Raw genomic sequence first — 57,671 nt, 5'->3', positions numbered from 1 at the left:
AGATCTTTTACACTGATGACTGATTTCAAAGATAAATATTCAACTGGACTTGGCAAATGAGCAAAGTAACAACGAAATTACGCATTCCGCTGGCTATCTTAATATTGAGTTTTCTCAGTATCGGGTTGGTTCAGGCTGCGCCAGTTTCGAGCCATTGGAATCAACAAGGCATCCATCAGCGTGCTTATCAAGCACCTAATCAACATGCGCCCAATCAAAAAACACGTAATCAGTCGAAAAAGTTAGCGGTTAATAGCTCTCAGCAGGCTGCGCAACTGGCCAAGAGACACTACTCGGCTAAAGTGCTGTCGGTGCAATCCACCTCAGTGAACGGCTCTCCTGGCTATCGAGTAAAACTACTGTCAAATAAAGGCATGGTGTTTTACGCCACCGTCAATGCCCGTTCAGGCTCAGTGTCAAGAAACTAATGTTTAACTGTAATCGCTTTAACCGCCATCGTTGCCAAAGCTTAATTTTTAGCAACTAAATTCAAGAGGCTAGCCATGAGAATATTATTAGTTGAAGATGATTTAGGCTTACAACGCAATCTCACTGAGCACCTTCAAGGGGCTAATTACAGTGTTGATATTTCATCTGATGGCGAAGACGGATTGTTTCAAGCCACAGAGTATCAATATGATGCCGCGATCATCGATGTGGGGTTACCTAAAATTGATGGCCTGAGCTTAATCACCCAATTACGTGACAAACAAATTGATTATCCTATTTTGATTTTAACCGCCAGAGATGGCTGGCAAGATAAAGTACTGGGGTTAGATTCTGGCGCAGATGATTACCTCACCAAACCTTTTCAGCCAGAAGAATTAGTTGCCCGTCTCAATGCATTAATCCGCCGCTCTGCAGGGCAAGCAAGCCCAGTAATCAGCAATGGCCCTTTTAGCCTTAATACCCGCACCTTAGCGTTAACGCATTTGCAGCAGTCGGTGATTTTAAGTAGCTCAGAGTTCAAACTGTTTGAATATTTTATGATGCATCAAGGTGAAGTGATTTCTAAACCCACCTTAATTGAACATATTTACGATCAAGATTTTGACTTGGATTCTAACGTCATTGAAGTGTTTATCCGCCGCTTACGTAAAAAGCTCGACCCTGATAACCAATATAAATTAATTGAAACCTTGCGCGGCCAAGGCTATCGCTTACGCCAGTTAAGTAAATAACCTTGTGATGAAAAAGCCATTAACTTTGCCTCGACTCGCGCTCTTTAACTCCTTAAAAGTAAGGTTGATGCTCAGTGGCTTAGTGTTAATTGTGGTGTTACTACCGCTCATTGGCGTAGCGGTTAATAACGCCTTTAAACATCAAATTGCCCAATCGATTAATAACCAGTTAAAAGCCTATGTGTATTCGGTGCTAGCAGTGGCTGAAGTTAAAGATGATAAAGTGGTAATGCCCAATTATTTATTGGAAAATCAATTTAATATCATCGGCTCGGGTTTGTATGCACTTATCACTTCAAATTCAGCCTCAGGCGTTAATGAAGTATGGTCATCAGAATCTTTTTTAGGCTTTACCCTGCCTCAACTGCCAATACCGGCCATGGGCGAAGGCAAGCTCACTCAAATATTGTTTGATGATGACATTAGCCATGAACCCAATAATCATGTGGTATATAGTTTTACTGTTTCTTTTGAAACAGATGAAAAACCGATGCAAATAACGGTTCATATCATTAAAGATGACGCCGATTTTCAAAGGCAAATTAGTGAGTTTAGCAACACCCTATGGACATGGTTAGCAGTGTTAATGGTGGTACTAGCCTTGATACAGGCCATATGGTTGCTGTGGACATTAAAACCGTTAAACCGATTTACCCAAGAGCTCACGTTAGTCGAGCAAGGTGAGCAAACTCGCATTGAACAAAACTACCCTATAGAGCTCAACGCGGTGGCAAAACAGCTCAATGTGCTATTAAAAACCGAGCAACAGCAAAGGCAGCGTTATAAAAATGCCTTAGCCGATCTAGCCCATAGTTTAAAAACCCCGCTAGCTGTGCTGCAAAGCCAAAAAGACTTAAGTGCCGACTCGAAAGAGCAAGCCAGCAATATCAATAACATCATTAGCTATCAGCTCAATAAAGCCAAAACTAGCGGTAATAAGCCTTGGCATTTAGGGGTTAAAGTGGATGATGTCGCCAGCAAGTTAATCAGAACCTTAAGTAAAATATACCAACAGCAACACCTTGATATCGATTACCAAGCCCAAGCCAACATGCTATTTAAAGGCGAAGAAGCAGACTTAAGTGAAATGCTTGGCAACCTGTTAGACAACGCCTGTAAAGCCGCTAAGGCCCAAGTTTGCCTTAGCGTAATGCAAACCGATAACCAATTACACTTTATCATTGAAGATGACGGCAAGGGCCTAAGCTCAGAGCAGCAGCAAGGTATTTTTGAACGTGGCATCAGAGCCGATACCTACCAACAAGGTCACGGTATTGGTTTAGCCATAGTGCGTGATATTGTCGAAAGTTATCAGGGGCAATTAAGCGTTGGTGCCTCTGACACTTATGGCGGCGCTAAATTCACCATCACATTTAATGACTAGCTTTTACCATTAACGGCTTAATTAACTCAAAATAAATCCCCAGCTTTCATCTTGTGTTCATTTTCACTTCGTTATCCTATATCTAACATTCAAAAACTGCCTTTCTCAAAAAGGAGTTGGAGACGATATGATATTCATCAATACGACATTTAATCGCATCAGAACAAGCTTAGTTGCCGTGTGCATTATGCTTTCTCCTGCGGTACTTGCGGCCACTGACAGTGGCGCACAAACACTGGCAAGCGATCAAGCCTACAGTCAAGATACTGAACAGCAATTGTCTGAAGCGCCGCTGGCGCAAATGCTTGCACCTATTGCCTTGTATCCAGATAGTTTGTTAACCCATATTCTGATTGCCTCTACCTACCCGCTAGAGGTAGTACAAGCCCATCGCTGGCAGCAAGAAAATAGTCAGCTAGATAGCGAACAGAAAATGCAGCAAGCCGAGCAACAGGATTGGGACCCTAGCGTCATGGCATTGGTGGCCTTTCCCACTGTGCTTGAAAAGCTTAATGAAGATCTTGATTGGACGCAGGAGTTAGGTGAAGCATTTCTGCAAGATGAAGAAATGGTATTAGCCAGCATTCAAACATTGCGCCATCAAGCCGATGAAGCCAATAGTTTTGATGATATGGAAAACATGACCATCACCCGTGAAGAAAAGCAGATCATTATTGAGCCTGCCCGTACGGAAGTGGTTTACGTTCCTTATTACGACCCAAGAATTGTTTACGGTAGCTGGCGCTGGCATGCATACCCACCAGTGTATTGGCGTTATCCGTCTTATGTGCATTATCGCCCAAATCGCCCAATTTATTGGGGGCCAAGTGTTTACATTAACTTTAACTACTTCTTTGGCGCGGTGCATTGGTCAAATAGACGCGTGGTGGTGATTAATCATCATAAGACTCGTTACTATCGTAAGCCCCATAAGATTGCCTATAGCCAAGGCTCACACCGCTGGAAGCACAAACCGGCTCATCGCCGTGGGGTTGCTTATAAAGCGCCGAGAGTAAGCCATAAGTATGATCGTGCCCGTTATAATAACAGCCACAAGCTCGCTCATACTCAAAAACCTGCTCATAAAGGTAAGCCTGCACAGCTGCATAACTCTAAACCAAGCCATATAGCAAAGCAGCAACGGGTGAATAAAGCATTAAAAAATAATCATAATGCTAAGCCGAGCTATAGCGCTAAGCCCAGTGCTAAGCCAAGTACTAGACCCAGCACTAGACCGAATACTAGACCGAGCACCAAACCCAGTACTAAGCCCAGTACTAGACCAAGTAATACCAATAAAATCCATAATGGCCAGCATGATAAAGCCCTGAGAATGGCAAATAAATCACAGCCGAGCAACAGGCAGGTTACTAATAGACAGGCTACTAATCGACAAGCGAGCAGCAAACCAACTGTTAATAAACAGCAAAGTAGCAAGCACTATAGCCAAACCGCGCGAGTGAATAACAACCGTAGCTATAGCACCCAAAACCATAGCTCTCAAAACCGTAGCGCCAAACCGCAGCAAAGAGCGAGTAATGTATCTCACAACAATCGTGCTGGTAGTCGCTCAAGCAGTCATCACTCGTCGTCTAAACAGCGAGTGAAATAAGCAGCACTTTGGCTTAGTCAAAAGCTGAGCCAGAAGTTGAGGCAAAACTGAGTCTGAAATAAACAAAAAGCCTGAATCACATTCACTGTGACTCAGGCTTTTTATATCTCAAGAGTAAATAAATTGAGTTTAATTGGGTAACACAATCTTGACCTTTAGCCCTTGAGGCTTAGCTTGATGAAAACTCATATCACCTTGATGCAACATAATAATGAGCTGACAAATGGATAACCCTAGCCCTGCACCTTGGGATACATTTTCATCAACCCGATAAAAACGGTTCTTAGCTAAATCAATTTCGCTTACAGACATGCCTATGCCTTGATCAATGATATTAATAACGCATTGGTTAGCATCTTGCTCAGCGCGAATGCTAATAACCGATTCTTTAGGGCTGTATTTACAGGCATTTTCGATAATATTTTTTAATACTAATTCAAGATAAAAGCTATCAGCTTTAACGGTAAGTCCCTTCGGGATATCAAGCTGCCACTGATAATCGGCCACAATATGCACTAACTGATTAATCACATTATCAATTAGGCTTTGTAAATCGCATTCAGTTTTATTAATCGCTTCAATGGCATCAACCCTTGAGAGCAATAGCAACTGCTCAACAGTATGACTCATGCGCGTAATGCCCTGCCCCATGGCTTGGGTGTAAGGCATTGCTTGTTGCTTTAAGCTTTCATCGGTTGATGCATTAATCACGTTTTCTAAACCATCGCCATGAAGTTTAATGATGGCTAAAGGAGTTTTTAACTCATGGGCGGCATCAGCACTAAAGCGACGTTCGCGGATCATCATATCGGCAATACGGGCTAAATAACGGTTAAGAGCCTGCTGAATTGAAATAAGTTCAGATGGTAAGCGGATATTAATGGGCGCTAAATCTTCGGCGCTGCGATAAGCTAAATGACGTTCCAGTAGCTTGATGGGCTTAAATAAGTAGTAAGTCACCAATAGCATGATCAGCAACATGATAGGCGCAATAATTAAAGGTGAGCGCCAGCTATTGGCGTTAATTTTATCCACTAACTCTTGGCGCACATCATCACGCTGAGCAGTCACAATCCACACCTGTTGCGCCGTTGAAAACAAGCTGTACACATGCCAAGTGTGCTCACCGACTGCCTGATAGGCATAGCCGTGGTTAAAATCCGTTAGCGGTTTTACACCGGTATTATCTGAGTATGCGAGTAACTCACCTGCTGCGGTAAACAATTGAAACGACAGTTTTCGCTCGTAAGAGAGGGTTTCTACCTTAGACTGTTCGGCAAAGGTTTCTATTTCAGACTCTGACACATGAAAGCGAATAGGCTGCTCAATCAAAGTGGCCACTTTGGCGGCAGTAAGCCTTTTGACATAAAACAAATCCAGCACTTTGGCGGTTTGTACCATTTCAGCATCAAATAGCTCTTCTATCTCGTACATGGCATCGCGGCTACTCAGCACACTGGCAACCGATACGGTCAGTAAGATCCCGACTAACATCAATAAACTAAGGGAGAAACGTAACGAAAACATAATATCCTTTTATGATCTGCTGACCATTAATGCTTATTGAATTTCAGCTAAAATATAGCCAATGCCTCTAACGGTTTTAATCAGTTCTGGGGCCATTTTTTTACGTAAATGATGAATATGTACTTCAATGGAATTACTGCCTACTTCATCCCAACCATAGGTTAATTGCTCAAGCTGGCTGCGGGTTAGTACTCGCCCTGCTGATTGGGCAAACTCCAATAACAATTGATATTCCCGCCGTGGCAGGTTGATTAATTGCTCTCGAAAATGGACTTCGCAGCGAGTAAAATCAATGGTCAGGGCGCCGAAACTAAATTGATTGTTATCTAAGCCGTGTTGGCGTCTTACTATCGCTCGCAGTCTGGCGACGAGTTCCCGCACATCAAACGGTTTACTGAGATAATCATCAGCGCCAATGTCTAAACAGTTTAAGCGAGTATCAAAATCCGTATTGGCGGTAAGCACAATAATCGGCAAAGATACTCCCGCTTTACGCCAGTGCTTTAATAAATCTTCGCCATTGCCGTCAGGCAAACCTAAATCAAGAATAATGGCGCTAAAATCTTCATTATCCAGCGCCGCTAACGCTTGGTTATAAGAACATAAGTGATCCACTTGGATCCCTTCTTTAGCCAAACTCAATACCACGCCTTGTGCTAATAACTGATTGTCTTCGACTAACAATACCCGCATCGGTTATTCCCTTATTGTTTTTATTATGACTAAAGAACGATTTAAGCTTATCTAAACACTTTAAAGTCAACACCTTGCTCACTCAAAAAGGCTTCAGCAGCAGCGCCTTTTAACATTGCCATGGTCGATAGCATTCCCGCGGTAACGCTATTTGGCCCTAATACCGTCACTGAAAGCGGCGCTTGCTCCACCGGATATCCGGTTCGAGGATTAATAATATGGCCATAGCGTTTACTATCCACTTCAATGTAGCGCCGAGTGGTGCCGCTAGTGGCTAATGCGCCTTGGCGTATGGTTAACAGCGCCGCGGCATTATCCAGTTGCTGCGGGTTTTCAATCCCCACTTGCCAGCCATCTGGGTTAAGAATAGGGCAGGCGATATCGCCGCCAAAATTCACTAGCACAGAGATCTCAGGCCAACGCTTGCTGAGTAATTGCGCGGTACTATCCACCGCATACTCTTTGCCTATGCCACCAAAATCTAAACTCATTGCTGCAGGCATAGTCAATTGGCTATCAGTAAAATCAATGGCGCTAAAATCCACCAGCTTTAATGCCGATTTAATCGCGCTGACTGCTGGCACTTGATGGCTACCATCAAAGCGCCACAACTTCATTAAAGGACCCGCGCTGATATCAAAAGCGCCGTCACTTAATTGATAACATTGCTGGGCAAATTGCAGTAAATGCGCGGTTTCAGCATCAATGTTAACCGCCTGCCCTTGGGCATTATTGAGTTGCCAAACAATATTAGCTTGTAAAAAACGGCTATATTTACGCTCTATTCTACTGGCTTCAGCCACCGCGATATTTAACATCTGCTGGGCAATGCGCTCATCATCCAGTCGCATTAACATTTCACATGGACTTGCCATGGCGCTAAATGAACCTAAAAAGCCCCAAGGGCGACGTGTAAGCGTCGCGACCTGTGGGGCCTTAGATGTAGCGGCTTGTGATGTAACAGCGGCTTTATTTAACAATTTCAATAACTCTGATGTTTTGCGTTTATTTATCTTAAGACTATTTATTTAAAACGAATAGCTTATTTGAGCTACGATTGCTTTCACCGATGGAAATAAATCCTGATTATTTAACTCACCAGGGATATCTGTGCCGTTGTTTTCAGGGTTTTGCTGATAATACTCAATACGATAACTCAGTTCATGGCCGCCAGATAAGCGATGGCCAAACTTAAGCCCTACCGTATAAGCAGACATGTCACCAATGCGATAATCCGCACTGGCATACTCAGGTAATACTGCTTCTGTGCGCAAAAATGGCTGATAAAACTCAGCAGCTTGCTGCTGGTAATAACGCAAATGCAGCTGGCCATATAAGCTTGGGGTAAAGTAATAGCGATAATGGGTTTCTAAAGTGTGCGCTTGAATATCCCAGTCATCAGTATTGTAGCGATAAGAGAAATCAATCACCCCTGAGTCCAATGCGCCTTTTGCTAACAAGAAAACACTGTGCTTAGTGCGCGAATCTGGGCGGTTTTCGTAGCGATAACCATGGGACTCACCATTACCATCGACCACACTGAGAATTTTATAGGGATCGGTCATATAGCCCGACACACTTGAAAAGCCGTAGTTAGCTTGCATTAACCAATTGCGATTCAAAATTTGGGTCACACCTAGCATGACATCAGCGGTTTGCTTGGTGTCATCACCGTCTAATCGAGTGGCGTCAAATGCAGCTTGAAAGGCATCATCGCCATCATAATCACCGCGAAATACCATTTCTGATAACGCCACAGGACGACCGCCCACTGGATCAACAGTATCATTAGTATAGGCACCCGATAAGGCAAGAGTGGTGTTGTTTTTGTTAAAACTGCGCTCCACACCCGCATTTAAGCCTAATGATAAATAATCGTATTCTTTAGAGCCATAAACACCCAAGTTAACCGTCCAGTCAGGATTTAAAATCTCCTGCCAATTGGCACTTAACTGCACTCGAGTATCTTGGAACGTATCGTCAAGGGGCGTTTCACCTGGGGCGACCGTATACTCTCCTTTGCCTGAAGGTCGTGTAAAGGTTTGGCTGATGGATTGTGCTACAGCGCCAGAGGCTGAAGCGCCAGTTAAGCTGTCGACAACGATTTTCATATCGAGCAGCGAATCTTCACCAAAGGCTTTTTGCACATTACCAATAGCTTCAACGGCTTGTACACGGTCTTGCTCACCGTAATACATAATGGCGGCATCGACCTTCCAATCATCGTTTGCCGGTACGGGCTCTTGTGCGCTAGCTTGTTGTGATAACAAACTGCAGCTAGCCATGGCCAATGCACTAGCGATGCTTTGTTTCGGCGTTAGTTTCGAAGTTAGTTGCATCCACAACCTCCGCCAGCTAATGAGCGTCCGCCACTGGTGCCTTCTTTACTGAAGTAAATATGGTCATCTAATGCTAAATCTAACTTTTCATTATTAAGTGCCATATCGGCGCGGGCAAATTGATCCTTTTCCCACGGCTCTACCCCTAAACTCGAACAGCCCGCTAAACTGCTGATAATCGACAAGGCAAATAACAGCTTAATGTATTGCTTAAAACTCGATATTTTCATCGTTTTACTCCTTTAACAACAGTTGAATTTCTTGCTCGTAAGCAGGCTTGTTCTTGTCAAAAAAACCAACATGACGCTGCACTAATTCACCTTGGCGGTTAAATAAATAGCTACTTGGCATACCGGGTAAATCAAACTCCCTTGCCACATCCCCATCTGGATTAAAGCGTAAATTAAAATTAGCGGGAATTTTAGTGAGAAACTCATGGGCTAACTCAGTATCAACATCAAGATTGATAGCAACCACTTCAAAGCCTTGCTGCTGGTATTTGGCCTGCATCTGGTTCATCCAAGGAAACGACTTACGACATGGACCGCACCAAGAGGCCCAAAAATCCACATACACCACTTTGCCAGCAAACTCTTGCAAGCTGGTTTCAGTGCCCTCTTTGGTGAGTACAGTATGATCAAGTGAAGGCGCGGCAAATAATGGGCCGCTAAAGGCCAATGTGAGTAACAGACTCGCTAGTAATGATCGCTTCATGGAGACTCGCTTTGTTAGTTTTAATTTTTGAGGTGTCATGAATGACTGACTTGTAAATGATTCAATATCATCCAAGTTAAATCTTCAATCTTAAGGTTTCATTAAGCATTGTGATAAATAAGTTTAACAGAGTGTTAATGCAAGCGGTGAATAGATGACGATGATAGAGATGAACAGGCAAAATTATGTTTGATTCATCACAGCACTATGGCTAACGCTGTGATGCTTGAAAATCTGCGATTGATTTAGCCGCCAATAATTCTTGAGACTAAACCTTTATCGTGAGTAAATTCGGCCAATAAAATTCCGGCTAAATGCAAACTGATAAACGGGATAAAATACCATAAGGCAAGTTTATGCACGGTTTCAGCTTGGTGTTCAATGGACTCTGGGCCAAATTCAATCAACAAACCTGTGGTGACCGATAACCCAATACCCAGATAAAATAACCAATACACCCACGCTTGAAATTTTTCACGGCCGCTAGCCTGTTTACTGAATGCGCTAGGGTATTGTAAGCCGCATGTTGCCATGTAGATAAACCGCAGCGACACAAAAACAGCCACCGCATAGCCAAAATAAAGATGCCACTTAAACATCACATTACGAATGCTTTTAGCAATAATAATGGCTTGTTTATCACTGATGAGTAAATCCAGCTGCAATAATCCTTGCTGGATCATCTCGGCCATATGATTTTTTTCCATCCAGCCTAAACGCAGTAAGATGGTTAACAGCATCACCAACATTGACAGCGCAAGCCCCCAATGCAAAAGACGATGGATAGCAGGAAAGTGGCTGTGAGTACTCATAAAAACCTCTTAGCTTAAAGTAAATATTCACTATAAGAGCTGAAACTTAACATTCGCTTATGCTAGATCATTGCGGGTTTCACCTTACCAAGCCAATAACACTCAATAACTGTCGATAACTGTCGATAACTGTCGATAACCTCGGTTCAAATACCTCAGTTCAAATACCTCAGTTCAAACACAAGTAAATCAGAGACATAAAAAAACCTGAATCACTTTGCAGTCATTCAGGTTTTGGGTAACTCACAGAAAATAAATTATTTTTTGCGGCTATTAATGTGGCTCATTGCGCGCTTACGGCGACGCTCTTGGCTAATGGTTAGCTTTTCATGACGGCCTTCAAATGGGTTAGCCCCTTCTTGGAAGCGCATTTGAATCGGCGTACCCACAACTTTCAATGAACGACGGAAGTAGTTCATCATGTAACGCTTGTATGAGTCAGGTAACTTGCTAACTTGGTTACCGTGTACCACAACGATTGGTGGGTTATAACCACCGGCATGGGCATACTTAAGCTTCACTCGGCGACCATGTACTAATGGTGGCTGATGATCATCTTGTGACATTTGCATAACGCGGGTCAACATTGAAGTACTTACGCGGCGCGTTGCACTGTCATAGGCTTCTTCAATAGACTCGTATAAATGACCAACACCTGTGCCATGCAGCGCTGAAATAAAGTGAATGCGGGCAAAGTCGATAAAACCTAAACGGCGATCTAACTCACTTTTAACGCTTTCTTTAAATGCTTGGTCAAGACCATCCCATTTATTCACTGCAAGTACAATTGCACGGCCAGCGTTAAGCGCAAAACCAAGTAGACCAAGATCTTGCTCTGTAATACCGTCTTGCGCATCAATCACTAACAAGACAACGTTAGAGTCTTCAACCGCTTTCAGGGTTTTAATCACTGAAAACTTCTCAATCACTTCATGTACTTTCGCGCGGCGACGCACACCAGCAGTATCAATTAATACGTATTGACGACCTTCACGTTCCATTGGAATGTAAATACTGTCACGGGTCGTACCTGGCGCATCGTAAACAACCACACGCTCTTCACCTAAAATACGGTTAGTTAGCGTTGATTTACCCACGTTAGGCTTGCCAATAATGGCAAGCTTAATTGGTAAGTTTTGCAGGCGCTCTTGTTCAGCTTCGGCTTCTTCTTCAGTGTACTCGCGTACATCTTCAACTTCTTCACCGTCTTCTTGGCGAGTAATACCCATAGCTTCAGCATAAGGCGCTAAAGAGTATTCAATCATATTGGTAACACCGCGACCTTGCGCTGCTGCCATTTGATAAACTTCACCTAAACCTAATGACCAAAACTCAGCACAGGCTGAATCTGCATCAATACCATCAACTTTGTTAGCAACAACAAAGGTGGTTTTATCACGGCTACGTAAATGCTCAGCAATCGCTAAATCAGCTGCTGTTAAGCCAGCACGAGCATCAGTTAAAAATAGCACCACATCTGCTTCTTCAATCGCTGCTAGCGATTGTTCAGCCATCTTAGTTTCAATCCCTTCTTCAGTGCCATCGATACCACCAGTATCAACCACAATGAATTCATAACCAGCTAAAAACGCACGTCCATATTTACGGTCACGAGTTAAACCAGGAAAATCGGCGACTAGCGCATCTCTTGTGCGAGTAAGGCGATTAAATAAAGTTGACTTACCAACATTAGGTCGCCCCACAAGGGCCACTACAGGGATCATGATTTTGCCTCTAAAAACTTTAAAATAAAAAGCCCCCGGAACACACTTCCAGGGGCTCTAATAAGGTTTGCTAATCAATTTATGGCAGTACGATCGTCGCGATTTTGCCGCTACGGCCTTGCACATAAATTTTATCTCCAACCACTACTGGTTGTGAGAATAAACCATCACTATCAACCTCAACACGTCCAGCGACTTCGCCAGAGTTGCGGTCAATAAAATGTAAGTAACCTTCAAAGTCACCTACAACAATATAAGAGCCTATAACGGCAGGTGAAGTTAAACTACGATTCATTAACGTAGAGTTACTCCATAATTCAAGACCGTTACGTCTATCAACTGAATAAATTCGGCTGTGGTCATCGACTAAGTATAGTCCAACCCCAGCAGTCGCTAATTCATTGAAGCTTGAATACTTACGTGTCCATACCACACGACCGGTTCTTAGCTCCATAGACACTAAGTTACCATTGTAACTTACCGCGTATAAATTATCGCCCAAAATTAACGGTGTCATGTCCACATCGGCCATACGAGTAAACTCGTTACCACCGGTTGGGTTAAATACCGCCTGTTCCCAAGCCACTTGTCCATTATTTTTGACAATAACCGCTATTTTACCATCAGCAGTGCCAAGGAAGAAACCACCTGAATCATAAGCTGCTGAGCTAGTGCCGCGTAGCGTTAGATTGGGCAGCTGCATCTCATGGGTCCACAGTTTAGCACCGTCATCAATATCAAATGCTTCAAAGTTACCATCACTGGTATGCACGCCAACTGAATCTTCAGATACTGTTGGCGCCGATAACAGCTCACCGCTTGCAACAGCTGACCATACCGTCTCACCGGTTTGAGCATCTAATGCCACTAATAAACCAGACTCGCCGCCAATAAAGACTTTATTACGGCCAGCGGTAACGCCTGCGGCAATGCGTGCTTCTTTGGTTTTAGCTAGCTCAGTATGTTTAAATTCTGAAGCTAAGTCTTTACGCCAAGCCACTTTGCCTGTTGCTTCTTCAAAGGCGACGACCTCACCGTTGCGATCGGCCACATATACATGGTCATATCGAATAGCCGGTTTAAGTTGCGAGTAAAAGTCACCGACTCCGCCTCCAACCTTGGCATGCCAGTTTACTTCTGGAAAAACAGTTGCTTGAATTTCAGTTAGTTCAGTAACAACTTCTTCTTCATTATCATTTGAAGAACAAGCAGATAGCAATGCGACGCTTAAGCCCGCAGCTAGCAAAGTTTTGCATAAAGACTTCATTCGGCTAATTCCTTATGCCTTGTTTAAATTGTCTAGCTTCATTTGTAATGCAGGACTGGTTAACGAACCGCCATTATCAACAGCAGCTTGGTAAGCTGAACGTGCACTATCCATGTCACCTTGACGCACAAGTAAGTCGCCTTTTAACTCATCACGTTGAGCATTAAATGCTTCATCGGTAATTTGCTCTAGCGTAGCAATGGCAGTGCCGATGTTACCTTGCTCTGCTTGCACGCGAGATAAACGTAATGTTGCTAAAGATTCTAAAGCAGCACCCGGTTTTGCAGCAATGATTTTAGTAAAAGCCGCTTCAGCTTTATCTAACTCACCTGCGTCAACAGCCGCTTTAGCAGACATTAGCTCAAGCAAGGCTTGGTAGCCTTTTTGATCGTGCTGCGCGCCAAATTCAGCGATAGCGGCTTGTACTGCACTGCTGTCACTGTTAGCTGTAATGCGTTGAAACGCTTCTGATGCCGCTTCCGATTTTTCAATTTTAACGTCAGAATAATAATTCCAACCGTACAATCCACCTAGACCTACGACTGCACCCACAATGATTGAGCTGCCGTAATCTTTCCAGAACTGCTTAATAGCATCTACTTGTTGTTCTTCTGTGCTATAAATTTCCACGCGCACTTCCCCTTTCTATTCAGTTCTGTTTTTTATTAGCTAAGGGCTAATATTAAAATAATGATTTTATCGTAGTCGCCAACTCATCTCGGGCAACTAAAAGTTGTTCGTTCTTATTTCTCAGTGGCTTAATTGCAACTTGGTTATTGGCAATTTCGTTTTCACCAATGATAAGCGCATATTCTGCACCGCTTTTATCAGCACGCTTCATCTGCTTTTTAAAGTTACCGCCGCCACAATGACTCATGACTTTAAGCGCTGGCAGGCTTTGACGCAACTCTTGGGCAATTTTAATTGCTTCAACTAAGCAGTTTTCGCCCATTGCCGTGACATAAACATCGACAACTGGCGCGACATCTTTATCAAGCTCAAGGGTTTGCAGTAGTAAGACAATACGCTCAAGGCCCATTGCAAAACCTACTGCTGGGGTATCTTTACCACCCAATTGACCAACCAGACCGTCATAACGACCACCAGCAAGTACAGTTCCTTGAGAGCCTAAGCTATCAGTTACCCACTCAAACACGGTGCGGTTATAGTAATCTAAACCACGCACAAGACGAGGATTAATTGTGTATTGGATGCCGACAGCGTCTAAGAGTTCACATAAGGTTGAAAAATGTGTTTTTGATTCTTCACCTAAATAATCCATTAACTCTGGCGCATCAGCGAGCAAGGCTTGAACCTGTGGCGATTTAGAGTCTAATACTCGCAGCGGATTTGAATACATACGGCGCTGTGAGTCTTCGTCTAATTGCTCTTTGTGCTGCTCTAAAAAAGCAATTAATGCATCACGGTAAGTAGCACGCTCAGCAGGATCACCTAGAGTATTAAGTTCCAGTTTAACGTGGTCTTTAATGCCAAATGAATCCCATAGTCTTGCAGATAACATTAATACTTCCGCATCAATGTCCGCACTCGGAATACCGTATACTTCAACTCCAAATTGGTGGAATTGACGGTAACGACCTTTTTGAGGGCGTTCATGACGGAACATAGGTCCCATGTACCATAAACGTTGCTCTTGGTTGTACAGTAAACCATGTTCATTACCCGCACGAACCGTCGATGCTGTACCTTCTGGGCGCAATGTTAAACTGTCTTCATTGCGATCAGCAAAGGTATACATTTCTTTTTCAACGATATCGGTGACTTCACCAATTGAGCGCTTGAATAAATCAGTACTTTCAACAATAGGAGTACGGATTTCACTGTAACCATAGGCACTAACAGTAGAGCGAATAACCGCTTCGACTTGTTGCCATAAAGGGCTTTGAGTTGGCAGAATGTCGTTCATTCCACGGATTGCTTGGATCTGTTTTGCCACGTTTAATTCGCCTAATTTTTAGCTAATTAATTAATCATATGCCTTACACAAAAAAACACCTACCACTGCTGGTAAGTGTGTTTTTTATCTAAAACTAACTTATTCTGTTGCGTCTTTGATATCGATTCGGTTTTGCATTATCGCAGCTTTCGCGCGAATTTTTGCTTCCAATGAATCCACTATATTGTTGTTATCAAAGCGCTCTTTTTGACGTTTACCGTCATCATAGTAACCACTTTTACCGTGACTACCGGTTAAACCAATATCTGAAACCAGTGCTTCACCTGGGCCATTGACCACACAGCCGATAATCGACACATCCATTGGAGTGGTGATATCTTCAAGGCGCATTTCTAGTGCATTAACCGTGTTAATCACATCAAACTCTTGGCGTGAACAAGACGGACAAGCAATAAAGTTAATGCCGCGACTGCGAATGCGTAATGATTTTAAAATATCAAAACCGACTTTAATTTCTTCGACTGGATCTGCCGCTAATGAGATACGTAAAGTATCACCAATACCTTCAGCCAGTAACATGCCTAAACCGACAGCGGATTTAACTGAACCGGCACGAGCACCGCCTGCTTCAGTAATACCTAAATGCAATGGCTGCTTAATTTGCTTGGCCAGTAAACGGTATGATTCGACCGCTAAAAATACGTCTGAAGCTTTTACACTGACTTTAAACTGGTCGAAGTTAAGACGGTCTAAAATATCCACATGACGCATGGCTGATTCAAGCAATGCTTCTGGTGTTGGCTCATGATACTTGTCCATCAAATCTTTTTCTAATGAACCGCCATTAACACCAATGCGAATTGGAATATTTTTATCACGCGCGCATTCAACTACATTGCGAATACGTTCTTCATTACCAATGTTGCCGGGGTTGATCCGCAAACAATCAACACCGTATTCAGCCACTTTAAGTGCAATACGGTAATCAAAGTGAATATCGGCAACTAAAGGCACGCTAACGCGCTGCTTGATAAGCTTAAACGCTTCAGCGGCATCCATTGTTGGTACTGAGACTCGCACTATGTCTGCGCCGACTTTTTCAAGGGCCAAAATTTGTGCAACTGTGGCGTCGACATCAGTGGTTTTAGTATTTGTCATCGATTGCACCGCAATTGGTGCACCATCGCCGATCGGAACATCACCTACATAAATGCGGCTAGAAGGACGGCGGATGATTGGAGATTCGTTATACATAATCTGTTGCTCTACTACTTACCAAAATTGAGTTAACACTAAGCTTTAAAACACTAAGCTTTAAACACTAGCCTTTAGGCAAGGTTAACTTGGCCACACGGTCAGAAAACTCAGCAAGGCTGACATTTTCATTATTAAAGCTCATGGTGACAACTTGCGGCGCACCCAATATCACTTTAAAAGGTGCCTTACCGGTGACTTCAACGACTCTAGCTGAGCCCTTAACGCCATCAACCAATGTTTTACCATCGGCATCGATAATGTTAACCCAGCAATCATCACTAAAGCTGAGCGATATCGTATCGGTTACGATCACATCAGCGGTGGTGACTACAGTATCAACGGCAGCTGTTACTGCGGGCGTCACAGCAACGGAGCCAAGTGTGTCAGTCGCCGTTGCAGGCTCGATAACACCGTTATTGTCCTGAACATTACTGCTCACTTGAACTGGGTCATCATTTTGACTTTGTGCTGAGATTGACTCGCTGGCAACGGGTTCCCGATAAGCCAGTTTAGGATCGATTTCTGGCTCTAATAAGTCTTGGGTTTGCTGCGCTACATTAGCAGCAGCGACTTCTTCTGCTGTCGGCTTTGATAAATCAACTCCCGTTAGCATTGAGTCTTTTTGTACCCACCACAACAATAATAGCGCAAGTAATATCGCTACGATAAGATAAGTAACTAAGGTGAGACGGCTGTCACGGGCTTCACGGGTCGTTTTGCGAGAAAAGCTTTGCATAGCTGCAGTTTCATCAGGAAGCTGCTGGGCTAAACATTGTTGAACTGCATTTACATCTGCTTCAACGTATTTGGCAAAGTTTTTAGCGTAGCCGCGGGCATAGGTTGCTGAGGCAATATTATCAAAAATATCATTTTCAATATCTTCAATAACACTGGGACGCAAATGCAGCTGTATTGCCACGGCATCTATCGAGACACCCTTTTTTTCACGGGCGGTGCGTAGCAGCATACCCGCTGTTGAAACAGTTTCGAGTAATTCTGTTTGCTCGAGATTATTATCTGTTTCTATTTCTGTAATTTTATTTGTCATTAATGCAAATTAGCCCTGTATTCTTTCGCTTGTTCTGAAGCAGGATATTTGGCAATTAAAGTAATTCCGTAGCGTTTTACCGCTTCATCATCCGCTAACTCACGGGAAATTTTAATACCTAATGCTAAGCTTTCTGGTGTTTGTTGTGCCACACGGTGAAGACGCGTTAAATTCGCCTTAGCGGCTTGATAATCATTTTCTACTATCGCAAGCTCAATCAATTCTTTCAAGGTTGATTGTCGTCTTGGATCATATCGCAGCGCATCTTCAAAATAGCCCTTGGCTTTTTCGGTGTCACCTGCAGACATACTGCACACGCCTAAGTTTTCGTAACTTGAAGCGGTACGAGTGTATTGTTTGGTTTCAATCGCGGCTAATAGCATTTCTTCAGCTTGTGCGAATTTATCTTGCTGGCAAAGAAACACGCCAAAGTTATTTTTCGCATCACCGCCCGCATCTGGCGCAGCAATGGCTTTACGATAAGCCGCCTCGGTACGTACAGTATCACCTACCGTTTGGTAATAATACGCCATCGCGATATGCACTGAACTTAACTGCGGTGCATATTCAACTGCACGATTTAAATTAAATTTAGCTTGTTCGATATTGCCACGATTTAGATAAGTCAGCCCCAGCTGCATTCGTTCAATGGCTGCGGCTTGCTTATCTAAGGTTCTTTCGGCAACAGGAATATCAGTACCGCTATAAGTTCGCTCAGTGACACAACCTGCTATCGGTAATGCCATCGCGACTACAATCAAAAACTTTGGCAATCCATGCATATTCCAACGCCTATTAATCTATACAAACAATGAGTTAATCCATTGTGACCGAAATCTGATTTTGTTGCATTTGTTTTTTTGCTAAACGTTTAGTGCGATCACGAATATCACCGGCTAATTGTCCACAAGCCGCATCAATATCATCACCACGGGTTTTACGCACAATAACCGTTAAGCCGTATTCCATTAATACTTTAGAAAAACGGTCAATTCTAGAATTAGAAGAGCGACCATATGGTGAACCAGGATAAGGATTAAACGGAATTAAGTTAATCTTACACGGTGTGTCCTTCATTAGCTTGGCTAATTCATGGGCTTGATCTGTGCTGTCATTGATATGATCAAGCATCACGTATTCGACTGTAACACGTCCGCGGTTAGCATTGGACTTTTCTAGGTAACGACGAATCCCAGCTAAAAATTCTTCTAGTGGGTATTTCTTGTTTACCGGCACCAATACATCACGTAGCTCATCGTTTGGCGCGTGAATACTCACTGCTAAAGCCACATCAATTACGTCACCTAATTTGTCTAACGCAGGCACGACACCTGAAGTCGATAAGGTCACACGACGCTTAGACAGACTGAAACCAAAGTCATCTAACATGATGTCCATTGCAGGGATCACATTGGCTAAGTTTAATAGTGGCTCACCCATTCCCATCATAACAACGTTAGTGATTGGACGATCGCCAGTGTCTTTATGGAAACCTAAAAATTCTGATACACGCCATACTTGACCGATAATTTCAGCCACAGACAGGTTACGGTTGAAGCCTTGTTGCCCTGTTGAGCAGAAAGTACACTCTAATGCACAACCCACTTGTGATGATACGCACAAGGTTGCACGGTCTTCTTCTGGGATGTAAACCGTCTCTACTTCTTGGCCTTGACCGACATTAATAGCAAACTTAATGGTGCCGTCTGATGACTTTTGGAAGCTAGCAATCTCAGGGGCAACAATTTCACACTTTCGAGCTAATTTAGCGCGCAGTGCTTTGTTAATATTGTTCATTTCTTCGAAGTCGCTAACACCAAAGTGATAAAGCCATTTCATCAATTGATCGGCTCGGAACGGTTTTTCGCCCATTTCTGCGAATAGCGCTCTCATCGATTTTCGATCAAGATCCAATAAATTGATCTTTTTTTCACTCATGTTGTGTAACCTCAAAAAACCTAAAACTTGCTTGCGGGCGGCGAATTATACAGATCCTAACAAAATTTGGCTATAGAAGTAGCAACAAAGCTTAGAGACTATGCTAGAATTTCCTCGGACTAATATTGGTCTGCCATTTGGAGGTGTAATTCCACCTTTATGATAACCCTTATCATTATAGTATTTATCGCCATTGCAATCTCTTTTCTTTGTAGTGTATTTGAGGCGGTACTACTGTCTGTTACGCCTAGTTATATTGCCACTTTGGCTAAAACGAATCGTAAAGCTGCCGCTCGGCTTAATAAACAGAAAGAAAACGTGGAATCACCACTGGTTTCTATCCTGACTCTCAATACCATTTCTCATACCGTAGGCGCAGCTGTTGCTGGTGCTCAAGCGGCAAAAGTCTTTGGTGATGAAATGCTAGGGGTATTTTCCGGGGTACTGACCTTTCTCATCTTATTTTTCTCAGAAATCATCCCTAAAACCTTAGGTGCAAACTATTGGCGGTCATTAGCGCCATCAGTGTCGCTAGTTTTAGTGTGGTTAGAGCGTATTACCAAGCCACTAATTTGGATGTCGTCAAAGGTCACCCAATTATTAGGTAAGGGTGATGAAGGCCAATACATACGTCAAGAAATGAGCGCGATGGCTGAGTTAGGCCGACAATCTGGCGAGCTGGATAAACAAGAGTCTGCCATTTTAACGCAAATGTTATCGGTTAAAGAAATGCCGGTTTCAGCGATTATGACGCCGCGAACCGTGATGTTTAAATTACCGGTGACTATGACCCAAGGGCAATTTGTGCAGCAGTTTTTAGCTAAACCTTTTACCCGTATTCCAGTATATGAAGACGATCCTGATAATATTATTGGTTATGTTAACCGTAATAATATTATTCAAGCTGAACGTTACACCCAGAAAGAATCCATTGGTGTCTTGAAGAAAAACCTGCTGGTTATTCCCGAAACCGCCAAGATTTTACCGATATTTGAATTGATGATTAAGCGTAATACTAAAATCGCTATGATTGTCGATGAGTATGGTTCGGGTGAAGGTATCGTCACCTTAGAAGATATTGTTGAGTCTTTACTGGGACTAGAAATTGTCGATTCAAACGATCCTGTCACCGATATGCAGCAATTAGCACGTAAATTGTGGAGTAGCCGCATGAAGCATAAAGGCATTGTATTGTCTGATGACGGTGAGTTTACCAAGCAATCTCAAACCCCGCCGCAATAATACTCTAGCTTTATCGCTACAGATTTAAGGGAGCTTAAGCTCCCTTTTTAATTTAGGTAATTTAACCACAGCCTTGGTTTAACTGTGATGCACTAGCAGCAACTAAAGTAAACAACGACTAAAGCAAACAGCGACAAAAATAAGTCACCCATTTAAGTTCATTAAACGCCGGATCAGGAACAGCCTCCTTTTTCTGTATTAGAGTAAAAGATGCCCAATAACTATCGCCTTAGCCTTGCTCATATTAACGATACTCATTCTAATTTTGAGCCTAGCAGTGTTCAATTTTCCTTATCGGTCGAGCAGCAGCATTATCACGTCAACACGAAAACAGGTGGCTACGCCCGTTTAGGTCATCAAATTGAATCAGCAAGGCAACAAGCTGCTCAACATAACCATGAGTTTTTGTTTTTGCATGGCGGCGATAGCTTTCAAGGCACCTTATATTTTAGAGAATTTCAAGGCGCCGCTAACGCGCACCTACTCAATATGCTCAAACCCGATGCGATGGTGCTAGGTAATCATGAAATAGATGCGGGTAATAGCCCAGTACTGGCTTTTTTAAATCGTATCGAATTTCCGGTGTTAGCTGGCAATATGGATCTCAGCCAAGAGTTAACCGATAAAGAAGGCCGCCTAAGTGGTCACCCGATGCTTTATGATTACGACAATCAGACCCAATGTGCCAAGGTGCTAATTAAGCCGTTTTATGACACTCACATCGCCATTGTCGGGATTACGCTGGATCAGATGCCGCTGATTGCTCGTCCCGATCCTGACACCCATTTTATTAATGCCATTGAAACGACTGCCAATACCATTGCCAGTCTGCAGCAACAAGGCATACAGCATATTATTGTCCTCAGCCATTTGGGGCTAGATCAAGACCGAGAGTTAGCAGAAAAAGTATCTGGGATCAGCGTCATAGTTGGTGGGCACTCACATACCTTACAAGGCCTGTTTGATGATCTCGGCCTCAGTCATACTCCCTATGCTGAGCGAGTAAATAACACCCCAATCATCCATGCCAGTAAATACGCTGAAGTCCTAGGCTTAGCTGATATCACTTTCGATCGCTCTGGCGCCTGTATTGCCATAAATGGCAATAACTACTTTATGATTGATGATGAATTAGAAGTGCTGTTTAATCCAAAGCAAGATAATCAGCTTACTAACCTCAATACTTTGCCCACAGAGCAGCAAATAAATAGCGTAAAAACCAAGCTTATCAACCACCCTGCTATTCGTGGTGCTCAGGCCAGTGAAACCATTCATAACACCATAATGGAGCAATACCGCCCAGCGTTAAATGCGCTAGAAGAGCAAGTGCTTGCTTACATACCCCATGATTTCATCCATACCCGTTTACCCAGTAAACACTTTCCCCATGGCAGTGAAATCGCCCCTTGGGTTTGTAGAAGTATGTTTAAAGCCACTAAGCATTCAGGTGAAAAACTCGATTTTGCCTTACATAATGCCGGTGGTGTTAGGCAGTCATTAAATAAAGGCAACTTATCAATGGCCGATGTATTAGGGCGGATTTTGCCTTTTGAATTGCCATTAGTGAAATATCAAATTCAAGGCAAATACCTCTATGAAGTGCTGGAGTCGGCCATTAATGCCGCCACCAATAATGGGGTAACTGGCACTGGCGCTGGTAGCTTTCCCTACACTTATGGTATCCGCTATTTCTATGATGGCACCTTAGCCATGCATCAACGTATTACCTCCGTTGAGTTATATCAAGACGGTTTATGGTCGGCAATTGATCCTGAAAAACTCTATATTGGCGTGTCTTCGGCCTATACCGCCTTAGGCAAAGAAGGTTATGACGCCTTACTAAAAGCCCATTGGCAACAAGACTTAGACACCATGACCTTACCTGAAGCCTTTGTTGATTTTGTTACCCAGCATGGAAACTTAATCGAAAACCCATTACAGCCTAATGTTTACTACATTAGTCATAGGTAATATTGAGTTTAAATTTTGCCTTGTGTCGTAATTTAGTATTCACAAATCTGCCGCGGATCACAGACCCTGTGTGCGCTTCATGATTTAATAAACTATCTTTATGTAGATTCATGACCTGAATCATTGCAAAATTTAGCCTAATCAAATAGGGAACGTATTCATGAAAGCAAAACTGATCAAATTAGCTGCAGCAGCAACATTAGCATTAGGCGTATCATCAGCATGGGCTGCTGGTATTATGCACCAAGGTGAAGTAGTAGAAACGATGAACAGCGGTGGTTATACCTATGTTCAAGTTAAAGCAGAAGATAAAACTTTTTGGGCTGCAGGCCCACAAGTTGCGATCACTAAAGGTGACACTGTGATCATGAATGAGCAAATGTGGATGCAAGATTTCACCAGCAGCACATTAAACAAAACCTTTGATGAATTATTATTTGTTGGCAAAATCGAGAAAAAATAACTCGCTTTAGCAATAAATACCCCATAATCGGCTAATTCTCATTAGCCGATTTTTTTATCTGATATCAAGCAGCCATGACTCAAACAGCGCAATATTCAATTATCCCCTTCAGGCTTGCTTTTGCTCAGCAAGTCAGTGAGCTAGTGCATCAAAGTGTTCGACAAATCTCACACCGACGTTACTCTCAAGCCCAATTAGCCGCATGGTCAACTAAACCGCGCTCAGCAAAACATTGGCAGTTACGGCTGAGACGATCCCAAGCTTGGTTAATGCTGGCGACAAACACAGCCGATAGTTTAGCAAGTCAGCAGCCCAAGGTTATTGGAGTTATCAATGTCGAAACCCATTTTAAAAGCCGCGGCTATATCGATAGTTTGTATATCGCCCCCGCCTATCAGCAACAAGGGCTAGCAAGTCAGCTATATGAAACCTTAGAAAAGTGGGCTCGCAGCCAAGGCTATGCAGAATTGAATGTTGATGCGTCATACTTATCAAAAGCATTTTTCATCAAGCAAGGGTTTACACTGATCCAGCCAAGCTACCAAATCAGTCAACAGCAGGTGATTAATAGTTTCTATTTAAGCAAGCCGCTCAGTTAAATCCTAACAGTCTGCAGCACAAGGCAAAATATCAACCGATAAAGGCAAGCTTTCAAACACCTTAACAACTGAATTTACTTTTTTAATAACGGCTGCAGCATCTGCTCTAAACCATTGAGTTTCACTTCATACATTAATGCCAATTGCTCACCTAACTTCCCCTCAGGGAAGCCTTTACTGTGAAACCACACCAAGTATGGCTCAGGTAATTCCAGTAACTTTCGCCCAGCATATTTACCAAACGGCATGGTTTGATTAATGGCTTCTAGTAATAATTTCTCATTCATAGTGTCAAAGTCTTTTCGTTCAAGGGGTTTAGTTCAAGAGATTTAATTAACCATTGCAATATAACATTTTGGAATAGCGATAAATACAAAAGCAAAGTTTAGTTATAGATAAGAGTCATTTACATTTAGCGGCTGACATCACTAGTCACTTTACGGGTCATTAATTTATCCAATAATCAACGTAAGCAATTCAATTTATTACTAAACCTCTAGTGAGCAGCCCACAAGGTTAACACAGTCAAAAAATCGCCATCAGCCGCTATTTTGTCAAAAAATAAACGCCTGTCAAAGCCACTAAAAGCGTCAATTTATAGCACATTGACGACCAAGCCATGGCAACATAAAGTTAGTAACAAGTGCAACATAAAACGCCAACGAAAAAGCAACCTTTCGTAACCAAGCGAATCAATCACGATTGATAATCCAATGGCGTTATACCACATCAGGAGATGTTTTGATGATTATCTTAGTCGGTGGTGAAAAAGGCGGTAGTGGTAAAAGCTGCCTAGCCCAAAATATCGCAGTATTTCTCGCTAAAGAAGCCACAGCCAGTATTATCATGGTCGATTGCGACCCGCAAAGAACCACTTCAGATTGGATCCAAGCGCGCAATAACAACCCTGAATTACCAGCAATAAATTGCGTGCAATTGTACGGCAAAATCCGTAACGACTTACTCAGTCTTGAGAAACATTATGATTATGTACTCGTTGACTGCGGCGGCCAAGACAATTTAGCCCTGCGCGCCACATTATCGGTGGCCTCTCACGCTTTAATGCCCCTAAGACCTAAGCGCCGAGACCTAAAAACGGTCAGTCACATGGATGATATTGTCGCTACCTGCAAAATGATTAATCCCACCATGAAAGCCTCTTTTGTGGTAACTCAGTGTCCAAGTTTACCTAATCAAGCAGGTCGAATACTCGAAGCTAAAGAGGTATGTAAAACTTACGATATTAACGTGCTTGATGCGATTACTTACAGCCGAAATATTTATGACGACAGTGAAGAGTCTGGCTTGTCAGTCATTGAAATAGACCCCAATGGAAAAGCCGCGGTTGAAATCCGTAATATTGCTTGTGAATTGCTAGAAGTAAGCGATGCCAAACAGCTTATTAGGCAGCGAAATAATAATGATAATGTAACGCAACTAGGGGGAAGTTATGGGCCTGGCCGATCTGAAGAAAACCGTTACGCCATGTAGTACGCCTTTTTTGCCGCAAATGTCAGTTGATGACTTTATTGAGGCAGCAAATCTTTACGCTATGGGCAAACCACAGCAATCAAGTGCCTGTAAAAATGCAGATACAAACCAAAAGGCGATGCAGCAGCTATGGGAATTAACCACCCAAGCTGAAGCGAATGAACCCATAAATGAAAAACCTAAACCATTTAGACGGGCAACATTTACCTTAAGTGAAGCGGCAATTGAGCAATTAACCAGCTTAAGTCAAAGTAGCCAAACAGCAAAATCAAAGTTAATTAGACTCTTGATTAAAAAACATTTTTCTTTATCACTTGAAGAGCAACAGCAAATAGAACAACGACTGCAAATACGTTAAACCAACTATAAAAATAAGCTCCCTCCCCTTCTTTCTGGCAGCAACCTTGGTTGTTTGCCAGTTTTTTTGCCTCAATAAAAATCAGCCACTTGAATTTGGCGTAAATTTACCCAATAACATAATCACAAGCTAATATAATTTGGGAGAGCTGATGTTTGCAGTGTTTTTACTTGTCACCGTCGCGGTAACTGCCATCGGGTTGATTATGACTAAGTCACAGCGCACTGAAAAGCGCAGGCAACAGCTGATGGCAAGGCCTTTCCCTAAAGCATGGCGGCAGATCCTTAAGCGCCGCTTACCCTATTTTCATGCCTTGCCTACAGATCTGCAGCTACAACTAAAAAAATTAATCCAGATTTTTATCGATGAAAAACAATTTGTCGGCTGTGATGGCTTTAACATTACCGACGAGGTGAGAGTGACCATTGCCGCCCAAGCCTGCTTGTTATTACTCAATCGAAAAACCAATTTTTACCCCAAGTTAAAACAAATCTTAGTGTACCCCTATGCGTTTATTGTTGAGAAAAATAACACCGACTTTGCCGGGGTAACCTCTAATGAACGTAATGTGTTACTGGGAGAGTCCTGGGGTAATGGCAAGATCATCTTGTCGTGGAAAAGTACTTTGGACGGCGCTGCAGCGCCATTTGATGGCCAAAATGTGGTTATTCATGAGTTTGCTCATCAGCTGGACCAAGAAAACGGCAATGCCAATGGCGCGCCGCCATTAAAAGATTTCACCGATTATGCCACTTGGTCAGCAACACTCGGTCGTGAGTTTAAAGCGCTGCAATATTGTGCCCAGCATCAATTACCCTCACTGTTTAACTACTACGGGGCGACCAATCCTGCTGAGTTTTTTGCCGTCATTAGTGAAACCTTTTTCGAGAAACCGTTAGCGTTTTACCAACAGCATCAATTACTTTATAAAGAGCTGAGTCAGTTTTATCAGCTAGACCCAATCAATTGGCATTAATAGCAGCATTAATATCAGCATTGAGCCATTGAGCTTCGCGGCTATCATTACCACCCAGCATTTAGCAGACAAGGAAATTTCATGCACAAAGCCATCTTAAGATTATTATTAACCACTAGTTTATGTTTAATGTCATCTTTGCCCCTAGCAGCTCAAGAGGCGCTCTCTGACGAGTCAAAGCAACAAGCTAATAGCATTCTCGACCAACTGCACCAAAATGCCAGCCAAGCGAACTGGGACAGTTACTTTTCGTTATATCACCAACAAGCAGTGTTTTTAGGCACTGATGCCACTGAGCGTTGGGATATGCAGCAATTTGCCACTTATGCCAGACCCACAGATGGATGGCATTATGAAGTCAACTCACGCCAGCTACTGCAATTTGATAATACGATTGTCTTTGATGAATTACTTCACAGTGCCAGTTATGGCTTATGTCGCGGCACAGGTGCGCTGCAATTAACGGAAGATGGCTGGAAAATTGTCCAATATCATTTAAGTATTGCAGTGCCTAATGACAATGCCAAAGCCGTGGCGCAGTTAATTGGCGCAGATAAAACTTAAATAAATTTGTTGTTCAACCTATGTACTGATTGTGGCTGTTTGTATTGATTGTGGCTGTTTGTATTAATTACGGCTGCAAAGCAGCAAGCAGGCAAGCGCATAACCACAAGATGTATTGCTCGTCAGAAATTAAGTTAATAAATTTTAGGCAAAAAAAACGGCTCAAAAGAGCCGCAACACAAGCAAATGGTTGAAAACTTACTGGGTAGGAAGTAAAAAATCCTCGCATTAAGAACGACAACTAGCTTGCGCTAAAATTCCAAATACTGGATAAAACCCGATGTAGCCTGTAGGTGAACTATATCGGGGGACATCAGCTGCATGGCAGCTAAACTGTTACAGAAGTGGTATTAAAACTGCTGTTCTTCGGTAGAGCCAGGCAACGCCGTCACGGAAGATTTGCCGCCTTGCATACTGCTTGTCACTTGGTCAAAGTAACCTGCGCCCACTTCTTGTTGATGCGACACAAATGTATAACCTTTCTCTGCCGCTTTAAATTAAACTTTTGTAAAACTTCTACTGAATTTAAGCTGTTAATAACTCATAACCCGGTAGTGTTAAGAAATCGACCAATTCATCAGAAGTGGTAATTTCCTCAAACAAACTGGCCGCTTTAATAAACTGACCACTGGTAAATCTTTGCTGTCCTAGCTCTTGCTCGACATTCATTAACTCTTCAGCCAACATGGTTTTGAATAAGTCTTTAGTGACTAATTTGCCATTAGAAAGTGACTTTTCATGTTGGATCCACTGCCAAATCGAGGTGCGTGAGATTTCTGCGGTGGCGGCATCTTCCATCAAGCCATAAATGGGTACACAACCATTACCTTGGATCCACGCTTCGATATATTGCACTGCAATGCGAATGTTTAACCGCATGCCTGCTTCGGTGCGTTCACCATCACAAGGTGTTAGCAGCTCTTCAGCTAATATCGGTGCATCGACATCACGGGTAATGTGCAACTGGTTAGTACCAGCGCCAATATAATCATTGAAAATAGCCATGGCGGTATCGGCTAAACCAGGATGTGCCACCCAAGTACCATCATGGCCATTACGCGCTTCAAGCTCTTTATCACCTTTTACTTTTTGCAATATGACTTCATTTTCTTCGGCGGTTTTAGCCGGAATTAATGCTGCCATACCGCCCATCGCTAATGCGCCACGTTTGTGACAGGTTTTAATCAGTAAACGTGAATAAGCACTTAAAAATGGTGTATCCATAGTCACAGCTTGACGATCTGGCAGAACACGGTCGGCATGCTTATTTAAGGTTTTGATATAACTAAAGATATAATCCCAGCGACCACAATTTAATGCCACAATATTTGAACGAAGCTCATATAAGATCTCGTCCATTTCAAATACTGCCGGTAAGGTTTCAATTAAGCAGGTACATTTAATAGTGCCAGGCTTTAAGCAGAAGCGATCTTCAACAAAGGCGAACACTTTTGCCCACCAGCGCGCTTCAACATGGCTTTCAAGTTTAGGAATATAAAAGTATGGGCCACTGCCATTAGCCAATAGCTGGCGATAGTTGTGATAGAAATACATCGCAAAATCAAATAGTCCACCAGGAATAGACTGACCTTTAAACTCAACATGTTTTTCTTTTAGATGCAGGCCACGTACGCGACAAATTAATACTGCTGGGTCTTCATCTAAACTGTAATGTTTGCCTGTTGCCTCAGCAGTAAAGCTAATATCGCCTCGTACTGCATCACGTAAGTTAATTTGACCTTGAACGACTTTCTCCCAGCTTGGAGCTAGTGAGTCTTCAAAATCTGCCATGAATACTTTTACGTTGGCATTCAGCGCATTAATAATCATTTTGCGGTCAACAGGGCCAGTAATTTCAACTCGACGGTCGGTAAGATCTTCAGGTATTCCTCTAATCGCCCACTCACCATCTCGAATTGCGCGGGTTTCAGGTAAGAAGTCAGGTAATTGACCATCATCAATGCGTTGCTGCTTTAATTTGCGCTGTGACAGTAATTGAGGAACTTCAGCTGCAAAAGCACCGCATAAGCTAGCCAGTAATGACATTGAGCCTTCATTAAAGATAACGTCTTGACCAGGGACTTCTGGGCCAATCAAAGCAAGCTCTAAGCTTGTTGGTAAATCAGTTTCAGCACTTGGCTGTGATTTAGCATATTTAGCCATTAGTTGTTCTGCAGTCATATTTAGCCCCTTGAGCAATAATTCGTTTTAAAAGTTGAATGGTGGTCAGTAAGCGTATTTATCTGTTCACCTCTATCAGTGTTGATAAACAGACAACTTATTGCACATATCCAAAAACAAACCCTGCTACTCTTTAACCATCAAATGTTTGTTTCGTACTAAAACCTAACCAGAAACGTTTGCATTTGCAACAACCAAATAACATCCACCACAAGCCAAATAGCGACCTAATAATTGGTTAAACCAACAACAACACACCGGCAAACAATTGATTTAAAACAAATAAAGAATTAACCCAAGATTTAACCGGTTTTAATTGGTAACTTGTCCAACCAATTTACCAACAGTATAAGAAGGTAATTAGGTAGGTATTTAAATTACCAAGTGCAAATATTAATTTACACAATTAAGGCGGGTTTATACTAAAGTAGAAATAGCGCTTTGTTTTGAACGCTCCCTGAGGTAAAGCCATTAAAACAACTAAAATCATCAAGTTATAATATGCTTAATCAGAACCGAAATTAAACGACTGTTTTAATTTGACGTTTACGTAAACAAAATTCAATGTATAGAATATATACTCTAGACTAATGGAGTTGTAACCGGATCAACATCACAAAAGTTATTGGTTTAGTCGAAAATAAATGCATCTTTTTTTTATAAAAAGTTAAAAAAGTCACAATTTTAAGCATTTTTGCACTAAGGAAGGTCAAAGCCTGCAAATGCAGAAGCCATATTGGTGCAGATAAAAACGCCCAAAGCAGGTGGATTGTAAACATCAATCCACCTGCACAGAGACATTAGCGCCACTATGGCAAGGCGATGGCAACTAATGACTTTGCTATAAGCGACTTTAAACCTCTGCCCACAAAAATGGTCCTTTTAGTTAAAATTTTAAGCCCTAACCTGTAACGACAGCTCCCTAATAAGCAGCCGCTAATAAATACTTCCCGTATTGAACCGTTCCCTAATAAGTAGCGGCTAATGGCTCGCTTGGGTAATGTTTAAGGGGTTTTGGCACGATATTTAGACTTAATCTGAAAGAGCTTTGAGAACCAAGCTGCATAAGATGCTGTTAGGTAGTTAGCCATTATAAGGCTGTGATATGTATAAAGATGAGACTGAAAAACGCTGAGTCGTAACTGAGTCATTGCAACGGTGAACTTAGTTAACATGTATTGCTAAAACAAATTGCGACTATAAAGAAACCACTTTATTTCGGCCTTCAGATTTTGCTTTATATAAGGCCGTATCTGCACGGTTAATGATGGGATCAAGGCTTAGATCATCTGCCGTTATTTGGCTAACACCAAAACTTGCGGTAATTGTAAATTGATGACCAGAAAAGCGAGTATCAATCGACTCAATATCAAAGCGTATTTTTTTCGCTAACTCAACCGCTAATTCTATTGTGGTAAACGGCATAAAAATAGCAAACTCTTCACCACCCATTCGACTGGCGATATCTGTACTGCGGGTATTCGCTGTTATCACCTCAGCAACCTTCTTTAATGCCCAATCCCCAGTACCGTGGCCAAAGCTGTCGTTAATCTGCTTAAATAAGTCTAAATCAATCACGATAACGCTATATTGTCCGCCACGGGCAAGCACTTGGACAAATTCATCCTCGGCTTTTTCTTCGCCAGTACCACGATTTAGCAAGCCGGTGAGTAAATCAATTTGAGCTTGTTTGCGAAATTGATTTCTTTGCATCCATGCGGTGGCAAGCAACAAACTCAAAAATGCCACCGTCCCCGTCAATACAGTAGAAAACATAAACGAAGCGCTTTTTTCGTTATTCATAATGCTGCGCTCTTTCGCTAGCATTTCTTGATCTTGTGCCAGTTTATTTAACTGGCGAGTCTTTTCTGCATTATCAAATTTTGCAACTTGGTATGCCGTTTCTTTGACCTTTTTATCATTAATTAACAGCATCCCTATGGCATGGGATTGCACATGATATTGATAAGCTACTTTAAATTGACCTCGTTTACTGGCCACCATTGAAAGCACATTATAAGCACGTTGCTTAGCCTTATAATTATTAGGCTCGTTAGTCAGTTTATCGACCAATTCGGCATATTCAACTGCCTGCTGGAATTGTTGTAACTGAAAATAAACCTCACTTAAATAAGCATAAATATTATTAATTTCTAACTCAAAATTAAACGGTTGATAAGCTGCTAACGCTTTAAGAAATAACCCTTCTGCGGTTTGATAATGATGGTGTTCAAACTCAACGGTAGCCTTGCCTTTAATGGCCATAGCTGCAATTAACGGGAAATTATTTTGTTGACAATAACCTTGGGTGTCTTCAAATAATTGTAATTGTTCTAGATAAGGGATTTGGTGCAATGATAATTGCGCTGAAGATGTCAGTACCATGGCATAGCAATGGGCTTTGCTATCTTGGCCTTGGTTTAACGTAAAAACAATCTTTGAAAGCCTAAGTACCTCGTCATATTTATCTAAATCTAAATAGGTATTCATTAGCCTGACATAGGAACTGATTTTAATCGAGTTATCTTGAAAACTGTCAATGCGGGCTAGGCTTTTCTCCAGTAGGCTAAAAGCATCTTCATAACGCTTTAAAGGAATACTGGCAGAAATTTTATAGCCGTAAATATTGGTTAATTGCTCATCGTTCGGGTTGAGAAACAGAGCCTTATCTAAAGTCTGCAAGGCATTTTCATATTTTCCCGCCAGAATAAGCCGTACCGACTCAAAAATATAAAGCCTTATTTTTTGCTGTCGACTGAGACTATCAAACAAGCCAAACAGTTCATTAATGGTGGCGCTAGAGGTATCAATATCTTTAAGTATTGATACATCTAGCAGATCTAATTTTTGGTCAATATCGTCAGCGCTGACGTCATCGGCACTCACTGCAGTGCAGAAAATGAATAACGTGGTGCAAAGTAACCGATTAAGCGCTTTTAGCATGAGGTTAAGATTACGATAAATGATGGACGAGTAAAATTGATTTCAGTTCAACATCACCCACCAAGGATTTAACTTGCGCCATATCCCCTGACATCACAGCCTCTATGTCTTTAGCTGATAAACCATTGGCCTGCATAACGCCGCGGGGATCTTTCTTATAAGCCTCTAACAACTTGGCATCTGAGCTTAATTGAGTAAAAAACTCGGTTAAATTTGACATGTTATTTCCTTATTTGTCTTCAAGGTTGGTATCACTATTAATTAGTGACAGCTATCAAGCGCGGTTATTGACCACAATAACCCGCATTCTGTTAACCAATATCATTGGCATTAATCCCTAATTTTTTCATCATCAGCTGATTCAACTTCAGCGGCATTGAAGGCGGGATGAGTAAGGTACTGATCATACTTAACGGCGCAAACGGCAACTCTTTTAAAGGGATATGGTCAATTCTTGGAGATTGAATTGGCAAGTTAGCCGCTTCATATATAACAACTTGGTGATCAAGTGGGTACCATTGGCTTAAATGCTCAACCAAAATCTCCAAGCGCTGTTGATCAGTACTAAACTCGGTCAATGTATGCTCTCCTGCCAAAGCAATTTGCCATAATAGTAAGTAAGTCGCAGGATCAGGATGATGCTGATAAAGCATAAACTGTGTTGCTTCGTAGCTTTGATGACCATTAGAGCCGGGGTCAATGCCTAAATCTGCCCACAAACAGGCTTCAGCAGAAATACCCGGCAGCATATTCGCCTCATAGCCTTCGTTAACTGCTTGCTTAATGGCTAAATGAGATACACAAGAAAATACGCCAGGGTGACCATATAACGCGACCACCACCAGCTTGTCCTGACGAACTTGCTGCAAAATCGCCTCAACCATCTCAGCATAGCTGTCGCGGCGATTCTTCACTTCACCCTCTTGGGCATAATGGCACTGTAATGAGATATGATTGCCATTTAAGCTTTCAAGCCAGCGGTTAGCAAAACCATCAGGCACAATAGAAAATACAATATCTGCATTCTCAATATAACTTTGACTTAATTTACTGATATGCCCAGCAAGTTGCAGTCCCGTTCCTACAAAAACTAAACGTCCAGTCTCACTCGGTTCAACTCTTGGTAATGACATTGTGCTCAATTTTTTCAAAAAAAAAGGTTAAGAGCTTACTGCACTAAATGCCCTAGCATTACGATGGCGGATAACGGCATTTAAAAATAACTCCAGTTACTATCAAACTTATATAAATAGCAGCGCTATTACCATCCCTTTTCAACATTTATGCAACATATTTAGTACCAATAAAATCATCATTGCTCAAATTTGGGGAACTAACTGAGTCACTAATGAGTCATAACCGTCATTGAAGTAGTAATGAAGTATCAATAGCCACTTGTCAGCATAGGGAAGCCTTGGGTATGATGGCGTCAGATTTTTAGGAAATAGCGCAGACAATGATAAATAAAAAACAAAGTCTTACCCTTTTAGGCGCAGTTGCGCTTTCAGTATCACTCAGTGCATGTAGCGTTTTTGACTACTTAATTTACAAGCCAGATATACCACAAGGTAACTACATGGAGTTACAGCAAGTTGAAAAACTGCGTATCGACATGACTAAAGAACAGGCTGAATACATCTTAGGTCGCCCAGTACTGCGTGATAGTTTCGCAGACAACATTTGGTATTATGTATATCACTTTAAAAGTGGTCGTAACGCCCAAGTGACCCATAAAGAACTTATTTTATACTTTGATGGCGACTTGCTCACCAAAGTAGAAGGTGACTACAAGCTTCATGAAGATTTCGAAACACCGTTAAATGAAGGTGCATTACCTTCTGTTTCACCACGGGTGGTTGAGCCGTTATTGCCTGAACAGAAGCAAAAACTTCGAGGCGATGAAAAACCTCTCGTTGAAGAAGAACGCATCGAAAATGAAAATGATGTGCCGCAGCAAGATGAGCAGTAATTTAAAACTGACTTAATCAATCGCACATAAAAAACGGAGAGAATGTGGTCATTCTCTCCGTTTTTATTGCGGCACCCGAAAAGCATGTGGCTATTCGTTTTTAATGTCAGTTAACTTTTGCGCCAGTTATCTTATTGCTGCGGCCTTCTTCTTTGGCTTTTTCAGCACGCTTGCGACGCACATCTTTAGGATCTGCAATTAACGGCCGATATATCTCAATTCGTTGACCGGGCACCAATACTTCATCATGTTTGGCCTGACGGCTAAACACCCCCAGCTTCACCTTGGCTAAGTCAATTTCAGGAAAAAAGCTGACAATATTGCTTTGCTTCACCGCCTCAATAAATGTGGTACCAGGCAGCACATTCACGCTAATAATTTTTTGCTGAGTCGGCAGCGCATAAATCACATCCACTGCAAAAGTTTCAACATCATTTGTCATTGTAAATCACCTTGGCTCTTTCAGTGAATGCCTTCACCATTGAATTCATCAGATCTTTAAACACTTTGCCAAAAGCCAAATCAGCTAATGGATTTGAAAAATCGAAATTTAAATCAAATTCAACTTTACAGGCATCGTCCGTTAACTCGGTAAAGCGCCATAAACCGTCTAAATGTTTAAAAGGACCATTCTCAAGCCTTAACTCAATTGTTTTACCTGGCACCACTTGATTACGAGTGGTGAAGGTTTTACGGATCCCAGCTTTAGAGACATCAACCGACGCCACCATAGTCTGTCCATCAAACTCCAGCACTTTCCCACCCACACAGCCGGGTAAAAATGCATGATATGACTCCACATCATTAACCAGATCATACATCTGCATTGCACTAAATCGAACCAGTACACTTTTTGAAATTTTTGGCATGAAAAACAACACTCATATTAACAATGAGTCGATTTTAACATGCTCCCAAGAAAACGCATCCATTACAGCTTGATGAATGTACTCGCATCTTTAAGCCGTTTGGGTATAATCCACAGATTAGTTTTCTCTCTCCCCCATCTCTGCCACACGTCAACGAGTACGCAGAGTTTTTAAATGGGATAACAGCGGGTATCACACGCGATTATGGTAAAAAAGAATTCAAAAAAATCAAAGAATCCGCCCGCTACGATTACACGTAATAAGCGCGCGACCTTTGAGTTTAAAATCGAAGAAAAAGTCGAAGCCGGTTTAGAGCTTCAAGGCTGGGAAGTAAAGTCTTTGCGTATGGGTAAAGTGACCCTCGCAGATTGCTACGTTTTTATTAAAAACGGTGAAGCCTTTATGCATGGCTGTACCATTCAGCCACTTAATACAGCAACCACCCACGTGGTTTGCGACCCTGTGCGTACTAAAAAGCTGTTATTAAAGCGCAGTGAAATTGATAAACTTGAAGGCTTAATTGAGCGTCAAGGCTACACCTTAGTGCCATTGTCACTTTACTGGCGTAAAAGCGCTTGGGTAAAGGTGGAAATTGGACTCGGTAAAGGTAAAAAAGATCACGATAAACGCCAAGACACTAAAGAACGTGAGTGGAAAGTTGAACAATCTCGAGTAATGAAGAAGTCGAGACTGGACGGATAATGAACAAACGATTGTAACTGTGGTCAAATACATTAGGTATTTTAGTATTTACCCGATACAATCAACAAACTTTGGGGGCGATTCTGGATTCGACAGGATTCACGAAACCCTGGGAGCATGTCGAGGGGCGGTTGGCCTCGTAAAAAGCCGCACTGTTATAGTTGCTAACGACTCTAACTACTCTCTAGCAGCTTAGGCTAGCTAGCCATCTTACCCACGTCTCTCAAATGGGCAGGGATTCAAGATGGTCATATTACATTTGATAGCGAGGGAACTCCGTCCGAGGGTGAACCGCGAAACAGTATCGGACTCGCCAATTGCAATCCTGTCTTTCGGAGTGTACTTGGTTAACCAAAAGAGAGACTAAACATGTAGCGCCTTGGATGTAGGCTTTCTGGACGCGGGTTCAAATCCCGCCGCCTCCACCAAATTCTAAAAATGCCACCTAGCAATAGGTGGCATTTTTTTGCCTTAAATTTGTCGTTCTCGATTACTCATCTTAAAAATTCAGCATCGTCATCAAACTTTACTCTCAAGCGTATTCTGTAATACCCTGTTATCTGGTTATTATTATAAAATACAAGGATAGTTGAATGATTAATCACACCAAGACTCAATGGCAATTAAGCTAATGTCGTCACTAAAAAACCAATACCAGGATTAATAACCCCACATGGATGAATTAAACGAACTAAGTAAATTGCTTATAAGCATTTTTGCTCCATTACTTTTAGTATTTACCATAGTACTTCTGCTCTATTTAACTAGGCATAAAGACAGAAGTAGCTGGGGTTTTTGGAAGTATTTCAGAACTTTCGATCCTAGCCATGGCTTAGGTAGCCAACCATTATTCGCTATAGCTATTGTGTATCCTATTGGTCTCTTTTTCTCTACAGGAATATGGACTTGGAGTGGTTTATCGTTGGAGCTTTCTGCCGATGGTTACAAGCAGTTTATCGAGATTAGTAAACTCCCGCTTGGTTTACTCGCCCTTTCGATCCCTCTAGCGGCTTTAACTGCACGTCTTCATGGCACCAAACAAACTGCTCTACAAATAAGCAAAGCAGAGACACAAATTAATGAAGTTAAACAGAAAAACAAAACTGATTTGTACCTAGCTCACTACAAGCATTTCTGTGAGTATATAGAGCAAGTAGAGACAAAAATTGAGTCTAATAAATTTCCAACCATCTTACAATCAGGTGCCAAAATCAAAATTGATACTAAAAAATGTTATATCAAGTTGTATGAAGACTCTTCATTAAGAAATGGGCCGGGAGGAATTACAACAACAATACTGAACAACTTAACCGAAGAGTTGATATTAAATTTAGCCGAAACGATAAAGTTCATCAAAGAGTTCCCTATAGATGACGAGGATAATCAGCTGTATTTATATGAAAGCCACTTACGGAGAGTCAACACCCAAATTTACTCAATCCTTAGAAAAATGCCAATTCAAAATAAACTAGAATCATTATTCATTTCACAATATATTGGCGATGCATATGACATAGAAGGTGTGTCTACCTTTATAGCAAATATTGAACAACAGCTTGCGTTGACACACTTTATATATTTTCTATATCTTGATATTTATGCATTTGATCTAGACAGTATAATAAACGAACATCTTGAATATAACTTCGTACAATTACATGGCCTGCTCACTGCTTTACCCAAATTTAAACAAAAAATAAGCAGCAGGACGTGGCAACCTAAAAAAACGATGTAGTTTAGAAAAACAGTGAACAACCAATAGTGGCTATACTCGTCATTAAACACCATTAACATCAATCAGCTAACTTAATGATATTACAGTTAAACCCATTAAAGACTGGGCAGCAAGTTGAGTGCTGGCTTTTGGGACCCGGGTTCAAACCCTACTTCTGCACCAAATTCTAAAAGGGCTTAACCGCAAGGTTAAGCCCTTTTTCTTTGGCTAATTCTAACAACTTTTATTAATCCCAATTGTAACTCTTTCGATTCCAATGAGGCGGCGGCAACTGAACTGCCGTCCATAAAAAAACCTGCACTTGGCAGGTTTTTATCAAACTCAATTAACAAGCGATTTAGTTTTGCTTTCTAACAAACTTTGATTTGAGCATCATTTGGCCGTGACCATCAACTTTACAGTCAATATCGTGGTCAGCATCAACAAAACGTTTGATAACCGCTTTAGTTCCAACTTTAAGCACTAATGAAGAACCTTTTACTTTAAGGTCTTTGATCAGCGTCACTTTGTCTTCTTCAGCAAGTAGGTTACCTACTGCATCTTTTAAGATAATTGCATCTGGATCAACGATTTCTTCGTTTGGGTTCCATTCATGAGCACATTCTGGACAAACTAGTTGTGAGCCATCTTCGTATACGTAGGCTGATTCACATTTTGGACATGGTGGGATATTGCTCATGGTGAGTTCTCTTTAAATGAATGATTGTCTGCCTTTAAGCGGCTTAAATAGCACTTTTATTGCAGAAACAGATAGCAGTTATTATACGCAAAATAAGCCATATCTGCTAGGCAGCTTATTTGCTGTGCTTCACAAATTAGCACCTTGATGTGAGGCTGAACTCGCCGAGGTGTTATTTTTATACAAGTGTATTAAAAATGTTATTGCGCTTGTTTTGAGGCAAAAGTCTGCCCTCATAAGGGCTTAGGATCATTGGTGAATTTTCCGAACACTGTTTAAGGCATTTTTTATACTGCAATTTGTTGACCTCGGTGAAATTGCAGCTCATATTGCTTACCAAAGGCTAAGTAATATAGTCGTCTGTAGTTACTTTTTTAAGATACAAGGTCGTGTCTGTGAGTATAGTTGCTCATTATTTACATAAATGGAAAATTAGGCTTGGCATTTTGGTTGCGCTAGTGTGTTTGTGGCCGATTCAAACTTGGCTAATTAATGCAATGACGACAGATGCGTTAAACCCTTATCGCATCACGCTAACCTTGCCACTCTCTGACGCCCTCAATCAAGATTATGGTCTTAGCCCTGATGCTAAAGTGAATAAGGTTTTTGTCAGTGGCAGTTTTTCTGACTGGTATAGTGACGACCCTTATTATCAAATGCAGCCGGTCTCTGCTAACCAATGGCAATATGATCTTTCCATTCATCCCGGTGACATTGAATATAAACTGGTATTGCATCTCGATGGACAACCGACACCGATTTGGATTTTAGACCCGAATAACCCTGAAACAGCCAGTAACCCTTGGGGTGATGCCAACTCATTGTTACATGTGCTTGACTGGCCCAAGATTGCCACCACAGTGCAGCTATTTACTCTATCGATTGTGGGGGCATTTTTACTATTTTGTGTATTAGAGCCTTTTTTATATTGGTTACTGCATTTAAAAATGCCCTTTCACCGTAAACTGATGATCAGCAACATGTTGATCCTTATTTGTGCTCAAGTGGTGTTTTTTGGCTATCAACTACATCAAAGCCGCCAACTGATAAAGCTTTCGGTTAGTGACACCTTGCATAACATGCACTTACTGCTAGCCAGTGAACAAATTGATTTTGATAACATAGCAGACCAGCAACAACAAATATCAACAACCATTGAGCGTTTTTTTCTCCCGCAACTACCCGCATCGATAAAAAACAAAACAGCTTATTTCAAATTACCCTGTCAGATTTTGCCGTGCTGGATAAAAACGGCCAATTAGTCAGCTTGCATCACCGCCGTCAGAATGAAGCCATCCAACAAGATAGAGCCTCAAAGCTTGGCTTTGCTAGCTCTGAAGATTACTTTATGAAAGGCTTATGGGCGCAATTAATTCCCAAGGCACAACAACAAGCGCTTACTGGGCAGTTACTGGTACAAAAACGCCCTCGCAATATGCGTAAAATAGAAACCGCGCGTACCCAACAAGCTGAATGGGTACTAGGTTTTAGCCAGTTGATGCAGCCAATTGTTTACCGAGGCCAATTAAAAGGCTTTTATGGCGCGTCGATTCAAGTAAAGCTTTATGGCACTGAGCTATTAAATATGCTGTTTTTTCAGCTGTTGCTTTTGCTGGGGCTGATTGCGGTAGCCAGCTGGTTGTTTATTCGCGTCGGTAAAATTGTCACCAAAGACATTCTAATACTGACCAGTTGGACCCAAAGAATCGTTAAGGGTAACTTAAACCAAAAACTTTACATAAATAGCCAAGATGAAATTCAACAACTGGCTGAAGATTTTGAATTAATGCGTCACTCCTTGGTGACCAGTTTTAATAAAATTGAGCAGCAAAATACCAATCTGTATACCGAGGCTTATTTTAATAACCTTACAGGCTTACCTAACCGCAAAAAGCTTTACGCTGACTTAGCGGGTAAAACAGCGCACTCTTTAATTGCCTTTAACATTAATCAGTTTGGCCAAATTAATGATTTTTACGGGGTAAAAACTGGTGATGCGACTATCCAAGTCATTGCTAAGCGGATCGTCGCTGCCGCTAGCCAGCACACTGTTTACAAAACCGGTGCTAACGAGTTTGTCGTCACCCTTAGCAATCAAGTTGAAGATCTGCACTTACAACAACTAGCAGAAACCATTATTGATGATGTCACTCAACATGCCATCACCATAGATGGCAACGAGGTATACGTTAACCTCAGCGCCGGTGGTGCACACTGTATTGATAATAATTACTCACAACTGCATCAACATGCTGATTTAGCCAGAAGAATTGCCCTTAAGCAGCTTCAGCGTTATCAGCTGTTTTCCCTATCAATGGTCAACCCACAAGCTTTTGAGCACAACATGCAGCAAAGCCGTATGTTGGCGCTGGCAATACAAAATGATGCCGTAGTGCCCTTTGTGCAATTAATCCAGCCACTGGACGGCAATAGCGCCCCTAAATTTGAATGTTTAATGCGAATAAAACAAGCTGATGGCGATTATTTAACGCCTGCAATGTTTATGAAAACCGCAGTGCAATCGCGCATTTACCCACTCTTGATGCAGAGTATGCTGACAAAATCTTTTGCATTATTTCATCTACAACCCTACGAGTTTTCAGTCAATATCTCTATCGATGATATTGCCCTACCTGAACAAGTGAATCAGCTGCTTAATCTACTGACGCAATATCCTGGGGCGGCGCAAAGATTAACCTTTGAATTACTTGAAAGTGATGAGATAACCAACTACCAATTAGTAAAAGACTTCATTGCAAAAGTAAAACCTTTTGGCTGTAAAATTGCCATTGATGACTTTGGGGCTGGTTATTCTAACTTTAGTCATTTGCTCAGCTTAGATGTGGATATCATTAAGATTGATGGCTCGCTTATCCGTCACCTAGATCATGATAAGAAAGCCCAACATTTAGTTGAAACCGTTTCTGAATTTGCTCGCAAAATGCATATTAAAACTGTGGCTGAATTTGTGGATTCTGACAAGGTGCTAAATATGGTTAAGCACTACCAAATTGACTACGCTCAGGGCTATTTACTGGGTAAACCCCAGCCAACAATTGAGGCGGCATTAGGCTTACCGCGCCCAGTAAAAAAGCAGCTTACAAATAGCCTTAATGAGCCAGTATTTAGTTAACCCTCAGCACTATCTGCAAGCACTAATCACTAAGCACTAATCACTAGGCACTAAGGGCAAACAAAAGCTACCGCAACTCAGTTGCGGTAGCTTTGTAACTCGAAAGCCGGCTCACTCAGCCATGAGCAACGTTTTTATGAGCCTGGTTGCAATTAAACTCCCTCAGCCAATATGGCATCAGATTAGCGTTAAACACAAAACCATGGCCAATAAATAAAACGAGGGCGACTAAATATAGTCGCCCTCGTTTTATTTATTGATGTTAGCTGCTGTTTGATGACAAAATTTAGTTAGCTGCCAACCAATTTTTGTTGAGAATAAACTCGCTCACCCAAGGTGTTAAGCACAGTGCACTCACCATCAAGCACGGCAATTATCGACTTACCCTCTCGAAACTCATCGGGCAATATCACCCTTCCGGCGGCGCTGACATTTAACCCTTTCAGTACAGTATTATTCATCGATAGACCTGCCGGAGCATCATAAAATAATACCGTTACTGTCGCTTTATTATCTTTATCGACTGTGGCTAATGGCTGCGTTACTTCTGTCATAAGTTCACTCTCATCCTTATAAAGCGGCTAACATGACTATTACGTCCTTCGTAGTAAGTCTAGTCTTGAATAGTTGATTTATCGAGAAACTGAACAACATATTACTTACAAAGGTATCGCTAATTTGACTTAGCTCACTGCTTAATGATGATTTTGTTCAAAAATTAGGGAGAATTTTAATTTCTACAGCGGTCATTTTTGTGCTGCTGGCAAGAAAATGAGCAAAAACCAGTAAAATTACCATTGAAACAGATACAGCCCCTAAACAGTCGCGATAATTTTTGCTAGAATCATCGACAATTTTTCGATATAAGACTGAGATTAAGATGGGAAGAGCATACCAAAACCGCAAAGAATCTATGGCTAAAACCGCTGGCCAAAAAACGCGTTTATACTCGCGCTACGGTAAAGAGATATATGTTTCAGCTAAAAATGGTGGTGTTGATCCTGACGGTAACTTAGCATTACGCAGCTTAATTGCACGTGCGAAAAAAGACCAAGTACCGACTCATGTTATTGAACGTGCCATTGAAAAAGCCAAAGGCGGTGGCGGTGAAGATTATGATACCGCGCGTTATGAAGGTTTTGGCCCTGGTGGATGTTCAGTCATCGTAGATTGCTTAACTGATAATGTGAAACGTACTTTCACTGAAGTACGTCAAGCTTTCGTTAAAAATGATGCTAAGTTAGGTGGACCTGGTACTGTTGCTCACAGTTTTGACCACCAAGCCGTATTTGTATTTCCTGGTGATGACGATGAAGCCGTTTTAGAATTGTTGATGATGGCTGATGTGGACGTTACTGATGTTGAATTAGAAGATGGCATGATCAGCGTTTTCTCACCAATCACTGAATACAACAAAGTCCGTGTGGCATTAACTGAAGATAATGCTGACATCGAATTTGAAGTTGAACATATCACTTTTGTGCCTCAAGCCATGACCGAAGTGAGCGGTGAAGATGTTGAAACCTTCGATAAATTTATTGCTGCTTTAGAAGACTGTGATGACGTACAAAACGTTTATCACAATGCTGAGATTAACGACTAACAGCAACAGCAATTGCGCCAACCCTAAGCGGGTGAGCCCAATAAAAAACGCAGTCAATAGACTGCGTTTTTTATTGGCTTACTTTTGTAACTTAAATAAGGGCAAGTCGCTTATCTTAATTCCATTTCTTGAACTTTTTCATAAGCTATTTCAGGAGCTGTAACCTCTGGCTTCTGATGTAAATCTGCTTTTAATTGTCCTTTACGATGCTTAAGTGCGGCATCAAGTTTTTTACCTGCTTGGGTAAGTGCTGGGTACATCACGGGATCTGACGCTTTTGCAGCGATTCGGCTACCTTCATAGTTAGTGGTGATTTCGACTTCAAATTCGCCGTGCTCTTTTGAAATAATAATATCGAGTGATATTAGCGTTGGGAAATGACTGGCTATTTTAGTGAATTTTTGATTGACGTGTTCTTTTACAGTATCTGTAACATCGACATGGTGACCCGAAAGATTTATTTTCATAGATAAATATCCTTTAATAATATAGCGACGCTATATACTTCACTTTCTTTAAGCAATTTTATTCTTACACCAGTATATTTGAGGGCTTGTGTCCTAGATCACAAGGGAAGTTAGATAAATTTTTGTTAACGTTACAAAAATTTCTCACTACACCTCATGCTAGTGTTAATTATTTTGTTTGCAGCGATTCATTTGCCTTACAACTTCAGTATAGACATAAAATTAAAACAAAATCTGCAACTTTTGTCGTGTTTGCACTTTATTTGTGCACTTAGCTGTTTTTTAAGAAAATTAACCTTCAAAATAGTTTAAAAATCACCCAAAAAAGCTAAATTAAGACACAGCTCAAGCGTCCATGGCCTCAAGTTAATCTATGACTAAAAGTGATAATTCACGCTTTACACTCACTTTTAACCACTGGCAGTGGATTTCATAAAAAACCCAGCATAAGCTGGGTTTTGTTATAGCGGTCATTTGGGCTAAATTTATCGTTAAAGTCAGTTAACTTTAGTTACCGACAAGGTGGGAGAGCTGGCACTAGGGCCGGTGACCGTAAATCGATATGTGCCAGCATCTGCGGCGCTAAAATTCATATTAGCCCCTTTAGATGCCAATGACTGCATTTCACCTTCTAGCACGATTTCTTCGCCTGCAATAGCACCAAAATCAACAGTAGACCAATCTGCAGTGGCAATCTTAAATTCATGATTGCCCGCCTCTAAAGCGATATCTACATGGTAAACCGATGCACCTTGATAAGTTAGCGCATCAACTTCACCCCATCCATTCATGCCACCACGTACATAAACCGTATTCGCGCCAAACATTGCGGTTTTATTTACCCTTAATACTGGCTCTGCGCGATTACTCATATCAAAGGTAAAGCTGTACATTTCTTCAGAGTCAAAATCCAAGCTTAAATTTGAACCTGACACAGCAAGCTGTTTATCGGTGGCTAAGCTCACTGTGCCATCGTCATCAAGACTGCCGTAATCAACGCTAGACCAGTCGCTTGAAGCGACTTTAAAGCCTTTAACTCCCGCAGAAACCATTATGTCGACTTGGTAAATACTGCCGCCAAAAGACAGCATTTCATTATCGGTGCTCCAGCCGTTCATATCGCCGCGCAGGTATACCTCTGTGCCCACAAATGGCTCTTCGTTATAAATGGTTAATACTGGGTTGTCTTTATCTGAGGCATCTAACGAGAACACGTAAGTCCCATCAAGTGTTGCGGTAAAGCTTAAATTAGCGCCCGCTCTAGCAAGTGGCTCAGCGACGTCTTCATCAACTGCCGCTTCGGCATCTGACACGCCGCCAAAATCCACTGTGCTCCAATCACTGGATGCCACTTTAAAGTCATAGCCACCAGCCGCTAAGTTAATAGCCACACGGTATTCACCTGCGCCGATATAGCTAAAGCTATCAAGCTCACCCCAGCCATTCATGCCACCACGAACAAACACTGTTGTACTGCCGTATGGCACTACATCAGGCGCACCCGCAGTTGCATCAGCACTTAAGCCTTCACCTTGAGCGTCACCTTGATTTTTAACAAATACTGCTGTGGTATAAGCTGGAACCGTAAAGGTGCCCTCGCCTTCACCTTGGCTAAAGCTTGCCGATTGCACGGTCGAATCTACCGACATAACAAGTGTTGGATGCAAGCTAAAATCTGCTGCTGTTGCCACGCTATGAGATTGGGCTTGATCGCTACCGTTAACCATCACCACCATGGCATCGACTGCTGGGTCGATATCGACTAACTCACCGCCGTCATCAACGCTCATGACTATCACGCCTTGAGTTTGATTTTTGCCAATATTATGAAAACCTACACGGTCGATAATATCTTGCTCTGTGGTAAGTCTTAGTAATGGGCTAGCTTTACGAATTGATAAAAACTCATTGAACACACTAGATGCAAACTCTATCTCAGACATTGATGCAGCTGAGTTAGGGTTACCTGCAAGAGTAATAATTTGATCCATTTTGGCATCATTATCTTGCTTTAATGGTAAACCGACATTCCAGTTGTTGCTGTTTTTGGTAAAGTCGACCCAGTTAAACCAATCACCTGAATCATAGGTGTTACGATCCAATGATTTTGAGCGCAGCATATCGCCGCCCATTTGCAAAAATGGAATACCTTGACTCATTAATGGAATGGTTGCGGCAATGTTTTGCACTCGTACCCGGCTATCTAATGACATACTGATGTCATTTGAATACTGCAAAACATCCCACAGGGTTTCGTTGTCATGCTTTGACACATAGTTGATGCTATCAGCAGGATCTAGCGCATAAGCCGTTGGTTGGCTATTCCAGCTAAAGCTACTGCCCTTAGCTGAATTACCATTAAAGTCTTTTAAGACATAGTTTTGTAAGTTACCCGCCATAGATAAACGCAAGGTGTCTTGATCACGCAAGTAATCATCTTTTTGCTCCATGGCAAACAAGGCGCCACCACGAACCGCTTCACGAATACGGTCATTAAAGGTACCTACTTCACTGCCAGCCATATTGGCTTGCACAGCTTGCTCAAATAAACGGTTATCAGCCACCTCGCCAAAGTTCCAGCCTTCGCCATAAAAGTAGTTATCTGCATCTACTGCTTGCACCGCTTCACGGGCTGCTAAAATGCTGCTTTTAGGCATATGGCCCATGACATCAAAACGGAAGCTATCAAAGCCATATTGCTGGGCCCAAATGACCATAGAATCGGTGACAAACTTATCCATCATCCGATGCTCTGTTGCGGTGTTATCACAACAAGTGGATGATTCAATGTTACCTGTGATTTCGTTGTATCTATGGTAATAACCCGGCACCACTTTATCGAGCACTGAGTTATCCCATAAGCCTGATGCACTGGTGTGGTTATAGACCACATCGAGCACTACTCGTAGTCCTAGCTCATGCAACGCTTGGTTCATGGCGCGTAATTCAATAATACGCGCTACCCCATCTGCGTCAGTGGCATAGCTGCCTTCTGGCGCGATAAAGTGCTGTGGATCATAACCCCAGTTAAAGCTGTCATAGCCTCGCATGGCGTTAACTAAGTCCTGCGTTTCAAAAGAGCCTACGGCATTACCAGCAAGGATAGACTCAATAGTTGCTGACTTATCTTGAGTACTGCAAGCATCTGCATTGTCATCAATCTTGTCACACAAGGCGCCTAAGGTGTCTGTGATATCAATGCGCTCAGCAGGATCTTCATTCACTGTAGCAATGTCATTTACCGGCAATAAGTGAAAATGGGTCACACCGCTTTGTGCCAAGGTTCGTAAATGCTCTACTGGCGCACTACCCTGTTCGGTAAAGGCTAAATACTTACCACGGTTGGCGGCAGAGGTACTTTCATCCCTAGCACTAAAATCACGGACATGGCCCTCATAAATTACCGCATCTTCAGCATTTACAATGGTAGGAATACTATGTCCGTCCCAGCCTTCAGGCTTTAAGTCATCATCGCTTAAATTAACAAACTGGCTATAACGGCCATTAGTTGACACATTGAGCGAGTATGGGTCGGTTGATTCAAGCGTTTCAATGGCTTTCGTCACAGGGTGAAATACCGTTAACTCATAGCGGTAATACATGCGGTCTAGGCTCATATCGCCACTGAATGACCAAATACCTGTGGCGCTATCTAATGTCATCGCCTCTGTGCTAGTGAGCGTTTTCGCTGCATCGTAGACTTTTAAGTTTACAGACTGCGCTGTGGGCGCCCACACTTTGGCGATAATATTACTGCCATCATAAATAATGCCTAGATCAGCTTCATCAGCATCATTATCCCCTTGGGTATAGAGTGCATCTAGCACCTTAGCCACTTGCACATGGGTTGCCGCGACAGGTTTATTGTCACTGTCATAAGCAGCCATCACTAGCTGGTTTTTGGCCATCATTTTAGCTTCATCAGCGCTAAAGTTGGCCTCATAAGCAGGCCAGTCAGCCAAATGTGGCACTAAGGCTTTTTGCGTATCGGTTAGCTCAGTTTCAGCTAACTCAAGCTGTGCGCCGCTAATACTGCCGCCATCATCAACGCCAATGCCTGCTGTTGCAGCGTAATGTAATACGAACTTGGCAATGCCCTCAGGGTCTTCATTCCATACAAAGGTATTTTGATCTAGCCAGTGAGCGCTGGCATCTGCAATAGAAAATCCCACATCTAAAATAGGGAAGTCATATACATCTGGGGTACCATCTATCGTAAAGTTAGCGCGGTCGAATTGCGCCTCTACTGATGTAGGGTCTTCATGCGCTTTAAGATTCATCGACATATCACTAGCAGATAATGCCTTTGTATCACCATCGTGGATAATAAACTGGGCACACTCAGAGAAGCCTTCTTTAAGATTAAGGATCCAATAAGCGCCATAGTTTTCATCAACACCATCAAACAGGTGGCCATTACTCCATTCTGTGGAGTCAAAAGGCGGAGCATAGCTATCGCAGGCATCGTTATTCCAAGTATGGAGCCTAAACGCAGCATAATTCGGATTTTTTTCTGTGTTATTCTTATCTTTCAATCTGTTATAGTAAAGAACCGCTTGGTTTTCACTGGCTAACACTACAGGTAAAGGCAATTTTTCGTTATAACCTACAATGCAAGATTCGTTTTTAGCATCCGGAAAAGTCGGCGCTTTACAGACCTTTGCAGGCGGCGCCACACATTCTGTACCAGTAGCGTTGGGAATGTTCGGTGAGCTACAAGTCAGTAATACTTCACCAGATTCAGATGATTCGCTACCACAACCTGTCAGAGCGGTAATACTGGCTGCAATGGCTGTCAATTTTATTATTTTAGAAATACTCATCATGAGTGAGCTCTCCCCATTAAATATGTTTTTATCAAACGTGATATTTGGTTTTTATTATCTTGAAACTCAATCAACTGATTACATTGCATAGGTGAACCCCAAATAGTATTCACGGCCAAAGTATTGAATGGTGCCGGTCTTGTTTTCGGTACCAAAGTAACTCTTGGTTGGCTCGTCGGTTAAGTTGTTCACTTGAAATAGCACCCCAAGGCCATCGGTGACTTGGTACGATGCCTGATAATCAATGACTGTTTCGCCATCAAAGTTAACCACTTGCTCATTAATCGCCACTTGCTCAGACACAAACTCATCTCGATAACGCGCACTCACTCGGGTTTCAAACCCTTCATAGGAATAAAACAAAGTCGCATTGGCAACGTTATTAGATAATCCCGGTAATGATTGAATGGTGGTATCACCACCTAAACTTGTGATTGATTCAACCTCGGATTCGGTATAGGAATAACTGGCATTAAAACCTAAGCCTGACCAAGCATCAGGCAGGGTTGAAAATACTTGGGTGTAAGCTAATTCGAGGCCACGAATATAACCCCCATTGGCATTATTTACTGCCGTGGTATAGGTACCGTTATAGGTTGGAACCCGTGATTGATTATCGAGATCTTTGAATTCAGGCACATTGAAGCCGTTGCCTGCAAAATCGAAATCTGTGATACCAATCGTATCAATGAAGGAGTCAATATTTTTGTAGAAAACTGCAGCTACAATCGCACCGTCATCGAGGTAGTATTCATAAGATAAGTCATACTGATCGGCATAAAATGGTTTTAAAAAAGGGTTGTTAGTACTGGAGCCATTAATTTCACCATCATCAGAGACTGTCGCACTGATATCACCAGCAAGACGATTGATCGGCGGACGAGACATCACTTTAGCCGCAGCGAAACGCAGCAGAGATTCGTCATTTAACTTGAAGTTAAGGTTTATCGATGGCAAGTAATCTGTATAGCTAATACCTTGAATAGTGCGCGCATAGTGTTGATTGATAATGCCGATGTCATCTGTGATATTTTGCGCACCGAGTTCAGGAGCATCACCCACATTTTGCAACATGGTGGCTGACTGGTCGGTATTAACAACACGAACGCCAAAGTTACCGGTTATTGGTAAGTTTCCAATTTCAAGATCGATGTTGGCCATCACATAACCAGAGAAGACTTCTTCGTATACCTCTCCGCTTTGTAGCATGGTCCACGAGTAACCATTTTCATAACCCTTCGCGTCAATAACCCCTTCTGAATTACCCCAAGTTTGTACTGGTTGTGGGGTGCCACCAGGAAACCAAGCATTGAGGGCTTTATCAACGTCAATTGCAAGGTAGGATGGGAAGTAACCAAAATCCCCTTCCCAATTTACGACCGTTGTCATGTCATCAGTCAGTCGTAACGGTGGCTGAGAATCTGAAAAAGCATTATCTGCACCATATTCAAATACCGAGCGATCATTTGAATAGGTTCGATCTGAGTAACGGCCACCAAACTCGATGCTTGAAATAAAGCTGCTATTTAATTCGTAGGTAAAGTCTAAACGAAATGCTGTTAATTCATCTTCATTTTCATAAGGGTAAATGCCGTATTTACTGACCATCACTTTATCTATATCTGAAAAAGCATCAGCCTGACTAAAACCCACATCGGGTAGGTCTAAACCATTGAGTAAATAATTGATTGCCACATCATTATCAAATACTGGTGAGTCAATGGTGGCGTCCTCGGCAACGTTAGCCCATAGCAAACCATTACGAAAATCACTTTTAGCAGATGACAAGGACACATCTAAATTGACGTTTAAATTATCAGTAACTTGCCAATCGGCATTAATGCCAAAACTATTTACTTCATCAAAGTCTTGATTATCATCATTGACGATTTCAACACGGGTATTACTGTCTTTTGATTTACGGCCAAAATTACCACCAATCACCGCATTACCATCTAACACAGGGTTATGAATATTGGCATTTTCACCATCAAGTTTAACCCTAAAACCGCGAGCAAATGCTTCACTGTCAAAACGTGAAATAAAGGCGTCAGCTTTTAAAACAAAGTTATCAACCGGCGCCCATTCAATCGCCCCCATGTAGCCATTACGAGTTTCAACGCCGCCCAAATGCTGTAGTTCAAAACCTTCACCTAAGTATTCTTTATGAGCATTGCTCATGTCACCATCATCGCCAATTGGGCCGTTGGTATCATTTTCTAGGCCGTCTACATCTAACGAACCGTTATACGCAAAGCCCACAAATTGGGTGGCGACACTGGGCTGCTCAAGGCGCGCATAACCGACCGCGACGCCTAAGGTGTCTTCTAAAAACTTACCTTGATATGAAAAGCTTAAACGTGAACCAAACTCTTCAGCGCCGTAAACTTCGTCTGCGCGATCGTTGTACATACCACGGACATTGGCAGTAAAACTGTGTTGCTTGTCTTTGCTTAACGGGCTCACTGTTGAAAGCTCGACAGTCCCCGCTACGCCGCCTTCAATTAATGACGCTTTAGGCGATTTGTATACAGCTGCTGAGCTGATAAGTTCAGATGGATATTGGTCAAATTCAATACTGCGTGAGCCACTTGTCGATACTTGCTCACGGCCATTTAAGGTTGAAAATACAAACCCGCCAGACATACCACGAATGTTAATTTCAGCGGCTTGTCCCCCGGTACGCACTGCTGAAATGCCCGGTAAACGGGTTAATGCATCCGCCATTGATACATCAGGCAAGGCGCCTAGATCATCGGCTGATAATTGCTCCGACACGGTATCGCCGTAACGTTTGGCATTTAAAGAGTCAATCAAACTGCGGCTATAGCCTTTAACACTAATCACCTCAATATCATCTTCTGCGACACGATTATTCGCTGTTGTTGGTTTTTGATTTTCTACCGCTAGAGGTTGGTTTTGTGTTTCAGCCGCATTGGCGACCTGCGTTTTTTCGGTATTGATGTCATCGGCAGCAAGCGCTATATCGGATGAAAAAGTAAATCCGATCCCCGCAGCAGCTAGCGCTAGCGATAAAACACTAGGTTTACAATTGAACATTGAGTTTCCCTCACCATACTGGTTTTTATAGTCACCCAACATTCAGTTATACCGCTCAGACTAATGGAATATCAGGCATTATTATCCAGATATACTAGCCATGCTTCTGTGCTAGCCTCAATTTACTGCATACGTATTCATAACATCTTATTAACATGTTGATTAATAAAACTACCGCTAAGTTGATGTAATCAAATACTAAAAGCCATTTGCTCACTATGATTAATATTTACACTATCCGCGCCAATCCACTTTTGGCTATAGGCTAGTCATTAAATATCTAAGGGGAGGTAGATTTCGTCACTCACTCAGGTAGAATACTTTTCCAGCTAAACCATTTGAGTAATGCTTCTAATGACAGTATTAACAAGGTTACTCACTAAGTGTTTGAAATTGTATACAAAGGATAAATGATGGGTTTTAAGTTAACGGTAAAATGGCAAGCAGATCATTTTGATCATCAAGCGCCAGAGTTTAACCGGGATCACCAAATCGAATTTGGTACAGGCCAAGTTGTTCACGCCTCTTCTGCGCCTGAATATAAAGGCAATGAAGCCAAAATTAATCCTGAAGAAAGTTTGCTAGCAGCCTTATCGTCTTGCCATATGCTAACGTTTTTAGCCATTGCCCACTTAAAACGCTTAACAGTTGAAACCTATGTTGATAATGCCAAAGCAGAACTCGGCAAAAATGCTAACGGTAAGCTGTCAGTGACCAAAATGACCTTGAATCCAGTGGTAACTTTTGCAGACGGCATTGAAGTAAGTCAGGAAGTGATTAATAAAATCCATGACAAAGCCCACGCCAATTGCTTTATCGCCAATAGTGTTAATTCAGAAGTAGCAATTAACGGCTGATAAATGCCTGCTAAAGGCTGTATTTACAAATAATAAAACCGATATCAATTTGACTTGATATCGGTTTTTTTACCGTTATTTATTAAGCTTTACTGAGTTAGCGCATTTTAAATTGCGCTTTAGTATCTGCGGCAAATCCGCTTGCAGGAATTGGCTTCGCTTTTAACGGCGGAATTGGCTTTTGGATCAGCTCATCTTTTAAATAACGAATGGCAGTTTCAAGCTGGGCATCTTGGCCCGAGAATGTAGCAAAAGGTAAGTTATCTACCTCAATATCCGGCTCAACTCCGTGACCTTCAACAATCCAACTGCCATCGATAGCATATTGTGGATACTCTGCCACTCTTGCCATGCCTTTATCCGTTAGGCTGTTACGCCCAGAAAGCCATACCCCAGCGCCAGCGGTTTGCTTACCGATTAGCGGCGCTAACCCTAAGGATTTAATGCCTGCTGAAAAAGTCTCGCCATCTGAATAAGTCATTTGATCGGCGAGCACCACTAAGTGTCCCCTAAAGGTTTGCTGCATATTGGTATTAGCAGTGCCATGGGTGGGCTGCCAAAAAGCCCACGCACGGCGCAATAATTTTTCAATAATCCAGCTATCGATATTACCGCCGCGATTACGGCGCACATCAATGATTAAGCCGTCTTTGTCATAATTGGTATAAAACTCACGGGCAAAGCTTTCAATATCCCCTGAGCCCATGGCATACAGATGTAAATAACCAATGTTACCCTTACTGGCGCTGCTGACTTTGGCGGCATTATTGGTGACCCAGTCTAAATAACGTAGCTTGGCATCGGTGCGGTTATCATGGGGCACTACAATCGTTTGATGGCTTTTTTTACCACGGGTTAACTCCAGCAACACTTGTTTATTGGTTTGGTTACGCAGTAGCTGACTGACCTGAGCAATACTGCTGATAGGCTTACCATTAATGGCTTTGATAATGTCGCCCTCAGCGGCGTCAACGTCAATACGGGCCAGCGGTGATGCCTGCGTTGGTAGCTCTGGGTCGTTGCGATAAATGTGATTAATCAGCACCCCTTTTGAGGTTTGCGCTAACCGTGCCCCTAAACTTGCCCCTGTGGCAGTGTCGTTTTTAGCAATATCACCACCGCGCACTTGAGAGTGCAATGAATCAAGCTCGCCCATCATTTGTTTGAACAGGTCATTAAGCTCATTTCTATCAGTTAAGCGGGCTAATAACGGCTGATATTTTTGCTTCACCTGCTGCCAATTAACCCCGCGCATATTTTTGTCAAAAAAGGAGTCTCGGTGCATTAACCAGGCATCTTCAAAGATTTGTTGCCACTCTTGCATTGGCGCTATAGATAACTGCCACTGGGCGGTATCAACCTGAGTATTTTTAAGTTCTGTGGCTATTTTATCACCCGCATCAACAATATGTAGCTCACTTGGATTAGCCTGTTTTCTTAGCAGTAATTTTTTACCATCGGCTGATAGTTGATAGTCGCTGATATCAGCGGAAAACTCGGTTACCTCTGGCGACAAGTTATCAAACTTCACCAGTTTTAAGCTGCTTTTATCTGCCACTGTATCGAGTAAATACAGCTTATCTTTACTGGCGGTTAAGCTAGAATAATTGCCAGATGCTACCGGAACTTGCCATAGTCTTTGGCTAATATTATTCCAATCGACTTTTAGTTTTTGATTGCTTTGTGCCTGACTTCTAGCCTCTTTCGCATCGGCAATGATACTGCTATTGAGCTCGGTTGGTTTTACGAAGGGAAATACCGACTTTTCAGTTAAGGCGATGGCAAAGATTTCAGTGCGCTTATCAAAAATCGGCCCCATATTTCTATCACCCCAAGGCGAACCTGGGGTGGCGTTAAAGTGCCGCGCTGATAAAAAATATAACCATTGTCCGTCAGGGCTAAAGCTGGGTGAATAGGACTCGTATTTATCACTGGTAATGGCTTGGGCTTTATTATCATTAACCGAATACAGCACGATTTGTGGGCGCTGTTGACCCATTTCAAATTTGGTTAAGGCAATAAATTGGCTATCACCAGACCAGACGATATCGGGATACTCTCCTAATCCTTCACCCTTGGTGATGATTTTAGTATTTTTGCCTTTGTTTAAATCCAGCAGCCACACATTGCCATCATAATCATCATGGGCAATATAGCGGCCATTGGGCGACAAATGCAGGCTGGTTCTTAAGCTACTGCCATCTTTAGTCAGTTGTTTCGCCCCTGCGCTACCATCTGCGGGGAATTGCCAAATTTCTTGCTCGCCTGAGGCATCACTGATGCCATAAACCCAATTACCATCAGTACTTAATAACGCATTTCTAATGCGGGCGTTAGCAGGTGATTGTACTTGAATTAAGCGGCGACCATCATGACTTGCTATGGCCACATGACTTCTGGCGGTGATCACCGCTTTATCGCCACTGGCGGCTAATTCCACTGAGGTGGCAAATGCCATTGGATCTTTTAACCAATGCTCGCGGCGATGGGGAAAATCTGAAGTCAGACTAATATCGACTAGGGATGAACTGCTATCATTAATGCTAAAGACTTTAATATCTGCCCCATGCTGAAACACTACTCGACCATCATTTAACTGCGCATCTCTGACTTGCCAAGCGCTAAATTGGGTATGTTGTTGAGCATCTTGGCCATCAAGCGTCATCGACCAGATATTATCATTGCCAGATTGGTCGCTAATAAAATAAAGCCGGTTTTGCCACAGCATAGGTTGTCTTACTGATCCTTTATGTGTTCCAGTCAGCTTTTGCGCCTCTTGATTACTGCCCAATTTAAATCGCCAAATTTCACCTAAAGCGCCGCCACGATAAACTTTGGCGTTATCACCACTGGTTTGCAGGCCAAACTGGGTAAAATAAACATACTCGCCCGCATCATCAATCGTGCCTTCAATCGCATCTGCTAGGGGTAAATCCGTTAATTGCAGTGTCTGTGGATTTACCGTTTTAAGTACCCAGTAATTTGCCGGCCCATTAGCATTATCGGTGGCATACAAAACCTCCCCGCTGGCTGTCCAGCCTTGCAATCTGACGCGACTATTTTCAAAGCTTACTCGCTTGGCAACGCCGCCTTTGATCGGCATGACATACACTTCAGTAGCACCATCATAGTTCGCGCTATAGGCAAGCCAATTACCATCTTTTGAGATCACGGCATCGATTTCTTCTGCTGCTTGGGTGGTTAATCGTGTTGCTGAAGTTTGATTTAACTGACTAAGCCAAAGATCGCCTTCGGCGGTAAATACCAAGGTTTGATCATGTAGCGCTGGCGCGCGGTAATAGCCTTGATTGTCTGAATTAACCGCAAGAGCGGATGTGCTTAACAGCCCAAGCGCTAATAAACAGGCGCTAACAGAATGGCGAAGTTTCATAGTCAGAAAAGTCCTTGTAAATATTATTATTTTCAAGCAATCAAACTAGCAAACTTAAACTGATTTAGCAGTATAAAACCCAGTATTTATTGCGATAAAAGTTTAAGAATTTGTAACAATTAACTTATTCGCCGCAAAAAAAGGGTAACAACTTTTGTTGTTACCCTTGGTGCTTTGGACAACGAGCTCGACAACAAATCGTCAAGCTAGAGCCAATGTTACCGTTAGCGCACTAGTGCCATTATTGAATCGATTGTTGCAAGCTTAAGCGCTGCTTTAATTTTTGGTACTGCTGATATTGAGGATGCTGCTGCTGAATAATCTCAGGGAATTGCAGCTCAATAACCTTCGAATATGCCTGCGCTTGCTCCAATTGTTTGTTATCTAACATTTCAGCTAAACGCTTGATTGCATTTATGGAGTTTGTTGCCTTAGCTGCGTTGGCTGCCCTAGTCGCGTTAGCTGAGTTAATCTTGTTAGTTGAGGTCGTAACAGTAACAGCTGAACGAGTTTGCACTGACGTTGGTAATTGAACTTGGGGCTGAGATTCTGGTTGTGATTGTAATTGTGATTGTAATTGTGATTGTGATTGTGATTGAGCCGCAGACATAGATTCATGCTGCTGTTGAGGCATAACTTTAGTTGTCACAGTTGGGGCCACATCAGCGGCAGATTCAACTGTCGTTGCTGTTGCTGAAATAGGCGTTTCAGTGACTTTGGTTGCCATTGGCACACTGTCACCCGCATCGATATTGGCATGTTGGGTAAAGTTTGGATTAACTAACATAACACTGGCAATGATCATCACAGATGCCGCTGTTGACAGCCCTAAACGATGCTTATGCCAAAAACTCACTTGCACCACATTGGTGGCTGCTGAATCACCTTGAGATGCTCTTGCCTGCTCAACAGGAGCGGCGCTCAATTTAGCTTGGGCTAAGATAGCCTTATCCATCGCTTTGGGGGGCGTTTCTAAATCCTGCTGATACAGGGTTTTAATTTCTTGCTGCAAAGCCACAAACTGTTCATCAGTCTTATCGTTAACTGAGCTTTTATCTTTAGAATCACTCATGATCCGCCCCTTGCCATTTCAGCGCTACACATTGCTTGATACTTTGATAGGCATAGCGAATGCGGCTTTTGGTGGCCTCTAAGGTTACATCGGCAATATCACTGATTGCCGTAGCCGTTAAGCCCAATTCAATATTCAGTAAAAAAGCCTCTCTTTGCAATTGAGGTAACTTACTAATACATGTCTTTAATAATTGCCCTTTTTGGCTATCAAGCAGTTGCTCATCTGGGCGACTGCTATGAGAACTATCCAGTGTGCTGGCATCAAAGCTATCCATGCCGTCTTCTGCGGTTTCAGCAAGCTTATCCAGTGGTTTCACCGCGCGCACATGATCGATCAGTAAGTTATGGGCAATACGATAAATCCAAGTGGTAAACTTGGCAGTAACTTGATAACTGCTCGCGGCTTTTATCACCTTGCCCCACGTGTCTTGGTAGAGATCTTCTGCTAATTGCTTATCGCTGATTTGGCGCACAAAATAACGATACAAGGGGCCTTTATGTTTGCTATACAGCTGCTCAAAGGCAAGCGAGTCCCCTTGCTGATAATTCAACATTAATTGCTCATCTGATAATGCAATTATTTTATCCTTCACCGCTGGCAACCTTGTTTTATAGACTGTTTTTAATCACTTTAAACAGTTTGCCCAGCGTAAATGCGATTGTCTATTAATACTCTGCAATTGAGCGATATTATTCACAGCACCTTATCATTAATACTCCTGTCGACAATGAGCTAGTTAATAATGCTGCCTTGATTTGGCGGAGTATCCCAAATAGGCTGCGGCATCGGATAAGCTTGTCGTTGATGTAATGCCGATCGGTTAAGAACACTTGAACGATCCTGCAGATGAATGATAATCCCTACCAGTATTCTGGTAGGGATTTTTTTATGTTTGCGCAAGAGCTTGAGTTAGTTCATGAGTCAGTAGAAGAAAGTGGAGATTATGCTTCTGTAATGGAGGCTATCGATTCACAGTGGATAGAACAATCATTACTTTCAGCCAACAAGGCAAGTATCCGTAATCGTCGTTTGCCTGCGCAGCAAGCCGTCTGGCTCGTGCTGTGGATGGGATTAATCCGTAATCAATCCATAAAAGAAGTCTG

The 57,671-nt window shown here is 42.3% G+C and carries 50 protein-coding genes, 1 other RNA gene and 1 pseudogene; 21 read left to right on the top strand and 31 right to left on the bottom strand.

Annotation, left to right across the window (positions count from 1 at the left end; translation table 11 throughout):
* The first annotated feature begins 56 nt into the window (after positions 1-56).
* The 4 genes from BM739_RS20280 to BM739_RS20275 all read left to right on the top strand — a co-directional run bounded on the left by BM739_RS20280 (position 57) and on the right by BM739_RS20275 (position 4,177).
* Entirely contained in the window at positions 57-428 is a 372-nt protein-coding gene (locus BM739_RS20280; RefSeq protein WP_175609545.1) for a PepSY domain-containing protein, read from the top strand.
* Positions 429-503: 75 nt separating this feature from the next.
* Positions 504-1,181 (top strand): response regulator transcription factor, encoded by a 678-nt coding sequence (locus BM739_RS16790; protein ID WP_076542717.1) that lies wholly within the window; start codon positions 504-506, stop codon positions 1,179-1,181.
* A 67-nt stretch (positions 1,182-1,248) separates the two neighbouring features.
* Entirely contained in the window at positions 1,249-2,565 is a 1,317-nt protein-coding gene (locus BM739_RS16785) for an ATP-binding protein (RefSeq protein ID WP_254843572.1), read from the top strand.
* 127 nt (positions 2,566-2,692) lie between these two features.
* Positions 2,693-4,177, top strand: coding sequence for a DUF3300 domain-containing protein (locus BM739_RS20275; protein ID WP_254843571.1), 1,485 nt, complete (start codon positions 2,693-2,695; stop codon positions 4,175-4,177).
* 129 nt (positions 4,178-4,306) lie between these two features.
* Here the strand turns inward: BM739_RS20275 and BM739_RS16775 are convergent, their stop codons facing one another.
* The 15 genes from BM739_RS16775 to BM739_RS16705 all read right to left on the bottom strand — a co-directional run bounded on the left by BM739_RS16775 (position 4,307) and on the right by BM739_RS16705 (position 19,414).
* Positions 4,307-5,704: an ATP-binding protein gene (locus BM739_RS16775; RefSeq protein ID WP_076542713.1), complete on the bottom strand. Its 1,398-nt coding sequence runs from the start codon at positions 5,702-5,704 to the stop codon at positions 4,307-4,309.
* Positions 5,705-5,737: 33 nt separating this feature from the next.
* Positions 5,738-6,397: a response regulator transcription factor gene (locus BM739_RS16770; RefSeq protein ID WP_076542711.1), complete on the bottom strand. Its 660-nt coding sequence runs from the start codon at positions 6,395-6,397 to the stop codon at positions 5,738-5,740.
* Between the two features lie 47 nt (positions 6,398-6,444).
* Positions 6,445-7,272 carry an FAD:protein FMN transferase gene (locus BM739_RS16765; RefSeq protein WP_083698203.1) on the bottom strand — a complete coding sequence of 276 codons (828 nt, stop codon included), beginning with the start codon at positions 7,270-7,272 and terminating at the stop codon, positions 6,445-6,447.
* A 153-nt stretch (positions 7,273-7,425) separates the two neighbouring features.
* Positions 7,426-8,736: a DUF3570 domain-containing protein gene (locus BM739_RS16760; RefSeq protein WP_076542709.1), complete on the bottom strand. Its 1,311-nt coding sequence runs from the start codon at positions 8,734-8,736 to the stop codon at positions 7,426-7,428.
* Entirely contained in the window at positions 8,727-8,966 is a 240-nt protein-coding gene (locus tag BM739_RS16755) for a DUF4266 domain-containing protein (protein ID WP_076542707.1), read from the bottom strand. Before BM739_RS16755 ends, BM739_RS16760 begins: the two co-directional genes overlap by 10 nt.
* Before the next feature lie 4 nt (positions 8,967-8,970).
* Positions 8,971-9,450: a TlpA disulfide reductase family protein gene (locus BM739_RS16750; RefSeq protein ID WP_076542705.1), complete on the bottom strand. Its 480-nt coding sequence runs from the start codon at positions 9,448-9,450 to the stop codon at positions 8,971-8,973.
* 245 nt (positions 9,451-9,695) lie between these two features.
* The gene (locus tag BM739_RS16745; RefSeq protein WP_076542703.1) at positions 9,696-10,262 is read right to left on the bottom strand and encodes a cytochrome b/b6 domain-containing protein; all 567 of its coding nucleotides are present in this window, start codon (positions 10,260-10,262) and stop codon (positions 9,696-9,698) included.
* A gap of 257 nt (positions 10,263-10,519) precedes the next feature.
* Positions 10,520-11,986: a ribosome biogenesis GTPase Der gene (gene der / locus BM739_RS16740; RefSeq protein ID WP_076542701.1), complete on the bottom strand. Its 1,467-nt coding sequence runs from the start codon at positions 11,984-11,986 to the stop codon at positions 10,520-10,522.
* Between the two features lie 79 nt (positions 11,987-12,065).
* Positions 12,066-13,253 (bottom strand): outer membrane protein assembly factor BamB, encoded by a 1,188-nt coding sequence (gene bamB / locus BM739_RS16735; RefSeq protein ID WP_076542699.1) that lies wholly within the window; start codon positions 13,251-13,253, stop codon positions 12,066-12,068.
* A gap of 12 nt (positions 13,254-13,265) precedes the next feature.
* Positions 13,266-13,883 (bottom strand): tetratricopeptide repeat protein, encoded by a 618-nt coding sequence (locus BM739_RS16730; RefSeq protein WP_076542697.1) that lies wholly within the window; start codon positions 13,881-13,883, stop codon positions 13,266-13,268.
* A 52-nt stretch (positions 13,884-13,935) separates the two neighbouring features.
* A complete protein-coding gene (gene hisS, locus BM739_RS16725) occupies positions 13,936-15,210 on the bottom strand; it encodes a histidine--tRNA ligase (RefSeq protein WP_076542695.1) in 1,275 nt (424 codons plus the stop codon).
* A 99-nt stretch (positions 15,211-15,309) separates the two neighbouring features.
* Complete coding sequence (gene ispG, locus BM739_RS16720; protein WP_076542693.1) at positions 15,310-16,425, bottom strand: flavodoxin-dependent (E)-4-hydroxy-3-methylbut-2-enyl-diphosphate synthase; 1,116 nt, start codon at positions 16,423-16,425, stop codon at positions 15,310-15,312.
* Between the two features lie 67 nt (positions 16,426-16,492).
* Positions 16,493-17,476: a RodZ domain-containing protein gene (locus BM739_RS16715; RefSeq protein WP_076542691.1), complete on the bottom strand. Its 984-nt coding sequence runs from the start codon at positions 17,474-17,476 to the stop codon at positions 16,493-16,495.
* Entirely contained in the window at positions 17,476-18,258 is a 783-nt protein-coding gene (gene pilW / locus BM739_RS16710) for a type IV pilus biogenesis/stability protein PilW (RefSeq protein ID WP_076542687.1), read from the bottom strand. Before pilW ends, BM739_RS16715 begins: the two co-directional genes overlap by 1 nt.
* Positions 18,259-18,292: 34 nt before the next feature.
* Entirely contained in the window at positions 18,293-19,414 is a 1,122-nt protein-coding gene (locus BM739_RS16705; RefSeq protein ID WP_076542685.1) for a bifunctional tRNA (adenosine(37)-C2)-methyltransferase TrmG/ribosomal RNA large subunit methyltransferase RlmN, read from the bottom strand.
* A gap of 159 nt (positions 19,415-19,573) precedes the next feature.
* Between BM739_RS16705 and BM739_RS16700 the strand changes: the two genes are divergently transcribed.
* The 4 genes from BM739_RS16700 to BM739_RS16685 all read left to right on the top strand — a co-directional run bounded on the left by BM739_RS16700 (position 19,574) and on the right by BM739_RS16685 (position 23,689).
* The gene (locus tag BM739_RS16700) at positions 19,574-20,656 is read left to right on the top strand and encodes a CNNM domain-containing protein (RefSeq protein ID WP_076542683.1); all 1,083 of its coding nucleotides are present in this window, start codon (positions 19,574-19,576) and stop codon (positions 20,654-20,656) included.
* A gap of 210 nt (positions 20,657-20,866) precedes the next feature.
* The gene (locus tag BM739_RS16695; protein WP_076542681.1) at positions 20,867-22,627 is read left to right on the top strand and encodes a bifunctional UDP-sugar hydrolase/5'-nucleotidase; all 1,761 of its coding nucleotides are present in this window, start codon (positions 20,867-20,869) and stop codon (positions 22,625-22,627) included.
* A 160-nt stretch (positions 22,628-22,787) separates the two neighbouring features.
* Positions 22,788-23,090, top strand: coding sequence for an NrfJ (locus BM739_RS16690; RefSeq protein WP_076542679.1), 303 nt, complete (start codon positions 22,788-22,790; stop codon positions 23,088-23,090).
* A gap of 74 nt (positions 23,091-23,164) precedes the next feature.
* Positions 23,165-23,689, top strand: a complete 525-nt coding sequence (locus BM739_RS16685; RefSeq protein WP_076542677.1) for a GNAT family N-acetyltransferase — start codon at positions 23,165-23,167, stop codon at positions 23,687-23,689.
* A 74-nt stretch (positions 23,690-23,763) separates the two neighbouring features.
* Here BM739_RS16685 and BM739_RS16680 read toward each other — a convergent pair whose 3' ends face one another.
* Entirely contained in the window at positions 23,764-23,976 is a 213-nt protein-coding gene (locus BM739_RS16680; protein ID WP_076542675.1) for a DUF3820 family protein, read from the bottom strand.
* 457 nt (positions 23,977-24,433) lie between these two features.
* Here BM739_RS16680 and BM739_RS16675 point away from each other — a divergent pair, with 457 nt between their 5' ends.
* The 4 genes from BM739_RS16675 to BM739_RS16660 all read left to right on the top strand — a co-directional run bounded on the left by BM739_RS16675 (position 24,434) and on the right by BM739_RS16660 (position 27,078).
* Positions 24,434-25,180, top strand: coding sequence for an AAA family ATPase (locus BM739_RS16675; protein WP_076542673.1), 747 nt, complete (start codon positions 24,434-24,436; stop codon positions 25,178-25,180).
* Entirely contained in the window at positions 25,140-25,538 is a 399-nt protein-coding gene (locus BM739_RS16670; protein WP_076542671.1) for a hypothetical protein, read from the top strand. Before BM739_RS16675 ends, BM739_RS16670 begins: the two co-directional genes overlap by 41 nt.
* A gap of 151 nt (positions 25,539-25,689) precedes the next feature.
* Positions 25,690-26,514 (top strand): zinc-dependent peptidase, encoded by an 825-nt coding sequence (locus BM739_RS16665; RefSeq protein ID WP_076542669.1) that lies wholly within the window; start codon positions 25,690-25,692, stop codon positions 26,512-26,514.
* Positions 26,515-26,595: 81 nt separating this feature from the next.
* Complete coding sequence (locus tag BM739_RS16660) at positions 26,596-27,078, top strand: nuclear transport factor 2 family protein (protein WP_076542667.1); 483 nt, start codon at positions 26,596-26,598, stop codon at positions 27,076-27,078.
* A 350-nt stretch (positions 27,079-27,428) separates the two neighbouring features.
* Here the strand turns inward: BM739_RS16660 and BM739_RS20160 are convergent.
* The 5 genes and pseudogenes from BM739_RS20160 to BM739_RS16635 form a co-directional block, all read right to left on the bottom strand.
* Positions 27,429-27,584 (bottom strand): annotated as a pseudogene (locus tag BM739_RS20160) (isocitrate lyase); the annotation flags it as partial.
* 19 nt (positions 27,585-27,603) lie between these two features.
* Complete coding sequence (aceB, locus tag BM739_RS16655; protein WP_076542729.1) at positions 27,604-29,241, bottom strand: malate synthase A; 1,638 nt, start codon at positions 29,239-29,241, stop codon at positions 27,604-27,606.
* Positions 29,242-30,456: 1,215 nt separating this feature from the next.
* The gene (locus tag BM739_RS16645; RefSeq protein WP_076542663.1) at positions 30,457-32,202 is read right to left on the bottom strand and encodes a GGDEF domain-containing protein; all 1,746 of its coding nucleotides are present in this window, start codon (positions 32,200-32,202) and stop codon (positions 30,457-30,459) included.
* Between the two features lie 10 nt (positions 32,203-32,212).
* Complete coding sequence (locus tag BM739_RS16640) at positions 32,213-32,422, bottom strand: hypothetical protein (RefSeq protein WP_076542661.1); 210 nt, start codon at positions 32,420-32,422, stop codon at positions 32,213-32,215.
* 91 nt (positions 32,423-32,513) lie between these two features.
* Complete coding sequence (locus BM739_RS16635; RefSeq protein ID WP_076542658.1) at positions 32,514-33,335, bottom strand: SAM-dependent methyltransferase; 822 nt, start codon at positions 33,333-33,335, stop codon at positions 32,514-32,516.
* 323 nt (positions 33,336-33,658) lie between these two features.
* Here BM739_RS16635 and BM739_RS16630 point away from each other — a divergent pair, with 323 nt between their 5' ends.
* Complete coding sequence (locus tag BM739_RS16630) at positions 33,659-34,171, top strand: outer membrane protein assembly factor BamE (RefSeq protein ID WP_076542656.1); 513 nt, start codon at positions 33,659-33,661, stop codon at positions 34,169-34,171.
* A gap of 106 nt (positions 34,172-34,277) precedes the next feature.
* Here BM739_RS16630 and BM739_RS16625 read toward each other — a convergent pair whose 3' ends face one another.
* Both BM739_RS16625 and BM739_RS16620 read right to left on the bottom strand, forming a co-directional pair.
* A complete protein-coding gene (locus BM739_RS16625) occupies positions 34,278-34,613 on the bottom strand; it encodes an RnfH family protein (protein WP_076542653.1) in 336 nt (111 codons plus the stop codon).
* Positions 34,603-35,040 (bottom strand): type II toxin-antitoxin system RatA family toxin, encoded by a 438-nt coding sequence (locus BM739_RS16620; protein ID WP_076542650.1) that lies wholly within the window; start codon positions 35,038-35,040, stop codon positions 34,603-34,605. Before BM739_RS16620 ends, BM739_RS16625 begins: the two co-directional genes overlap by 11 nt.
* 204 nt (positions 35,041-35,244) lie before the next feature.
* Here BM739_RS16620 and smpB point away from each other — a divergent pair, with 204 nt between their 5' ends.
* The 3 genes from smpB (at position 35,245) to BM739_RS16605 (ending at position 37,477) form a co-directional block, all read left to right on the top strand.
* A complete protein-coding gene (smpB, locus tag BM739_RS16615) occupies positions 35,245-35,742 on the top strand; it encodes an SsrA-binding protein SmpB (protein WP_076542647.1) in 498 nt (165 codons plus the stop codon).
* Between the two features lie 73 nt (positions 35,743-35,815).
* Positions 35,816-36,170, top strand: a transfer-messenger RNA (tmRNA) gene (gene ssrA / locus BM739_RS16610).
* Between the two features lie 245 nt (positions 36,171-36,415).
* Positions 36,416-37,477 (top strand): hypothetical protein, encoded by a 1,062-nt coding sequence (locus BM739_RS16605; RefSeq protein WP_076542644.1) that lies wholly within the window; start codon positions 36,416-36,418, stop codon positions 37,475-37,477.
* A gap of 337 nt (positions 37,478-37,814) precedes the next feature.
* Here the strand turns inward: BM739_RS16605 and BM739_RS16600 are convergent, their stop codons facing one another.
* The gene (locus BM739_RS16600; protein ID WP_076542642.1) at positions 37,815-38,156 is read right to left on the bottom strand and encodes a zinc ribbon domain-containing protein YjdM; all 342 of its coding nucleotides are present in this window, start codon (positions 38,154-38,156) and stop codon (positions 37,815-37,817) included.
* Between the two features lie 395 nt (positions 38,157-38,551).
* On the opposite strand from BM739_RS16600, the gene BM739_RS16595 reads away from it, so the two are divergent.
* Together BM739_RS16595 and BM739_RS16590 are read left to right on the top strand one after the other, a co-directional pair.
* A complete protein-coding gene (locus BM739_RS16595) occupies positions 38,552-39,418 on the top strand; it encodes a glycogen-binding domain-containing protein (RefSeq protein ID WP_076542639.1) in 867 nt (288 codons plus the stop codon).
* Positions 39,394-41,289 carry an EAL domain-containing protein gene (locus BM739_RS16590; RefSeq protein ID WP_076542637.1) on the top strand — a complete coding sequence of 632 codons (1,896 nt, stop codon included), beginning with the start codon at positions 39,394-39,396 and terminating at the stop codon, positions 41,287-41,289. The genes BM739_RS16595 and BM739_RS16590 overlap by 25 nt, the downstream gene beginning before the upstream one ends.
* Positions 41,290-41,579: 290 nt before the next feature.
* Here the strand turns inward: BM739_RS16590 and BM739_RS16585 are convergent, their stop codons facing one another.
* Positions 41,580-41,843 (bottom strand): TIGR02922 family protein, encoded by a 264-nt coding sequence (locus BM739_RS16585; protein ID WP_076542634.1) that lies wholly within the window; start codon positions 41,841-41,843, stop codon positions 41,580-41,582.
* 326 nt (positions 41,844-42,169) lie between these two features.
* Here BM739_RS16585 and BM739_RS16580 point away from each other — a divergent pair, with 326 nt between their 5' ends.
* Complete coding sequence (locus tag BM739_RS16580) at positions 42,170-42,892, top strand: YebC/PmpR family DNA-binding transcriptional regulator (protein ID WP_076542631.1); 723 nt, start codon at positions 42,170-42,172, stop codon at positions 42,890-42,892.
* 110 nt (positions 42,893-43,002) lie between these two features.
* Here the strand turns inward: BM739_RS16580 and raiA are convergent, their stop codons facing one another.
* The 3 genes from raiA to BM739_RS16565 form a co-directional block, all read right to left on the bottom strand.
* Complete coding sequence (gene raiA, locus BM739_RS16575) at positions 43,003-43,359, bottom strand: ribosome-associated translation inhibitor RaiA (RefSeq protein ID WP_076542629.1); 357 nt, start codon at positions 43,357-43,359, stop codon at positions 43,003-43,005.
* A gap of 497 nt (positions 43,360-43,856) precedes the next feature.
* Positions 43,857-48,185 carry a pullulanase-type alpha-1,6-glucosidase gene (pulA, locus tag BM739_RS16570; protein ID WP_076542626.1) on the bottom strand — a complete coding sequence of 1,443 codons (4,329 nt, stop codon included), beginning with the start codon at positions 48,183-48,185 and terminating at the stop codon, positions 43,857-43,859.
* 78 nt (positions 48,186-48,263) lie between these two features.
* The gene (locus BM739_RS16565; protein WP_076542623.1) at positions 48,264-51,245 is read right to left on the bottom strand and encodes a TonB-dependent receptor; all 2,982 of its coding nucleotides are present in this window, start codon (positions 51,243-51,245) and stop codon (positions 48,264-48,266) included.
* 413 nt (positions 51,246-51,658) lie between these two features.
* On the opposite strand from BM739_RS16565, the gene BM739_RS16560 reads away from it, so the two are divergent.
* Positions 51,659-52,102 (top strand): OsmC family protein, encoded by a 444-nt coding sequence (locus tag BM739_RS16560; RefSeq protein ID WP_076542620.1) that lies wholly within the window; start codon positions 51,659-51,661, stop codon positions 52,100-52,102.
* Positions 52,103-52,199: 97 nt separating this feature from the next.
* Here the strand turns inward: BM739_RS16560 and BM739_RS16555 are convergent, their stop codons facing one another.
* The 3 genes from BM739_RS16555 to BM739_RS16545 all read right to left on the bottom strand — a co-directional run bounded on the left by BM739_RS16555 (position 52,200) and on the right by BM739_RS16545 (position 57,121).
* On the bottom strand, positions 52,200-55,493 hold the full coding sequence (locus BM739_RS16555) for a S41 family peptidase (RefSeq protein ID WP_076542617.1): 3,294 nt from the start codon (positions 55,491-55,493) through the stop codon (positions 52,200-52,202).
* Between the two features lie 241 nt (positions 55,494-55,734).
* Positions 55,735-56,565 carry a hypothetical protein gene (locus BM739_RS16550; protein ID WP_076542614.1) on the bottom strand — a complete coding sequence of 277 codons (831 nt, stop codon included), beginning with the start codon at positions 56,563-56,565 and terminating at the stop codon, positions 55,735-55,737.
* Positions 56,558-57,121, bottom strand: a complete 564-nt coding sequence (locus BM739_RS16545) for a sigma-70 family RNA polymerase sigma factor (protein ID WP_076542727.1) — start codon at positions 57,119-57,121, stop codon at positions 56,558-56,560. Before BM739_RS16545 ends, BM739_RS16550 begins: the two co-directional genes overlap by 8 nt.
* Positions 57,122-57,456: 335 nt before the next feature.
* Between BM739_RS16545 and BM739_RS16540 the strand changes: the two genes are divergently transcribed.
* On the top strand, positions 57,457-57,671 hold a 215-nt coding region (locus BM739_RS16540), incomplete at its 3' end, for a transposase domain-containing protein (protein ID WP_175609544.1).

This window comes from Shewanella sp. UCD-KL21 (assembly GCF_001957135.1).
Lineage (GTDB): Bacteria > Pseudomonadota > Gammaproteobacteria > Enterobacterales > Shewanellaceae > Shewanella.
This window is presented reverse-complemented; position numbering and strand designations above follow the sequence as displayed.

Coding starts and splice junctions, on each gene's coding strand:
- BM739_RS20280 (WP_175609545.1), top strand. CDS start 57: ATGAGCAAAGTAACAACGAAATTACGCATTCCGCTGGCTATCTTAATA.
- BM739_RS16790 (WP_076542717.1), top strand. CDS start 504: ATGAGAATATTATTAGTTGAAGATGATTTAGGCTTACAACGCAATCTC.
- BM739_RS16785 (WP_254843572.1), top strand. CDS start 1,249: ATGCTCAGTGGCTTAGTGTTAATTGTGGTGTTACTACCGCTCATTGGC.
- BM739_RS20275 (WP_254843571.1), top strand. CDS start 2,693: ATGATATTCATCAATACGACATTTAATCGCATCAGAACAAGCTTAGTT.
- BM739_RS16775 (WP_076542713.1), bottom strand. CDS start 5,704: ATGTTTTCGTTACGTTTCTCCCTTAGTTTATTGATGTTAGTCGGGATC.
- BM739_RS16770 (WP_076542711.1), bottom strand. CDS start 6,397: ATGCGGGTATTGTTAGTCGAAGACAATCAGTTATTAGCACAAGGCGTG.
- BM739_RS16765 (WP_083698203.1), bottom strand. CDS start 7,272: ATGGCAAGTCCATGTGAAATGTTAATGCGACTGGATGATGAGCGCATT.
- BM739_RS16760 (WP_076542709.1), bottom strand. CDS start 8,736: ATGCAACTAACTTCGAAACTAACGCCGAAACAAAGCATCGCTAGTGCA.
- BM739_RS16755 (WP_076542707.1), bottom strand. CDS start 8,966: ATGAAAATATCGAGTTTTAAGCAATACATTAAGCTGTTATTTGCCTTG.
- BM739_RS16750 (WP_076542705.1), bottom strand. CDS start 9,450: ATGAAGCGATCATTACTAGCGAGTCTGTTACTCACATTGGCCTTTAGC.
- BM739_RS16745 (WP_076542703.1), bottom strand. CDS start 10,262: ATGAGTACTCACAGCCACTTTCCTGCTATCCATCGTCTTTTGCATTGG.
- der (WP_076542701.1), bottom strand. CDS start 11,986: ATGATCCCTGTAGTGGCCCTTGTGGGGCGACCTAATGTTGGTAAGTCA.
- bamB (WP_076542699.1), bottom strand. CDS start 13,253: ATGAAGTCTTTATGCAAAACTTTGCTAGCTGCGGGCTTAAGCGTCGCA.
- ispG (WP_076542693.1), bottom strand. CDS start 16,425: ATGTATAACGAATCTCCAATCATCCGCCGTCCTTCTAGCCGCATTTAT.
- BM739_RS16715 (WP_076542691.1), bottom strand. CDS start 17,476: ATGACAAATAAAATTACAGAAATAGAAACAGATAATAATCTCGAGCAA.
- pilW (WP_076542687.1), bottom strand. CDS start 18,258: ATGCATGGATTGCCAAAGTTTTTGATTGTAGTCGCGATGGCATTACCG.
- BM739_RS16705 (WP_076542685.1), bottom strand. CDS start 19,414: ATGAGTGAAAAAAAGATCAATTTATTGGATCTTGATCGAAAATCGATG.
- BM739_RS16700 (WP_076542683.1), top strand. CDS start 19,574: ATGATAACCCTTATCATTATAGTATTTATCGCCATTGCAATCTCTTTT.
- BM739_RS16695 (WP_076542681.1), top strand. CDS start 20,867: ATGCCCAATAACTATCGCCTTAGCCTTGCTCATATTAACGATACTCAT.
- BM739_RS16690 (WP_076542679.1), top strand. CDS start 22,788: ATGAAAGCAAAACTGATCAAATTAGCTGCAGCAGCAACATTAGCATTA.
- BM739_RS16685 (WP_076542677.1), top strand. CDS start 23,165: ATGACTCAAACAGCGCAATATTCAATTATCCCCTTCAGGCTTGCTTTT.
- BM739_RS16680 (WP_076542675.1), bottom strand. CDS start 23,976: ATGAATGAGAAATTATTACTAGAAGCCATTAATCAAACCATGCCGTTT.
- BM739_RS16675 (WP_076542673.1), top strand. CDS start 24,434: ATGATTATCTTAGTCGGTGGTGAAAAAGGCGGTAGTGGTAAAAGCTGC.
- BM739_RS16670 (WP_076542671.1), top strand. CDS start 25,140: ATGGGCCTGGCCGATCTGAAGAAAACCGTTACGCCATGTAGTACGCCT.
- BM739_RS16665 (WP_076542669.1), top strand. CDS start 25,690: ATGTTTGCAGTGTTTTTACTTGTCACCGTCGCGGTAACTGCCATCGGG.
- BM739_RS16660 (WP_076542667.1), top strand. CDS start 26,596: ATGCACAAAGCCATCTTAAGATTATTATTAACCACTAGTTTATGTTTA.
- aceB (WP_076542729.1), bottom strand. CDS start 29,241: ATGGCTAAATATGCTAAATCACAGCCAAGTGCTGAAACTGATTTACCA.
- BM739_RS16645 (WP_076542663.1), bottom strand. CDS start 32,202: ATGCTAAAAGCGCTTAATCGGTTACTTTGCACCACGTTATTCATTTTC.
- BM739_RS16640 (WP_076542661.1), bottom strand. CDS start 32,422: ATGTCAAATTTAACCGAGTTTTTTACTCAATTAAGCTCAGATGCCAAG.
- BM739_RS16635 (WP_076542658.1), bottom strand. CDS start 33,335: ATGTCATTACCAAGAGTTGAACCGAGTGAGACTGGACGTTTAGTTTTT.
- BM739_RS16630 (WP_076542656.1), top strand. CDS start 33,659: ATGATAAATAAAAAACAAAGTCTTACCCTTTTAGGCGCAGTTGCGCTT.
- BM739_RS16625 (WP_076542653.1), bottom strand. CDS start 34,613: ATGACAAATGATGTTGAAACTTTTGCAGTGGATGTGATTTATGCGCTG.
- BM739_RS16620 (WP_076542650.1), bottom strand. CDS start 35,040: ATGCCAAAAATTTCAAAAAGTGTACTGGTTCGATTTAGTGCAATGCAG.
- smpB (WP_076542647.1), top strand. CDS start 35,245: ATGGTAAAAAAGAATTCAAAAAAATCAAAGAATCCGCCCGCTACGATT.
- BM739_RS16605 (WP_076542644.1), top strand. CDS start 36,416: ATGGATGAATTAAACGAACTAAGTAAATTGCTTATAAGCATTTTTGCT.
- BM739_RS16600 (WP_076542642.1), bottom strand. CDS start 38,156: ATGAGCAATATCCCACCATGTCCAAAATGTGAATCAGCCTACGTATAC.
- BM739_RS16585 (WP_076542634.1), bottom strand. CDS start 41,843: ATGACAGAAGTAACGCAGCCATTAGCCACAGTCGATAAAGATAATAAA.
- BM739_RS16580 (WP_076542631.1), top strand. CDS start 42,170: ATGGGAAGAGCATACCAAAACCGCAAAGAATCTATGGCTAAAACCGCT.
- raiA (WP_076542629.1), bottom strand. CDS start 43,359: ATGAAAATAAATCTTTCGGGTCACCATGTCGATGTTACAGATACTGTA.
- pulA (WP_076542626.1), bottom strand. CDS start 48,185: ATGATGAGTATTTCTAAAATAATAAAATTGACAGCCATTGCAGCCAGT.
- BM739_RS16565 (WP_076542623.1), bottom strand. CDS start 51,245: ATGTTCAATTGTAAACCTAGTGTTTTATCGCTAGCGCTAGCTGCTGCG.
- BM739_RS16560 (WP_076542620.1), top strand. CDS start 51,659: ATGGGTTTTAAGTTAACGGTAAAATGGCAAGCAGATCATTTTGATCAT.
- BM739_RS16555 (WP_076542617.1), bottom strand. CDS start 55,493: ATGAAACTTCGCCATTCTGTTAGCGCCTGTTTATTAGCGCTTGGGCTG.
- BM739_RS16550 (WP_076542614.1), bottom strand. CDS start 56,565: ATGAGTGATTCTAAAGATAAAAGCTCAGTTAACGATAAGACTGATGAA.
- BM739_RS16545 (WP_076542727.1), bottom strand. CDS start 57,121: ATGTTGAATTATCAGCAAGGGGACTCGCTTGCCTTTGAGCAGCTGTAT.